Origin of the sequence: Pseudomonas sp. UBA3149, assembly GCF_002364655.1 — a bacterium.
Taxonomy (GTDB): Bacteria; Pseudomonadota; Gammaproteobacteria; order Pseudomonadales; family Pseudomonadaceae; genus Chryseomonas; species Chryseomonas luteola.
The window spans coordinates 1-55,996 of record NZ_DEYV01000030.1 but is presented as its reverse complement, the minus strand read 5'-3'; the positions used below and the strand labels follow the sequence as shown (position 1 = coordinate 55,996).

Genomic DNA, 55,996 nt, shown 5'->3' with positions numbered 1-55,996 from the left:
AGCTTTCTAAACCAATCCAGCTTGTAGTCAAATTTAGGGCCTGGTTGTGGGTTGCCATTGGGAAGATACAGGCAACCCACGACGACTCCATGAGCGACCGCTTCCAGATAACGGCTCTGGGGGTCGTTCTCATTACCTGGGAGGCCGCGTCGACTTTCCAGGGGCGTTTCGCCCTTTGCCAGGATAGCCACTCCATTCCAGGACTTCTGGCCCTGCCATAACGCACCGTAACCGGCATTCTGGATCTCATCGACAGGAAAACTGGCATCAGCCATTTTCAATTCCTGCAAACACACAATGTCAGGGGATTCATGGTGTAGCCATTCGAGCAGATGAGCACGTCGTGCCTGCAGGCCATTCACATTGAATGTGGCGATTTTCAGCGGTTCCACAAGAGCTCCTTGTAGCGGTAATGTCATCCACGATGCGTTGTAGGGATAGGCGTATGACCTCGGCAGCAGGCGTTCTTTCCGGTCGTCTGCACTTCTTCATGAAACCTTTGGATACATTGAGGCTCCACAAGGGGTGTAAATCCTCACCGGCAGACTTTGCGTGTTCTGACTCAGCACGTTGCGGCTGTCTCTGTTTCAAGGGAGATAGTGTTGACTGATTTGATGAATAATCCTGATCTTTGGCTTGCTGTTGGACAGATCATCCTGATCGATATCCTCCTGGGTGGCGACAATGCCGTGGTAATTGCATTGGCTTGTAGAAAACTGCCCGAGGCGCAGCGAAATAAAGCCATTCTGGGCGGTGCGCTCGGTGCCATCCTGCTCAGGATCGTATTGATCTTTTTCGCTCTTGAATTGCTGACGTTGCCTTATCTCAAGCTAGTTGGTGCGCTGCTGCTCGCCTGGATCGGTGTAAAACTAATGCTGCCCGAGGGTGAGGACGAACATGCTGATTTGAAGGCAAGCCCGAAACTGCTGGGCGCTATCTGGACCATTATCGTGGCAGATGCGCTTATGAGCCTGGATAACGTTGTGGCGGTGGCAGGGGCGTCCCATGGCCAGCTCGAACTAGTCATTTTTGGAATCGTGGTCAGCATCCCGATCATTATTTGGGGGAGCAAGCTGGTGTTGCGCCTGATGGAGCGTTTTCCAATCATCATCAAATTGGGCGCGGCGCTGTTGGGCTGGATTGCGGGTGGAATGGCGGTGGCCGATACCAGCCTGCCTGCCTTGCCTTCATGGGCGCATTACGCAGCGGGTGTAACAGGCGCGCTCATCGTTGTCGCGATAGGTACGTTGCTGGGGCGCTATCAGCAACATCGTGCGCTACGGTCAGGTGGTGCTTAAGGTGAGGTTAGCCTGGCGCCTGATAAAGCCCAGGCACCAGAAGTATTCACGAGAACGTGATAAGGCCGGGGATATCAGGGAGTGATAACCAGAGAAATGCAAGACCCGTGGTAAGAATCAAGAGAAAGTAAAAGACGCGCATGGCGAAAGCCTCTGAAGATACAGGCACGCAAGGGCGAAGAAGCAAGCAAACATTGCAGCCTGTTAAAGATGACAAGAAGAGAGCAAAGGCAGAATCCAATTATAGATAATGCGGCGCTGTTGTCATCTGCGGTTCGCTTGTTTTTAGAGGGGATGAACGAGGGACGGGGGTACTGGGGGTGTAGGGGTAAGCCTTGGGCTGTACCTGAAAAGATCCGGACCCGCCCTTATGGCGGAAGGCAGGCCCGGATAAGAGTGCCTATTCGCGTGCTGCTGTCGCTGCGTTATCGGCGATCAATGAAATCAAGGCGTTCTGCTGACGTCCTGACAAGCCCCTGAAGCGCTGCAGCAGTTCGCGTTCATGGGCGCTCAGCTCAGGGCTATCCAGCCGCATTCTGGCGCTACCGTCCATTTCACCATTCTGGATCAAGCTCTGCTCAAGGCGAGCGATAATTTCGGAGTTCATGCTCCGGTGATGGTAACGGGCTACATCCGCAATATGATCGCGCATTCCTTCAGGAAGACGGACGACAAATTTGTCTGCTGTACGGCTGGAATAAGATCTGATTGCCTGAGTCATGAGTTTAAGTCATCTAAATGATTGGGAAGCGTATATTCAAGGTCAAGCTGGCTTTCAGGTGTTGAAAGGCAGGGATCACCTGATGTGTTTTTAAAGCCAAACTAGGGCCTTTTTATCAACGTCCTTTTATTGATTGGTCTATCCATCTTTTTATTAAGCACGCATGGCAATCAGGTCCTTTTATTGAAGACCTAATGCATTTCTTGTCTGGTTGTCGATTTCTATCCAGAAAGCGACGACCGGTTTGTTATCAATAAGATGTGGTTTGGAAATACGGTGAATATTCAGGCCAGCACGTTTGAGCAGTCTTTCGTTGCCCACGCCGGAAAAAGCGATCAAGCGGCGCGCTCCCCGAGCACTTGCAGCATCAACTACTTTTGACATCAAGGCGATATTGTTTTGCCATGATTGCGCAGCGGTTAATACTTTATTTTTGGGGGTGCTCAAGGCAAAGCGAGACAGTTCCCAAATATCGGAAGAATGCGGTAAGGCCGCGCCTTCCATTAGTTCGGGGAAGACTTCACCCAGCAGATACGGTTTATGGGTGGGCAGTAAGCGGGCGCAGCCACAGACTTCGTTGTTGCTGTCATGTGCCACTACATAAAGGGTGTCTTCACGGTCGAACTCATCTTGTTCATTACCTTCCTGACACTCGAGAGGCCAACCCATCTTTTCAACAAAAATGTTGTATCGATATACCGAAAGGGCCTGTGCCATGGCCGGTTTTAAATCTTTAACCGTCCCTGTTACCATATTAAGCATATCGCATCTCCGTAAGTGTCTTTACTCCATTACAAGAGAGCGACGTTTTTTTGGACAGCTGCCCATCTGGACAGGTCTGCTTATAAGGTGACTGGAATTCCGGACTGCCAGTTTTGTCGAGAGAGCCAGGATATTAGTAGTTCTTCTGTAGCCCGTGGTCCCAGATCGTAACCGGTTGCACATCGCAGCATCAGATTGGTGCTGATTCCACCGGGAGCAAGGTAGGGGCTTCCAATTGAACTTTGTCTGAACCAGGTCCAGCCAATGCTGATAGAGGGTGAATGGGTCGTGCTGGCCCATTCGCAAAATCCGGCAGAAGCGGCGTCTATTCCAAGGCTGTGCAGCTCTTCGACGAGATCCATGTCCATCCAGGCCATGTATTGGTAAAAGGTGACGTCGCTGAACTCCTTGTAAGACATGCGGATGAAATGATCTGGTGCTAATAAAGACATGGCAGCGCCCTTGGGATGCGACGAAAGAATACCTAAATCGACCAAGATTCATCACCTTACAAGTTGTTTCGCAATAATTAAGTCATCACCAATAGATGATGGTACGGAGCCTGTTAGAAACAAACCACTGCCCATTTGGGCATCTTTTACAAAGGTTGAAGTAATGTGAAAGACTGGCGTGAGGATTATCTCTCTTTATGCTCCGCGGCTAAATCCGAACATCAATTGTTCAGTGAGCTTGGAAAGATCATTTCAGGTCTGGGGTTTCAATTCTGTTCTTATGGCCTTCAGGCGCCACTTCCTGTTTCTAGCCCAAAAATAGAACTTCTTACAACATTTCCTGATGCCTGGAAAAGTAAGTATGTAGCTAATAATTATTACTGCATCGACCCAACCGTACGGCACGGTATCCGGGAACAGTCCCCTCTGATCTGGTCAGCGGAGCAACCAGCGGTGGAGCATGATTTCTGGGAAGAGGCGATGCAGCATGACATTCGTCATGGCTGGTGCCTGTCGTCGCGAGGGCAGTTTGGGACGATGGGGCTATTGTCGTTGGTTCGTTCTTCGGAAAAACTTACCGTTACAGAACTCGACGAAAAAGAAGCCAAGCTTATATGGCTGACTACGCTTGTTCATTCTTCAATGGTGCGTTTTCTGGCTCCGAAAACCATGCCTGAATGTACGAGTGAACTAACTTGCCGTGAGCGGGAAGTTCTCAAATGGACAGCCGTAGGCAAGACGTATATCGAAGTTGGACTGATTCTTAATATCGACGAGCGTACCGTTAAGTTTCACTTGGTAAATGCCATGCGGAAACTTCATGCATCCAATAAGGCGGAGGCGGCGGTCAAAGCGTCTTTGTTGGGGATGTTATTCTAGTGACTACTGCCTCAAGGGCCTGTCTGAAACGCATCAGCCAGGTCCTTGATTCATTACGCAGCTCACTTACCGGGCCGGTCCATCAGACCAGGGAATCTGAAGATGGGCTCGATCCTTGTACTGGTCGATACGCAGAGCGTTGGGCTCATCGGTCTGCTCAACCCAGGCCTGAGCAGCTTCGCGGCTTCGCCCAAAATGCATATGGCGCTCGATCAGCCGGGTACGGCGCTCATCAGGGTCGACAGCAACGTACCAGCATTCGTCGAACAGTTCGGCCACGGGTTGCCAGGGGCCTTCATCAAGTAGCAAATAGTTTCCCTCACTGATGATCAGCGATACTTCGGATGAGACTGGAATCGATCCGGCAATGGCTTCCTCGATGTCACGATGAAACGAGGGCGCGTAGACCGTTTCGTCTGCCTGCTGGTGCCTGAGACGCTCCAGCAGGGCCCGGTATCCATACACATCGAACGTATCCGGTGCCCCTTTGCGCTCCGCGCGGCCAAGGCGAGCCAACTCCCGATTGGCCAGATGAAAGCCGTCCATGGGTACGACCAATGCTCGCGTGCCCAGCTCAGCCGCCAGCAGATCCGCCACGGTCGACTTGCCAGCACCCGGTGGGCCAGCGATTCCCAGCAGGCGACGACCACCTTGCTGCAAAAGGGCTTCGGCCCGCTCGATAATGGGTTTAGGTAGGGAGAGGCCCGCTACCGGGCGTTGGCTGCTGGTCATCGTGGCTCGCTTCTTGTTGCGGATGGATTGTCTATGCCGAACGGGCTGTATGCCTGGGCAGATGGTTTGTCACCGCGCCGTTACCAACTAACAGTTCGCAGCATAGGATGCAGTGACTACTATTCCGACACACCTGTTTTGTACGGTAGTCCTAAGTCTGCGTGGTCGTATCGCACGAAGACAAGGGAAAAGGTGCCGAACCTATTGATTCCTTGAACGGGAGAGAATTCATGGATGTTGTGCGCTGGGGAATGATTGGCTGTGGGGATGTGACGGAGCGGAAAAGCGGGCCAGCCTTTTATAAGGCGCCTGGCTCTGCGCTGGTAGCGGTGATGGGCCGCCGTGCCGAGGCTGTCACCGATTATGCGGCGCGTCATGGCATTGCGCGGATATACACCAATGCGCAAGCCTTGATCGATGATCCAGACGTGGACGCTGTTTATATCGCAACGCCTCCCGACAGCCATCATGCCTACAGCATGCAGGTGGCCACCGCAGGCAAACATTGTTGTGTCGAAAAGCCGATGGCGCTCAGCAGTACGCAGAGCGAGGAGATGCAGCAGGCATTCGACAAGGCGGGTCGCCATCTTTTCGTATCGTATTACCGTCGGTCACTGCCCCGGTTTCAGCGGATACGCGAATGGTTGACGCAGGGCCATATTGGCGAGGTCAGGCAGCTGACCTGGAGCCTGATAAAGCCGCCTTCGCAAAAAGATCTGGAGCAGCAGGCCAACTGGCGAACCGACCCAGCTGTCGCAGGGGGTGGATACTTTGCCGATCTGGCCAGTCATGGCCTTGACCTGTTTCAGTACCTGTTGGGCGATATCGTGGCCGTAAGCGGTTTCACTGCAAGACAGGCAGGGCTCTATGCGGCGGAAGATGCAGTAGTTGCAAGCTGGCGTTTCTCATCCGGCGCGCTCGGCATGGGGTGCTGGAATTTTGTGGCTGACCGCCATGAAGATCGAGTCGAAATCATTGGCAGTCGGGGGCGTATTCTCTTTTCAGTATTTGGTGATGAGCCGGTCCGGCTGGACGCTGAAGAAACTGTCAGCGAGTACATCCAGCACCCTGAGCATATCCAGTGGTACCACGTGTTGGGTATGAATGCGCATATTCGAGGTGAGCGTGACTACGCTGCGCTGGCGCGGGAAGCCGTCAAGACGGACAGGGTAATGGACCAGATTCTGGGGCGCGCCAAGGCATAGATAAGCTTGTTGAAATACCTGCGCCAGACAAATCGGTGCGGTTAGCAAGCGGATTCGTAAAACCTGCTCTATAGTTCCAGTGCCCTAGATCATTAGTGCGCTACGTTAACCAATAACAAGGAAAAGAGAGGGTTCGATGAAAAAGGCCGCTGCTTTAATCAGCTTAGCCACACTGGCGACAGGAGTCTCGGCGCAAGGTATTTCTTCGCACGGTGTAACGCTTGAGCAGAAAGACCTGCCTGTACTAACGGTGGGCGGCTTGCAGTTCAAGGACATGAACCGTAACGGTCGGCTGGATCGTTATGAGGATTGGCGACTGCCTGCCGAGGACCGTGCCCGCAATCTGGTTACCTGGATGACGCTTGAGGAGAAGGCAGGAGCCATGATGCATGGTACCTTTCCGACCGTAGCGGATGCCGGTGGGCTGGGTGGCGGTGCCGTCTATGATCAGGAGGCGATTGCCAAGACGATCGAAACCAAGAAGGTAAACACCTATATCACGCGCCTGGATACAGACCCCGAGAATTTCGCCAAACAGAACAATGCGCTGCAAGTCTTGGCTGAACAATCGCGGCTGGCGATTCCCCTGAGCATCAGCACCGACCCCCGCAACTCTTTCCTCTACACACCAGGTGCCAGCAACCAGTCCGGTTCGTTCTCCAAATGGCCGGAAGCCTTGGGGTTGGGCGCCATTGGGGACGCTAAGGTCGTCAAGACCTTTGCCGAGGTCGTACGCGATGAGTATCGCGCGGTAGGCATCAACGTGGCGCTATCTCCGCAGGCGGATCTCTATACCGAGCCGCGTTGGCCCCGTGGCAGTGGTACTTTCGGACAAGATGCCCAGTTGGCCAAGCGTCTGGTTCGCGCCTATGTTCAAGGCATGCAGAATGGCAATTTCCTAAACCCTGGCAGTGTGGTGACGGTGGTCAAGCACTGGGTAGGCTATGGAGAAGCGAAGGATGGCTGGGACAGCCACAATGCCTATGGCAAATACGCGGACTTCTACGGCAAGGACATTCGCCAGCACATTGTTCCGTTCATAGGGGCATTCGAGGCGAATGTAGGCTCCGTCATGCCGACCTATTCGATTCTGCAGAACGCCTCTCACCAAGGACGGCCGATCGAAGAGCAGGTGGGGGCGGGATTCAACCGCTTCCTGCTACAGGATCTCCTGCGGGACCGCTATGGCTTCAAGGGCGTCGTGGTGAGCGACTGGCTGATTACCAAAGACTGTAACGAGGCTTGCCAGAACGGCAGCAAGCCGGGTGAGCCGTTCTCGCTGGGAATGCCCTGGGGGGTCGAGTCGCTGACAGAGCTTGAGCGTACCGCCAAGGCCATCAACGCCGGGGTCGACCAGCTTGGCGGAGTGGATGACAGCAGTCTTGTAGTAAGTGCGGTCAAGCAGGGGCTTGTGTCCGAGCGTCGTGTAGACGAGGCGGTCATCCGCATCATGAAGCAGAAGTTCGAGCAGGGACTCTTCGAGAATCCGTATGTGGATGAAACCAAGGCCGCTGAGGTTGTAGGCAGTGCAGAGCATCAGCAACTGGCAGATGACGCGCAAAAGAACTCGCTGGTACTGCTCAAGAACCGCAAGTTGCTGCCTATTGGCCAGGGCCGAAACGTTTATCTTTATAACGTCGATGCCACTGCGGCGCAAAAGGCCGACCTGAATGTCGTGGATTCGCTGGACAAGGCGGACGTTGCCATCATGCGTTCCACAGCGCCCTACGAGCTGTTACATCCGAATTATCTGTTCGGAAGCATGCAGCATGAGGGTTCGTTGGACTACCCGGAGGACAATCCAGACCTTCTCCAGATCAAGGCTGCCAGCGCAAAGGGTGTGCCGACCATTGTAAGTGTGTATCTGGATCGTCCGGCCGTGTTGACCAAGCTTCAGGGGCAGGTAGGTGCCCTGATCGGCAACTTTGGTGTATCCGACGAGATCCTTCTGGACGCGGTAGTCAATCCGACCCGCTTCAAAGGCAAGCTCCCGTTTGATCTGCCGCTTTCCATGGAACAGGTAATCAACCGTCACTCAACCAGCCAGGAAGACAACCGCAAACCTCTGTATCCGATGGGGTATGGATTAATGTTCTAACTGCTCTCTGGAAAGGCTTGCCGTGTGGTTGCCGGTGTGGCAAACCCTGCCAGCAGCCTCGACCACGCCACAGGTTTTGTGTGGCGTGGTCTATTGCAAGCGCTCCAGCGGTATCTGTGTCGTGACAGAGCTATCAAGGCTGGTGGAAGTCGCCGGTCTTCTTGAAGACTTCAAACGCCTGGATCAGCCCACTCAGCGTTCCGGGTTCCATTGGTGAGTGGCCTGCATCAGGCACCATGTTCAGCACGGAGCCAGGCCAGGATTTGTGCAGCCGATAGGCAGCATGAGGCGTTGCGATCATATCGTGCCCACCTTGCACAATGGCGCACGGCAGGTGGGTGATACGGTCAATGTTGCGAAGCAACTGGTCGTCTTCCAGAAACATGCTGTGCTTGAAGTAATACGGATCCAGGATACCCATGCCCATCATGGTCGTATCGTCAGCGGCTTGCTCTTCAACGCCTTCAGGATCATGGCGCAGCAGCGCACATCTCCCGGAATATTTTACCCAGTAACGGGCGGCCTCCTGCCGAACGTCTTTGTCTTCGGAGGTCACCCGCTTGCAATAGGCTTCCAACAAGTCGCCTTGTTCCTCCTCCGGCAGCCACTTGACGAAGTCTTCATGGGCCTTTGGGAAAAACAGGCGCATACCGTAAACGAACCAGTTGATCTCATCGGTTGTGCCCAGAAAGATGCCACGCAGGACAAAGCCCAGACAACGCTCAGGATGGGCTTCGCCATAAGCAAGCGCCAGGGTGGTTCCCCATGAGCCGCCACAGACAAGCCATTTGTCAATGCCGAGCATCTCCCTCAGGGTCTCGATGTCATCGATCAGATGCTGGGTCGTATTGTTTTTAACCTCGGCCAGAGGAGTGGAGCGTAACGCGCCACGCTGATCGAAGAGGATGATGCGGTAATAGTCCGGGTCCCAGAATTGGCGCTTGGAGGGCGGCGCCCCTTCGCCAGGTCCGCCGTGCAGATAGACGACGGGTAATCCCTCAGGATTACCGGACTCCTCCCAATAGAGTTGATGGGTGTCGTCAACCTGAAGCATCCCGCTTCGGTTGGGATTCTCGATGGGAGGGAAGATTGAATAACAAACTTCACACTGAGCATCCATAGATAACTCCGCAAGACAGATTTACTGCTCTATTCGACTGTGCGGCTTCCTGCTGAATGTGAGGCAATACCTGCCATATCAGGTTAGGGCGAATGAGGTAGGAGCTGAGAAGGGGGTGGTAATCCAGATCAGGTTATTGATTCGGATACGTTTTATAGGAGCTGTTTCGCTGGTGTGGAGTTTCTATTGAAAGGTATCGAGCCGATGGAAGGCCGGGTGCGCGATGGCCACCCGGCGTGAGAGCATCAAGCCGAGGCTATGGCGTCCGGACGCATGGCCTGATCAATGGCCTTGGCCAGCTCTTCCAGGCGGAAGGGCTTAGCTAGCTTGTGCAGATCAACCGAAAGCGTTGCTGGCAACTCGGCATACCCTGATGCGAGCACTATGGGAAGGTCCGCCCAATGAGCCCGTATGGCCTCTGCCAATTGAGTGCCGCTCATGTAAGGCATGGCTTGGTCGGTAATGACCAAGTCCACAAGAGGGTATGCCTTCCTCAATATATCGAGCGCCTGGGCACCACTAGAGGCCTTGTAAACGGTATTTCCGAGATCCTCCAGCATGGCGGCGGTACTGGTCAGAACAAGTGGGTCGTCGTCTACCACCAGGATATGAAAGGTATTTCCGGGTTTGTCTGTTGAAGGCGCGGGTAGGGGGTCGTCAGTGGTCTGCATGCCTGCATCAGATACGTGTGCGGCGGGTAACCAGATTTCGGCTGTAGTACCTTCGCCCAGCCGGCTTTTGAGGATGAGCCTGCCACCGGATTGTTCGGTAAGGCCGTGCACCATGGACAGTCCAAGCCCCGTTCCCTTACCGATGCCCTTGGTGGTAAAGAAAGGCTCCATGGCACGGGACAATGTGTCTTCATCCATTCCCTGGCCGGTGTCCTGTACCGATAGGCAGACGTAGGCCCCCAGTTTCAAGTGGCTGGGATGGCCTTGGGAGATCAGTTCATCACGGGCCGAGATGATGATGGAGCCGCCCTCCGGCATGGCGTCTCGTGCATTCATGGCCAGGTTGAGCAGGGCCAGCTCCAATTGATTGGTGTCGGCGTGGGCAGGTCTGAGAATCAGCGGAAAGCGGGTTTCGATCTTGATCGACGGGCCCAGGGAACGCTGAAGCAGTTCGGCCATACCGCGGACCAGAGTAGGCAGTTCAATGGTCTCCGGATTCAGTTCCTGACGGCGTGCGAAGGCCAGCATGCGCTGGGTCAGAGAAACGCCTCGCTGTGCGCCCTGAATGGCATTGTCGAGCAGCGGTGTGACCTTGGGATCATCCGGCAGACGCTTGCGAACCAGCTCAAGGCAGCCAATGAACACCATGAGCAGGTTGTTGAAGTCGTGGGCAATCCCACCGGTCAGCTGGCCCAGGGCTTCCATCTTCTGTGACTGGAACAGGGCCTCCCGGGCTTGCTCCAGAGCCAGTTGGGTTTCCCGTTTCTCGGTGATGTCACGGGTGGCCTTGGCGTAGCCGAGGAGGGTGCCGTTGTCGTCCCTTATTGCATCGATGACAACATTGGCCCAAAAGCGTGTACCGTCCTTGCGGATTCGCCAGCCTTCCTTTTCAAAACGACCCTCACGTTGAGCCGTTTCCAGCCCCTGTTGCGGCAGGCCTGCTTCCCGATCTTCAGGGGTGTAGAAGCGTGAGAAATGCTGACCGATGATTTCCTGTGGGGTGTAGCCCTTGATCTTCTCGGCACCGGCATTCCAGCTGGTCACCTGACCGGTCGGGTCCAGCATATAGAGGGCATAATCGGAGACGCCTTGAACCAGCAGGCGGAACTGCTCTTCACTTTTTCTCAAGGCGTCTTCCGCCGCCTTTCGCTCGGTAAGGTCGCGCGTCACCTTGGCAAAGCCCAACAGCGTGCCTTGTGCGTTACGGATAGGGTCGATTACGACATGCGCCCAGAAGCGTGTGCCATCCTTGCGTACACGCCAGCCTTCCTGCTCGAACCGGCCTTCACAGCGGGCCTGCTCAAGTGCCCGACCGGGCAGGCCGGTCAGCAAGTCCTCAGCGGTATAGAAACACGAAAAGTGATGACCGAGGATTTCTGCTGTCTCGTACCCTTTGAAGCGGCGAGCGCCGGGATTCCAGCTTGCTACGAAACCGTCCGGATCCAGCATGAAAATCGCGTAGTCAGAAACGGCTTCCACGAGCAGACGATACTGCCCCTCATCGATGAGAGCGGCAGGCAGCCGTTCGGCATGTTGCATCAAGGCATCCTCCAGGTGGGGCTTTATCGTTCTTATAGGTTCAACAGGCTCAGGCCATTAATGCAGGCAGTAACGTACTGAAAGGCTATCAATAATGGCACGTTCACTATAGGAAAAATTGCGGGGAAACGAAGCGAATTGCAGGGGTGATCCGATGAGCTGCCAGTCGGCAGTAGAGAGGGACTGCTGGTCTCGATAAGACCAGCAGTCATGCGATGGATCAGTTACCCATCAGGCTGGGCAGGAAGAGAGAGATTGCGGGGATATAGGTTACGGCCATCAGGGCTGCAAACAGGGCTACATAGAACGGCAGCAGCGCCTTTACGGTTTGCTCGATAGTCACCTTGCCTACAGCTGCGCCCACGAACAGCACGCCGCCTACCGGTGGGGTGATCAGACCGATACCCAGGTTGACCAGCATGATCATGCCGAAATGCACGGGATCTACGCCAATGGAGATCATGACCGGTAACAGGATAGGCGTCAGGATCAGGATCAGCGGAGCCATATCCATTACCGTACCCAGGATCAGCAGCATGATGTTTACGCACATCAGGATTACATAACGGTTTTCCGAAATGGTCATGAGGGCGCCGGTGATCTGTGCCGGAATCTGCATGAGCGTCATGATGTAGCCAAAGCTTGAGGCAAAGGCAATCAGGATCATCACCACAGAGACCGTACGTACGGTTCGATGCATGAGCTTGGGCAGTTCATTCCACTTGTAATCGCGGTAGATGAACATTGTCACGAAGAATGCCCACAGCACGGCAACCGCAGCAGATTCCGTTGCTGTAAAGATGCCGGAGATAATGCCACCGAGAATGATCACCATGGTCATCATGCCCCAGAGCGCCTCGACGCAGATCTTCAGCGCCTGCTTCATGGGAATGACTTCACCCTTGGGGTAATTGCGCTTCTTGGCGAAGAACAGGCACATCAGCATCATAATGGAGCTGAGCAGAAGCCCCGGTCCAATGCCGGCGATGAACAGCGAGCCGATGGAAACAGTGCCACCCGCAGCCAGCGAGTACAGGACGGAGTTGTGGCTGGGTGGAGTCAGCAGCGCCTGAACCGAGCCGCTGACCGTAACGGCAGTGGCATAGTCACGCGGATAGCCCTTCTTTTCCATTTCCGGAATCAGCACCGAACCTACCGAGGCGGTATCCGCCAGGGAGGAGCCGGAAATTGCGCCAAAGAAGGTCGAGGCCAGGATGTTGACCAGCGACAGCCCACCGCGGATGAAGCCTACCAGTACGTTGGCACACTCCACCAGCCGCCGCGACATACCCCCTTCGGCCATGATGGCCCCCGCCAGCACGAAGAAGGGAATGGCCAGCAGGGAAAACTTGTTGATACCCCCAGCCACCTGAATCATCAGCGCATCGAACGGAATATCGATCCACCAGGCGCCGACGAGCGCCGCTAGGCCCAGTGCGTAGGCAACCGGCATGCCCAGCAGAATCAGCAGTATGAAACTGCCTAGTAATACGAACGCATCCATATCAGGCAACTCCTTCGGCCGCTTCTTCTACCGCATCGTATTGCACGACGCGCCGTTGGCTTTGATCGCCAAAAATGATTCTTTCGAGCACGAACCAGAGGGTCAGCGCGCCACCGATTGGGATAGGCGAATAGGCAATCCCTACCCGGAGCCAGGCCAGGTCACTGGTGAACTGGTACCAGGTCGCCATGCACAGCTTGATACCCCAGATCGTCATGAAGAGGCTGATGGCGGTCATCAGCAGATTGACCAGAACGGCATCGTATTTCTTGAGCAGTGGCGGAAGACGATCGGTAAACATTGCTACAGCCATGTGCGCACCGGCACGGTAGCTGGGCGCTGCGCCAATGAACGTGAAAATGGACATGAGCAGAATGGCGATAGGCTCCGGCCAGGATGAACCGGTTCCCATTACGTAACGGGTAAAAATACCCCACGGAATGATGAGCGAGATGACAAGAATTGACAGGCCCGCTATCCAGACACAGAGGGTATAGATGACATCGTTGACACGCAGAAGAGCATGTTTCATGAAAAGCTCCGAGCGGCCGCATGCTCGCTGCGAGAGGACCTCGGAGCGAGCAGGGCATGTCAGGTTGTTGTTGTAATGGCCGTCAGGCCTTATTGCACCGCTTCAACACGCTTGACCAGCTCGGCGAATTTGGGTCCGTACTGCTGGCTATATTTTTCACGTACCGGCGCGGTGGCGTCATAGAAAGGCTTGCGGTCAACTTCGATAAACTCAACGTTGGCAGCTTTCAACTTGGCGACACTTTCCGCGTTGTACTTGTCCCACAGCTCACGCTCTTCCATCTGCGCTTCACGTGCAGTTTTCTTGACCAGCGCCTGTTGATCCGGCGTCAGCTTGTTCCAGGTGGCCTTGGACATGACCAGCATTTCCGGCAGGATCAGGTGACCTGTCTGGGTGTAATACTTGGCTACCTGGAAATGGTTCTGCGTAACCATGGTAGGCGGGTTGTTTTCCGCGCCATCGATCACGCCGGTCTGCAAGGCGCTATAGATCTCACCGGTTGCCATCGCAATACCGCTGCCGCCCATGGCGTTCAGGGTGTCAATGAAGATCGGGTTGCCGATTACACGGATCTTCATGCCGCCAAGGTCTTCTATCTTGCGCACCGGCTTTTTGGTGTACAGATGGCGAGTACCGCCATCCATCCAACCCAGGGCCACGAGATTGAAGTTGGAGTTGGTTACGGTATCCAGCAACTCCTGGCCTACCTCACCATCAATCACTTTGCGCATATGCGCTTCGTCGCGGAAGACGAAGGGCAGGTTGAACACGTTGACTTCCGGCACTACCGGGCCTACCGAGCCGATGGAAATGCGAGCCATCTGAATCGCGCCCAGTTGAACCTGCTCGACTACTTCCTTTTCGCTACCCAGGACGCCGCCGGGGAACATGCGAATGCTGAGTTCGCCGTCGGTTTCCTTCTTGAGTTTCTTGCCCATGTTGTCGACGGCAACGACCGTCGGGTAGCCCGCCGGGTGAACGTCCGAAGACTTCAGGGTGATATCAGCCAGTGCGATCGCGGGAGTCAGAAGCGCACAGCATGCAGCGGCCAACAGGTTACGTTTGAAATTCATGAGATAACTCCTTAGTACATCTTGTCTTTGTTATGAGGAGTACAGCGGTAGTAGAAGGCGTTGTTCTATCCTCTGAACGTCGGCTCTTCCAGGCCTTTCACGCCAGGCCTCAAGGCAAACACACCGCCCGCCAGAGGTTGATCAGATAGATCACCGCCAGGTCGGATGGAGGTGACGAACAGCGTATCCAGGCCCGGTCCGCCAAAGGCGCACATGGCCGGTTTTTTTACCGGTACGGTCAGCGAACGATCCAGCTTCCCATCCGGGGTAAAGCGATGGATCTGGCCAGCATCATTACCGCAGATCCAATAGCAACCGTCCTCATCCACCGCGGCGCCGTCAGGGCGACCTGGATGATTGTTCATGTCAACGAACAGGCGGCGATTGTGGGGCGTGCCGGTATCCGTGTCGTAGTCGAATGCCCAGATCAGCTGTGCATTGGGATGGGAGTCGGACAGATACATGGTCCGGCCGTCCGGGCTGAAGCCCAGGCCGTTGGGTACGATAAGGTCTTCCAGAATTGGGGTCAGGCCATCGGCTGCAGTCGAGTGTTGCTCAGGGAAGCGGTATAGCTTTCCCGCCGGTGTTGCAGCTGCCATATCCATGACCATGGTTCCCGCCCAGAAGCGACCCTGGCGGTCACAGCGCCCATCATTAAAGCGCATGTTTCCGGTCGGGTGCGTCACGTTGGCCAGGGCTGTGGCTTGCAAGGTGTCTCCGTTGGTGATCTCTACCTTGAACAGACCACTCTCAAGGCCTGCCAACCATGCAGTGTCACTGCCGTCATAGCGTGCCACGCAGGCGATCATTTCTGGAGCCAGCCAGGCGCGGGTGCTGCCATCGGCAGCACTCCAGCGGTTGAGGGTACGAGCAGGGATATCGACCCAGTAGAGCGCCTGTTCCCGTGGGTTCCAGACCGGGCTTTCTCCCGTACCGTTGCGGGCATCCAGAATCAGTTCAGCTTGCATCATTCTTATCTCTCTTGTTCAGTCCGATCGTCCTGATCCATCGCAAGCAACGGCGTACTTATTCAAACGGACCCGAGGCAACGAAAGCGCCGCCCTGATACACCATGGACGGATCATCCGCAGCCGGAGCCGGCTCTGCTTCGACTTTCTCGCGGAACTGCTCGGAGGAGTCCTGTGGCTCCCAGCCCAAGTGAGCGGCCAGGCGGTTATCCCACCATACGTCACGGTTCTTGGAGGCCCCAAACACGACGGTGTGGCCAACATTGGGCGTGAACAGGGAGCGGGCGATCAGATTGGTCAGATCGTTGTAGCTCAGCCAGGTAGCTAGCATGCGGCGGTTCTGCGGCTCGGGGAAGGAGGAGCCGATACGGATGCTAACGGTTTCGATGCCATAGCGATCAAAATAGAAGCTGGCGACGTCTTCACCATAGGATTTGGACAGCCCGTAGTAGCTGTCTGGGCGGCGCGGCGAGCTAGCATCGATACGTTCGGTCTGCTTGTAAAAGCCGATGACGTGGTTCGAGCTGGCGAAGATGACGCGCTTGACGCCATGGCGGCGTGCCGCTTCGTAAATGTGGAAGACGCCTTTGATGTTGGCTTCCAGGATTTCCTCGAAAGGACGCTCAACCGAAACCCCGCCAAAATGCAGAATCGCATCTACACCTTTGACGAGTTCATCGACGGCGGCTTTGTCAGAAAGGTCGCATGGAACGACTTCTTCATGGGGGCCTTCGGCGGGTGCCATGTTGGCGATATCGGAAAGCCGAATCACTTCAGCGTAAGGGCGGAGGGCTTCGCGGAGTACCTTCCCGAGACCGCCTGCGGCGCCGGTGAGAAGGATACGGTTCAAACGCTGATTCTCTACAGAACTGGTCGCCATGTCAGTTTCCTGGTTATTAGTATTATTTTGAGTCGTAAGACATCATACGACTAGATGGCGAAATTTTTAACAGTGCTTACCTGCGATGTCAACGACGCCTTTTTCTTGGAGGCGGTAAGTTGTCGTATCTTACGAGTTTCGCCAAGACTCCTGTAAGGAAACCCTTCACTGGAAACATTCTCTTACAAGCTTTTAAGGGTGTCGATTAAGCTCAAAGCCAGGGTACAAGCGCCCTATAGTGGCGTAATGACCTGATTGATAAGAGCGGAGCAGAGAAATGCTGGGTTTGACCGATAGGTCATTGCTGTTGGTTAGACAAAGGTCTAATCCCGCCGGGGTAGTCTGTCGTGCTAGGTGCGCGCAAGGTTCTAAGTGCGGGCGGTAGGACGTCAGGTGTTACTACGCGCTCGCTCTTAAGCGGGCCATATCCTTCATGGGCGGCGCGCCAAACAACCGGCTGTATTCGCGGCTGAATTGAGAGGGGCTTTCATAACCCACCCGGTGCGCTGCCGACGAGCAATCGATGCCCTCATGGAGCATCAGGCGCTTGGCTTCCTGAAGGCGTAGCTGCTTCTGATATTGCAGTGGGCTCATCGCAGTCACCGCCTTGAAGCGATGATGCAGCGTTGAAGGGCTCAGATTGACGCGCCGGGCCAGCTCATCGATCTTCAACGGCTCGATGTAGTTCTGATTCAACCAGTTGATGGCGCGATTCACGCGGTGGGTTTGACTGTTCGTTATTGCCATTTCGTACAGTCGATATCCCTGGGGGCTACGCAGTAACCGATAATAGATCTCTCGTAGCACCAGAGGGGCCAGCATCGCCGCGTCACGCGGGGTGTGCAAGAGACGAACCAGTCGAGTCACGGCATCGAGCATGGCATTATCCACGCGCTCGACGTACAGGCCCCGGTGAGCTGGTACGACGGGGACACCTGTTGGGCCGGCGTCGGCTATCAGGCGGGTAATTTCTGCCGGGTCCAGGTTGATCCGAATACAGAGATAGGGGCGCTCGGGGGTAGCCTCGATAATCTGGCCAGTTACAGGAAGCGAGACGGAGCCCACCAGGTAATACAGCGGGTCATAGGTAAAGCATTCATCGCCAAGCGTAACCTGCTTGCGACCTTGTGCGATGACACAAAAGCTGGGGTTGCTGATCCCATGCACAGGGTCTGAGGGCTGGCTTGCACGCATCAGGCAAAGACCGTCGATCCGGGTGGTATGAGCGCCATCCGTCAACGTAAGCTGATCGATCAGCGCTGCCAGTTCCTGCTGCTGAAGCGTGTCTCGACTATGCGTGGATTCATGCGTTACACAGTCCATGCTGATCCCCTGAAGCTAGCGGTTCCCATTGTATCGGCGTGCACAGGCGTACCGATCAAGTCAGGCGTCACGATAACCAAAAGTGGCAATGCAGGGTTATATCAATTCTGCTGACTTCTTGCCTGATCCTGTCATGGTACGCCCGCGGTCCGCAGGATTGTGAAAGCCAGCGTAGTCCAACCTTGCCTGCAGAGCGCGAATAATCGTGTTGGACAGGCGCTCCCTGGCCCACTGCATTCTTCTCCGTGCAGGATCAGGCAAGAAGCGAGCAGGATCCGTCTAACGTCTGAATGCCTTTCGGCTCTAGCCTTGTCACTAACGCGGCAACACCGGCCGCCCTCACTGACAGGCAAGGAGATTCGTATGAAAGGTCTAGAAGGCAAGGTCATCGCAATTACCGGCGCAAGCAGTGGCATTGGCGAAGCAACCGCACGGTATCTGGCGGCACAGGGCGGCTTCGTCATTCTAGGGGCGCGTCGTACAGAGCGGCTTGAGACCCTGGTAGCTGAAATCAGGGAGCAGGGCGGCAAGGCTGACTACCGCCGGCTCGACGTTACCGCATTGGAAAATATGGAGTCGTTTGTGCAGTTTGCTCAGCAGCAGGGCGGACGTCTGGATGTGCTGGTCAACAATGCGGGTGTGATGCCGCTTTCCAAGCTTGAAGCGCTCAAGGTTGACGAATGGAATCGCATGATCGATGTGAACATTCGGGGCGTGCTCCACGGGATTGCGGCGGGCTTGCCGGTCATGCAACAGCAGCGTAGCGGACAGTTCATCAATCTGTCTTCGATTGGCGGGCATGCTGTCAGTCCTACTGCCGCGGTTTACTGTGCAACCAAGTTTGCCGTCAGGGCCATTTCCGAAGGGTTGCGTCAGGAGGTAGGAGCCGATATCCGCGTCACTGTGATCTCGCCCGGGGTAACGGAGTCTGAGCTGGCTGACACCATCACCGATCCAACCGCTCAGGCAGCCATGGACGCGTTTCGCCGAGGGGCTATTTCACCGGAGTCCATCGCGCGCGCCATTGCGTTTGCAATTGAACAGCCTGCTGAAGTGGACGTAAGCGAGATTATCGTCAGGCCGACCGCGAGCCCTTATTAAGGGCTTCCGGTTTCAACCCGTGGCACTTCATCTCGGAGGAGGACTCATGTCCGCATCGCCTTGTACATCGTTGCTCTTGATCCATGCCCGCACCGGGCGCTCCGCAGCCCTCAGGGCATGTCTCAGGGGATTGCCTTATCCAGGGCAGACGTGTCTCACCTTTACCGTCATGCCATCGCCGGAAGAGGAAAACTGCTGGTTGGTGTATGGCCAATGGCAGTCGCAGTCGGATATGGACAGCTACTTCAACACGCTTCCAGCCGAGCTGTGGATGCGCCTGGTAAATGGCTCCCTTGCGGCCCGTATGGAGTTCATGACGTTCGAAGGTAACGAGTTGCCCAACGCCTATCGTTGGGCAACTCCACGGTTCAGCTCGCCTGGTTGCGCCTCCTATGCCTGTTGTGGCTAGGCGCAGGCGCCATGTCTCCCTGTAAGTTGTGAGCTGCGTTTTACGTCATTGGGAGTAGGTGTTCTCATCGGCGGTAGCCGGGTGGTAGTCCGTAGGAGCGCAGAGGCTCAGGTTTTGCACCGGCACCAGGCGAGCCGGGCCCATTGGAACTCGTGTTGCCGCCACAGCCAGCAGATTGAACGTACCTTGAGCCGCAACGGCCCAGCGTCCGGTTACGGGCTCGCCGCGAAGCAAGGTAGCGGCGGCCAGAAGGAGCTTCAATCCGCTGCAGGTATCGATATTGAGATGAACCGTCATGGGCAGCTTGCGCACCAGACCATACTCGTAGTTGGTCAGAAGGCTGTAGGTTGCGGTTGAAAGACCTGCAACAGCAAACAGTTGGCGGGTGCGCGGTCCCCACTCGTTGACACCTGCCAACGCCAGACAGAGGCCTGCTGAGGCATAGTCCAGGAGGCCGTGCATGCGAGGTGATAATAACTTGGCTGGCGCCAGCCGATCACGACCCTGATCCATTCCGGAGACGACAATTTCATTACTCATGTCGGTTGCCCGGGTATCGAAACGACCGGTGATGAACCGATGGACCAGCTGCGACATGAGCGGCGCGGCGGTGTAGTGCGCGTTGTGCGCCGCGCCTTCTACAACCACCAGTTTTCCGTTGGGAAGTAGACTGGTGAATTCCTCTGCCCACTGCTGGGTAAGGGTCTTGTCGTATTGGCCACGGATTACAAGGGCAGGAACATGCACGTGGGACAGACGGTTTTCTATGGGGTCGTCCACCGTTCTGCGAAGCTGCTGAACCATGCGCGGTAGGCCATTGGAAAGATACTCCATGTGCATCAGCGGGTTGATCGAAGGTGCCTCGAACGGCATGTTCAAGACGAGGCGGGCATACTGCCGCGCCGGTGTCCGATAGGCCGGGTCTGGCGTAGGTGCGATCAGGATCAGGCGCTCGACTCTATCCGGAAAGCGTGCCGCAATTTCAACGGCGATTTGTACGCCTACGGAGTTGCCGCACAGTACCGCCTTGTGGATTCCGTTGGCATCCATCCAGGCCAGCAGATGATTCGACTGCTCTCTGACATCCGGGCCTGCCGGCCACTTGGACATCCGCGGCGCAGGCGAACGCCCGAAACCGGGCAAATCGGGTGCCATGACGTCATGACCCATCGATGCGAGACGTCTTCCCAGCGGGACCATATAGCGGCTTGAAAGCGCCAGGCCATGAATCAGGATGATTGGAACCTGATGTGGATCGTCTTCATGGGCTAGCCAGGTGCGGGCGTGCATGCGAATGCCGAGCGAAGGAATAGTCGTCCAGGTTTTGTAAGGGGCGTAAGCGAGTTTGAACATAAGGGACAGCTCCCATGTATATCGAGCCTTGCCCAGGTCGCAGCGTGCCTGAAGGCATCATGAGCCAATCATGCGGCATGCGCGGGCTCCTGGGCGTGAGCATTGTAAATGTCGTCTGAACATGCAGAAAAAAGAAGGCCCGCAGAGCGGGCCAAAACGAGCTTTGAACAGCTCGCTGCCGCGAAAGGGCCCGTTCCATCAAGGGCCCAGAGGGGAAGTTATTGCCGGGAAGTAATCAGTGATGATGAGCAGGTTCCGCAGTGAATAGCGGCTGAAATAAAGGGGGCTGCACATCTCAAGACTCCTCATGTCACGGCGTATCACCATCGGTCTGAGCATAAGCTCGTACCGATTCGAATGTGAAAAGGGCAAGGTCAGCAAATATATGCCTTGCTTAATGACCGATAGTTTGGAAAAGAAAAAGTGCCTTGGAAGCGACGAACGTAAGTACTTTTTATCCCTTGCAAAACGATGACGGAGCCGATCGAACGATACGTTGAAGCTGACTAGAGAGGTAGACGGAACCCTGTCTTGTAATACCAGCCTAATAATAAGTAAGCGAGCCGCATTTCCAGCCTGTTGCAGCTTAATGCGGTTTAATAGGCGCATCGACAAGGGCTTTATCTGATTGTGAATCTGTTTAATCGGTCAGATTGGGATGAGACGGCTATAATGAATGTTGGTATTACTTATTGAGGAAAGAGGTGCTCATGATCACTGACGTGCGCGAAGCGTGGCAGGAAATGGTAGAAGCTCAGCGAGCCTTCAACGCAACGTGGCCTTCGGCGGTGGTTCATGCACAAGTCTGGTTGCTTCCCATCAACAAGGAGCCTAAAGGCCAGACTAAAATCACACCGATGGAGCTAGTGGGTGAGCCTGCCATCGAGGCTGCGAAAAAGGCCATCCTGCAATTCGAGCAGGAGGAGGGGCAGCACCCTAGTACCGTCATGCGGCTCCCAGGGTGGATCGGCGTTTCGCAGTCAGTGCTGGAGTACGCCCGCGAGGCCAATGCCGCGCGTGATCGTTTTCTTGAGGTTCTGGCTCAGGAAACGGCCTCCATGAACCTGAAATCGCTATCCAAGGGAAAGCATCTTCGGAGCATTCTCAAGCTGCCGATCGTCATCAAGCAGATCGAGCGCCATATCCAGGTGTTTGAAGGGGTGCCACGGCGTATCCTGTTCACCTGGGCGGGCAAAACGGCGGCCCCCGAAAGCATCCCTGTCAAGGATGTGATCGAAAAGATCGAAACGCAGCTGGCTGATGCCGTGGCCAAGGCTGATATGGACAAGGAACGCAATCTGAGGCTTGAGCTCAAGGCGTTGGGGTTTCTGGATGCGAAGGCCGAACTGCATCGCTACCGTCCTATTGCGCCCCATCCGCGCGTGATGCTGTATTTCTCCAAAAGCCCTCGTTATGACGCCATGCCTCACGCCAATCTGCCGATTTTTGTTTCACTGGATGAGAAGCAGCCGTGGCCGCGGGTCGATGCGCTCGAAGAATTTGATGCAGAAAACGCTCAGGCTGAGCGCTCGGACAAGGTGCCCCGCCAGGAAATCATTCCGCGCCTGGGGCTGTACCTTAAAACCGCGCCCGACCGTAAGCGCAGCCCCAGGACGGCCCGTGGGGACTCGACCGCCGTGGCGCGAGCGTTAGTCTCGTCTACTTATCAAAAGCGTTGAGTGATAAACGGACACTCACAATATGTACGCAGAAGGGGGATTAAATAAGGGTCAACAGACTAACGCATTGGTTGAATGGAATATGTTCCGTTTCGATGACTGAAAGACTCTATTTTCAATTCATATGCGGGGCATTGCCAAATCTTATTCATATGCTGTTTGCTAAGCGAGTAATGCTTTATACAAAGCAATACTCGCTCAGCTCATATATAAGCATCTGCTTGTTAGCGGTTATTTACAAATATTTACTCAATTAACTGTTTGAATATGCTGCTTAGTGAATCTGTTCGCATAATTAGTGCGTTGCAATCTTGACCGATAAAGTGGAAAAGAATTCTTAATTGCTTGGAAATCATGGCGTTAAGACATTAAACCTCATTATATGAAGGGTCGGTTTGCAGCTATTTATAATTCTTAATATTCGTGTAATTAAATGTTCATGCCTTGCGGGGCAACATTCACTCGTCTGGCAGCGATTGGGGTTCGAAAGAATCAGGACGTTGCTGGAAATATGCTCTTCTCTGCAGCCGTGTAGTAGCAGTTGGCGCATGTCTAATTTCTTTCAATAAGGAGATATTGATATGAGTAATGTTACTCCGACCAGCACCAGTTCTTCCGACGCTGCTATCGACAAAATGACTGCCGCTTTCGATGCCGCCATCGAAAAATCCGCGAAGATCACTGAGATCACCACCGAGAAGAAAACTGAGCTTGACGCGACCAAACAGCGTCCTCAGAACTAAGGTGTGGACGGGCGGCGCCTTATGGCGCCGTCTGTTTGTTCAGACAGCTTTCCAGATTGGACCTGCATGCAGGCTGGCCTTGCCATGCGTGCCGGGTCAGGCAAAACAATGATGTCCGCAATGTCTTCTCTTCCCGGCTCAAAACCTGCAGTGCCTACTCTTGAGGTCATTGCGGGACTGCATACCGGCGTATCGGTATCGCTGGATGAACCTGCCTATTGCCTGGGCGCCTCAGACGAGGTGGATCTGGTGCTCAGGGATGCAGGCGTTGCGCCTCGCCATGCCGTGTTGCGTCTGGAGAAAAATACAGTTGCCGTTGAGGCAATTGGAAGCGATGTATTCACGGCTGAAAAACGAATTCCTTTGGGCAAGGGGCTGCGCCTGCCATTACCGGTCGAGTTATCCGTTGGAGAGGCTCGAATCCGCTTATCTGCTCCGCTGACAAAGTTGGTTGCGCCTCCCAAGCGATGGCCTATTACCCACGCCGGTATGATGGCACTTTTTGGCGCGGCGGTATTGCTAGGCCTGTATACATTGATCGGCACCAGCGAAGCCGAAGATCGCTTATTGCCTATTGCCAACGCGCCAGTTAGCCCGGTACTCGACAGCGGCGCTGGTCAGGAGCTCGTAGTGCGGGACGATCAGGTTGCCCGGCAATTGCTGTCCCGACTTGAGGCCGCTGGACTTTCCGCGCTGCATGTGAAATCACAAGGCCGCCATTTCATGCTTTCCGGTGAAATTGACACTGCTCAGCAGCCAGCCTGGGTCGATATCCAGAAGTGGTTCGACGGTGAGTATGGCAGCAGCCATGTACTGGTCAGCTCGGTCACGCTAAGCAAGGCGCCGGTTTCTCCTCGTGTCAGGTTTCAGGCGGTATGGCTGGGACAGGATCCTTATGTGGTTAGTGAGTCCGGTACACGTCTTTACCCCGGCGCATCGCTGGACGACGGCTGGGTGCTCAAGGGGATAGAGCCGCAGCGGATTGTCCTGAGTCGCAACGGCCACGAGTTTGCCCTGACCCTATGACGCTGCCATTGCTTACACAACCCCTGGGTGGGAGGCCTTTTCGATGAGAATCGATACCAGCCGACCGCTGGACCTGCAGCGGCCTGAAGAGGCGTCCAGCGAATCCCTGCGTCGGACCGGCTCGGTTGCCAGGGCCAGGCAGAGTGAGGTGTTCGAGTCGCTGCTGCGGCTGCGCAGCCGGACTCCGTTCAAATCCCTGCGTAACGAGCTGGCGGAGCTGATCGGCCCTCCCGTTAACGACCCTGGCATCTTCAGCCCTGGCCATTCGCTTCAGGTGCTGGAACACATCATTGATACGGTGTTGCCTCGGCTGGACGCCGAGCCGGAGATCAAAGCACTTGCTGCCAGCCTGCTTGAGCAGGAAATCCAGCAACGTCGGGAGCTTGGGATGCGGTTGAGCGAGATCGACGATTTATGAACGTACAGGATCGCGAGGCAGTACAGCTGCTGCACTCGCTTGGCGCTCTGTATCTACGCAGCGGACAACAGCGACGAGCGCTGATCTATCTGCTTCTGGCTATTCAGATCGACCCGGCAGATACCGCTTTGCTGCGTACGCTCACCAATGGCTTTATTGCCACTGGTGATGGGGAGCGGGCACTGGCTGCTATCGGAAGGCTGGAGCAGCTTGAAGGGTCAGGCATGCCGCTCAAGTTTCTGCGTAGCCGCGCATTATGGGCGTTGGGTGCCAAAGACGAGGCACGACGCTGTTTTCGTGATTATCTGGATAGTCGGAGGGCCGTAACGTGCTCGCCAGATTGAACCGCCTGGCTGTAATGGCCTCACAGCGTACCGATATCGTCATTGCACTGTTCATGATGCTGGCCATCGTGATGATGATCATCCCGCTCCCCACAGTAATGGTCGATGTGCTTATCGGCACCAATATCGCGTTCAGTCTGTTGGTTCTGGTCGTTGCGTTCTACGTGTCGCATTCAGTGGATTTTTCGGCACTCCCGCCGGTAATTCTGCTCAGTACGCTGTTTCGCCTGTCGCTTTCCATCACCACGACCCGGTTGATCCTGCTCAACGGAGAAGCGGGGGATATTGTCGAGGCATTTGGCAATTTCGTGATTGCCGGTGAGGTGGTCATTGGCCTGGTGGTTTTTCTGATCATTACCGTGGCGCAGTTCATCGTTATCACCAAGGGCGCCGAGCGGGTGGCCGAGGTGGCGGCTCGCTTTACTCTGGATGCGATGCCAGGCAAGCAGATGAGTATCGACAACGATCTGCGTAATGGTGATATCGATCAGGCCGAAGCCCGTCGGCGTCGCTCACGCCTGGAGCGGGAAAGCCAGCTCTATGGTGCCATGGACGGTGCCATGAAATTCGTGAAAGGAGATGCGATCGCCGGATTGGTCATCCTGTGCGTGAACCTGCTGGGTGGCTTGCTGATCGGTATGATCAAGCGGGGCACGCCCTTTGGCGAGGCGGTGCATACCTATTCGCTATTAACCGTAGGCGATGGGTTGATCGCCCAGATTCCTGCCCTGTTGATTGCGGTTGCCGCAGGTACGGTAGTCACGCGCGTAACAACCGATGCAGAGACAGATCTCGGCACGGAAATTATTAGTCAATTAAGCGCCAACCAGCGGGCTCTGGCACTGACGTCTGCCATTCTGCTGGGCGTTGCGTTTATTCCGGGCTTCCCGGCGCCTGTATTCATCGCCATTTCGCTGGTCCTGGGCGGAACGGCCTTCTACATGCATCGGCGTAAACAGACCGCGGAACAAGTTCCGGCTGCTCAGGAGGAGCCGGAAACACGTGAGGTTACGGCCGAGCCAGTACAAGATGTAGAGGACACAGGTCATTTCCGCATTACGCTATGGATCAGTGAAGCCCATGTGTCACAGGTCTCGCTCAATACGCTCAGGCAGCGATTGGACAGTACTCGTTACGAGATCAGTGAGGACTTGGGCGTCGAGCTTCCCCGTATTGGCTTGCGCATTGACCGCAACGCCGTGGCGGAGCGGTTCAGGATTGATCTGGAGGGCGTGCCCGTCATGGAGGGAGCTATCCGCCCTGATGCGGTATTGCTGCAGGACGATGAAGTTCATCTCGAACTGCTGGCAATCGAGCATACAGCCTCGGCCCCGTTGTTACGCCGTAAGCCTGCCCTGTGGGTGGATGCACAACAGGCTGCCACGCTGGTAGAGGCTGGGGTAGGGCATCTGGATCTGGCGCAGACGTTTGACGCCTGCATGGATCAGACCTTACGCCGCTATGCGGCTGAATTCCTGGGTATCCAGGAGGCCCGTCAGATCCTGACCGAGATGGAAGAGCAGTATCCCGAGCTCGTTAAGGAGGCCCTCCGTGTGCTGCCCTTGCAGCGAATCGCGGATGTGCTGAGGCGGCTGGTCAGTGAGCATATTTCCATCCGCAACCGCCGCGCCATTCTTGAGGCGATTGTGGAGTGGGCACCGCGTGATCTGGATACGCCCATTCTGACCGAACACGTCCGTGCTGCGCTAGCCCGGCAGATTTGCTATGCGTACGCCGACAGTCACCGCGTCATTTCAGCCTATGTCTTTTCCCGAGACCTGGAGGAGGCACTACGGGCGCCACTGCGCCGCAGTGATAAAGGCCGCCCTACGGTACTGCCACCCGAATTGACCCGCACCATTACGATCCAGCTTCAGCACGCGTATGACGCTGCCAGTCATGATCTGAATCCGGTGGTCATGGTGACGGCGGACATCCGTCGCCCGCTCCGGCAGTTGCTGACCCGGCATGATCTGGATGTTCCCGTGCTGTGCTACCAGGACCTGACCCGGGAATTCACCGTGCAGTCGCTGACGACGCTCACGCTACCGGAGGCCAATGCGGCCTTGCCACACACCGTAACGGAATCGTTGACGGCTCCACAACCGTTGTAAGGGAACAGAAAGGATGGTGAGGGTGTTTGAGGATTACCGGCAGGCAGGGTGTGTGCCGAGACCGACGTTAAGGCAATGGCTGATTATCGGTTTCGGTTGTCTTTTACTGTTCGGCGGCTGGCTGGCTCCCGGGTGGGCCGTTGCGCAACCTGTTGAGGGGGCGAGTCCTGAAGGGCGTGTGCTTTACCTCGCCACGGGGGAGGGCCAGATTGTGAAATTCAAGGCGCCGGTAGAGTCGGTATTTGTCGCTGATCCTGCCATTGCCGATCTGCGCGTTGTCTCGCCGGGAGTGGTGTATGTCTATGGCAAGTCCAGCGGCGAAACTAATCTGATTGCCCTGAATGCAAACGAGGACATTCAAGGCACCTGGCAGCTCAAGGTCCAGCCCAATGTCGGGCCGATCAAGGAGGTCGTACAGGCATTGCAGCCAGGCAGCAGCGTTTCGGTGGCGCAATCCGGCAAGCGGCTGATAGCCAAGGGAGCCACCCAGGACGTTGCGTCGGCGCTGGATATAAATGCATTACTCGATAGCCAGACACCAGCCGGTGGCCCGCCACCCCTGAACACCACGACTTACCCTGAATCGCCCCAGGTCAATATCCGGGTACGTTTCGCCGAGGTATCACGCGAGCAGTTGCTGCGGTATGGGGTGAACTGGAATGCGCTCATTACCCGTGGTTCGTTTTCGTTCGGGCTGGTGACAGGCGGTCCGCTGGCGCAGTCGGCAGTAGCCGGGGCCACGAATTTGATCTCGGCAGGTTACAGCTCCGGCAGCGCCAATATCGATGTGCTACTCGATGCGCTGCAAAGTAACGGCATTCTCGAAATTCTGGCAGAGCCAAACATCACGGCGGTAACGGGGCAAACGGCTAGTTTCCTGGCAGGGGGCGAAGTGCCGGTACCTGTTCCTGTAAGTCGTGACTTGGTAGGTATTGAATACAAGCCATTTGGTGTATCGCTGCTCTTTACGCCTACGCTGCTTCCCAGTGGGCGTATCGCCATGCAGGTTCGCCCCGAGGTCAGCAGTCTTTCAACGACCAGTGCCGTGCAGATAGCGGGCACCAGTGTGCCAACGTTCCAGGTCCGGCGGGCCGATACGCGTGTTGAGGTAGGCAGTGGTCAGACATTTGCCATCGCCGGTCTTTTCCAGCGCAACAGCGCGCAGGACATGGACAAGCTTCCCATGCTGGGTGACGTTCCGATCCTGGGCGCATTGTTCCAGTCCAAACGCTTTCAGCGCAACGAAACCGAACTGGTCATTCTGATCACGCCGTACCTTGTCGAGCCTGAGTCAGACCACACGCTGGCTACGCCACTTGATCCGAGCGCGTCCAATCCTGCACAGCACTTGGCGCGAACGTCTACCGCGCCCACCAAGCCTTACTCGGAGTTCGGGTTTTATGTGGATTGATTCGAGACGCTCCCTTGCTGTGCTCGGCGCGGCTGTCATGCTGCTGGCGGGGTGCTCACTGGAGCCGGTGTCCTATGCATCGGATTATGTCCGTCTGGCTGATCGCAACGGTCAGGCGGTATGGGTGCCCCGTGTGTGCTTGAGTCCCGAAACAGCGGCAGCGCCCGATCGTTTACCCATGGGCTGCGCCAATGCGCTTAATCTGGCCAGAATGATCGAGCGACCTACTGACCTACAGCGTGGTCGTCCGATGGGACCCGCCATGGCCGCTCCGGTAGCACGTGCGGCAGAAGCTTATATCACCGGCCACACCGCCGATGACATCAGGCGGCAACGGCTCGAGCAGGAAGCGGCAAACCGTAACGCTGCCGGAATGTGATGATGTTCGTCAGATCAGGTCTGGCGAACATTTTTAATTGGGATGAGTGGCGATAAGCCCTACCGCCTGGGCGCGTTGCATCGGGTCGCGCAGGGACTTGATTTGCCGGGCCTGTTTGAGCAGCCGGGCTTTTTGAGCCGGTGTCGTTTGGGGAATGACCAGGCCCGTAGCCTCCTGCTCGTGACCGGCCAGTACCAGTGCCAGAAGCAGGTTGCGGTAATGGCCTGGCATGGCCAGAGGGGAACGGGTGACTTCACGCAGCCGTGTGATGGCACGATCCGGTGAGCCTCCCAACGCCATGGCGACGGCCTGATTGCTTTGGATGTCCAGATTGTCGGGCGCCAATTCAAGCGCCTGGGAAAAGGCTGTTTCCGCTGCGGCTGACTGGCCCAACAGACTGTAGGCCGTGCCCAGCTTGCTATAGGTACTGGCCGTTTTCTTGAGCGGGGCAACTTCCTTCAGTGCATTGGCCGCACTGCTGGCATTGCCGAGCCGTAGCTGGGCACTACCAAATCCCAACAGCGCGTCGGGGTTATGGGGTTCCTTTATCAAAGCCTCGCGAAAGGCCTGGGCGGCACCGTTGGCATCTCCGCTGCCAAGCCGGGCATTACCCAGGCGAATGAACGCGGGAGCGTCCTGCTGCTGTTGAGCCGCGCGTGCATACAGGGCCGACGCGGTGGCAGGGTCGCCCCGGCGTTCGATGTCGGATGCCAGTTTGTCCAGCTGAAGATCAGGGTGAGGATTGGAAGGTGCAGAGCTGCAACCGGCCAGCCAGGAGCACACAACAGCCAGGACGAGCCGGGTAGGGCGGGAGGTAGGCAAAATCACACTCCATGTTTTGACTGCAAAGAGCCACATCCTGCGCATTTGGCCGGACAAACATGACAGCGCGATGACAGCGCCCGGCTGTGTTTGAGGCTTGTCCTGTACCGCCCTGGTTCTGTGATACAGACAACACTCATTGGGTGACTTGCAACGGGCTTGTCACAAAGCCTCACCATACTCGGGGCATCGAGAAAGTGTCCGAACGTTCCGGATAAAGGATGAGCCGGAGTCGTCGTTTGGTTTGCTTCGTACAGGGATGGATCACTGTCTGCCATCGGTTCGAGTCGTATGTGGCATCGAGCCGGGTATGGAAGAGATGAAGAAGAACGAGCAAGCCATGCCGTTGCCTGTTTTTACCGCTCGCTGTTTACGTTCACTGTGTTGCCTGCTTGCGCTTGCAGGGGTGGCGCTTGATGGCTGGGCACAGACAGAGAAACCTGCCTGGCTGGACCAGCCCTATCACTACGTTGTGATTGATCAGGATGTACGCGGCGTACTGATGGAGTTCGGTCGTAATCTGTCATTGCCTGTGGTCTTGTCCGATCAGGTCAAGGGTCGGGTACAGGGCCGTGTGCGGGCGGAGCACGCGGGTGAGTTTCTCTCGCGTATCAGCGCCACCCAGGGGCTGGTCTGGTACTACGACGGCAGCGCCCTGCATGTGAACGCCAACCGCGAGCTGATCAGTCAGGTCATCGATACCCGCCGGTTCGATCAGAAGGCTTTGAGAGGCGTGCTCGACCAGCTGGGCCTGGTAGGCGAGAACGTATCGATACAGCTCAACCCCGGCCGCTCGGTTCTGAGCGTATCCGGGCCGCCTGCCTACATTGGCTATGTGCAGCGCAGTCTCGAAGGCCTGGAAAGGCCCGTTATTTCGAGGGGAAAAAGCCAGGGCATTCGTATCTTTAGGGGTGGCGCGGAAACCGAAGTCTTTAGCGGACAGGGTTGAACATCTGGCCTTTTGGCCCTCACAGACAAGGAGAAGGACATGGCAACAGCACCCATAGATAACAGCAGTACCGGCAGCGTCACTAACAGTGAGCAGACATTCGACGCTGCGCTCGAGTCGTCCGATACCGGCATGACCGATGAAGAGTTCACCCAGCAGTTAGTGGACGGTGCGGTGACCGTCGCCGGGCAGATGATCATCATGCCCCGTGCGAACGAAATCCTGAATGAGGCGATGTCGGACGAGTAAGTCTGGCGGCCCTGTGCATTATCGACGTGTGTCTGGAGATATTCATGACTGTCAGTATTCCTCCTGTAGCCCCGCAGCCCATGCCGGAACCTGCCGCGCAGGCTGCCCAGAATCTCTTCGAGCACATGGCGATGCATGCGCAGGGCCTTCCTCAGGGAGCAAGCCCGGCTCAACTGAGCCAGGGATTGATGGAGCGGCTGGATGGCTTTCTGGATCGTTCCCATCGCTTCGCTGAACGGGCCAACGGCGGGGTCGATCAGACGCAGACCTTCAGCCCGGTGATCCGTAGCTCCCAGGCCGAAGGCGCGGCGCTTCCGGACAGCCAGATGGACAAGGTTGTCACCGCACTGAGCCGCATGTTCGATCATTCGATCGAAACCCAGATGGTTGTCCGAGGCGCGACCCAGGTTTCCGGGGCGGCCAACACCCTGCTGCGTGGTCAATAAGATGACCGGTTGGAACGGATGGTTTGCAAAAACGGTAGTACTGCTCACGCTGGTGGCGTTGCTGCAGGGATGTAAAACGGACCTGTATACCAACCTCTCAGAACGCGATGCGAACAGCATGGTGGCGGAGTTGTTGCGGCGCGGCATTTCTGCTGAACGCGTCATTCAGAAGGACGGCCGTCTTACCGTCAAGGTAGACGAGGCACGCTTTGCCGAGGCCATGCATATCCTCGACGAAGCCGGCTTGCCAGGGCAATCCTTTGCCAACCTGGGCGATGTATTCAAGAGCAATGGGCTGGTGTCTTCGCCTGTTCAGGAGCGTGCTCAGATGATCTATGCCCTGAGCGAAGAACTCTCGCATACCGTATCGCAGGTCGATGGAGTGCTGTCGGCCCGGGTGCATGTGGTATTGCCCGATAATGACCTGCTTAAACGCAATGTCACGCCATCTTCCGCATCGGTTTTTATCCGTTATGAACCGGGGCTCGATATCAATCCGCTGATTCCACAGATCAAGACCCTGGTCGCCAATGGCATTTCGGGCCTGACTTATCAGAACGTTTCAGTCGTACCGGTCGAGGCGGTCAAGCGGGTCGAAGGCTCCCAAGAGGGCGAACCCCTGGCTTCGTTCATGGGGGTCTGGATGCTTCAATCGAACGTCGGCAAGGCCGCTTGGATCATGGGCGGGCTGCTTTTCCTCGTGCTGGCGCTGGCCACTTCACTGGTTTACGTGGTGTGGCAGTCCCGGCGTGCTCAACCCTACGAATTGGTGCCATTGAAATGAGCTTGACACAGTCTGCAGAACTGCCGTTGTTTCGTGGTGAAAACGGGTGGAACCTCTTCAGGACCAACCCTTTGCGCTTCGTACACGGCAAGCACGTTGCTGAGTGCTTCAGTGAGTGGGGCGAGTATTCCATCGTAGCCGCCATCCAGGCCGAACAACGGTTTCAGTCTCGACTTGAGCGTTTGTTCCAGGATCACTTCGCGCTGCCACCGTTAAATGAGGTAGAGCCGCCCGTTGAAGAGGACTTGGCCATTGCGTTACTGGCGCCGGAACACTTTGCTGCCCTGGTGGTGCCGTGTGGTGTGGTCCTTCATGGACGCTCTTTCACCCAGGAGATCAGAGCGTCGGCCTTGCGTACGCTGAAAGCGCGCTTTGGTGAGGACTTATTCGCCCTGGCCGTAACCAATGCCGATCTGGCCAGCACCTCCACCGTTCTGACCGATCTCGATGAACTGGAGCGGGCCGTTCAGCTGGATGGAGAGGCCTGTATCGCCGCCTGGCTGGCTGCTCAACCTACCTCGCTCGCCGCCTGGCTGCGACTGAAGGTGACGGATGAGCCTGTTTACAGCCGCGCACTTTCGACGGACCTGCTGCAACGCGGGCCCGCCATCGTCAGGCGTATAGCGCCGCATGTTCAGGCCTATGCAACAGTGAGGAAGGCTTCTTGAGCGAACTGCCCCGTCAACCTACCCAAACCATTCTTCGGCAAGCTGAGGCCGCCCAATGGATGGATGGCTACACGTTTCTCGAGCAGGCCCGACAGGAAGCGGATGCCCTGCTGGCCAGTACACAGGCGCAAGTCGATGCCGCCCGCACTCAAGGCTACGCTGAAGGCCAGCGCGCCGGCATCGAGGCGGCAAACAAGATCCTGGTGAATACCACCCACCAGATGGACCGGTATTTGGCCAGTCTGCCGGAGGCTTTGACCGACCTCGCTCTGGATGTGGTCCGCCGCGTTCTGGGCCAGTTTGAGCCCGGCGAGCTGGTGGCCCGTCTCGCTCGCGAAGCCCTGATGACCTTTCGTGGTCAGCACACGATAACCGTGAGGGTAGCGCCAGAGCATGTGGCCCACGTGGAAGCAATGCTGCTGGAAGGGGCTGGACCATCAGCCTCATTTCGCGTCGAGCCCGATGCCCAGCTCACAGCGACTCAATGCGTTATCGCCAGTCCTGTCGCTGTGGTGGATGCCAGCCTGGACATGCAGCTGGACGCGCTTCGTACCGCCTTGGTCAGCCCTGGCGAGTCTGAGGCGGTGTAATGCAGGAGTCGGTGTTGGAAGTATTAGATCTCCAGACGATCATCCCCAGCTTGAAAGCGCGCCTGGATCGGGCAGAGTCGCGTCCGGTACGCGGACGTGTGAAGTGTATTCGCGGGATCATGGTGCACGCCATGTTGACCCAGGCGCGGGTTGGCGAGCTTTGCTACCTGCGCGACCCGCTCACGGGACGCACGATTCCCGCTGAAGTCATCGGCTTCGAGCATGACGAGGCGCTGCTGACACCGGTGGGTGAGTTGGAGGGTATGTCGACCCGGACAGAAGTCATCTCCACCGGTCAGGCGATGACAATCACCGTAGGTGATCATTTGCTCGGCGCGGTTATTAGTCCGACCGGCGAGCGGCTGGATCGTGTCGAAGGAACAGTTGATGGGCATGATACGCGCCGCTATCCGCTTCAGGCCGAGCCGCCAGCGCCGTTCGAGCGAAGCCTGATCAAGGAGCCCTTACAATTAGGTATTCGCGCCATTGATGGACTCATGACGGTTGCCCGGGGTCAGCGCGTCGGGATTTTTGGTGAACCCGGTATCGGCAAGTCTTCTTTGTTGGCCAGTATTGTCAAAGGCACCGAGGCGGACATCATTGTTCTGGGGTTGATTGGCGAGCGTGGCCGCGAAGTGCGCGAACTGCTGGATGTTCAATTGGGCAGGCGGGCACGGGCGCGTACCGTAGCGGTGGTGGCTACCTCGGATCGGCCTGCCATTGAGCGCGTCAAGGCCGCCTACGTGGCGACCAGCGTTGCCGAGTATTACCGTGACCAGGGCAAGAATGTATTGCTGCTCATGGACAGCATTACCCGGTATGCCCGTGCGCAGCGGGAGATCGGCCTGGCGGCAGGGGAGCCGCCTACTCGACGAGGCTACCCGCCATCCTTCTTTGCCGCATTGCCACGGCTGCTCGAACGGGCCGGCCCCGGGCAGCACGGAACGATCACCGCGTTGTATACCGTCCTGACTGAAGGGGACGGCACCCTTGATCCCGTCGCCGAAGAAACCAAGTCCATTCTGGATGGACACATCGTGCTGAGTGCAGAGTTGGCTCAACGCAATCATTTTCCAGCCATCGATGTGTTGCGTAGTCGTAGCCGTTTGATGGACACGGTTGCGTCCGAGGCGCACCGCCGATGGGCGGGCCAGGTACGTGAACTGATGGCGCGCTATGCCGACATCGAGTTGCTGCTCAAGGTGGGTGAATACACGACTGGCAGCGACGCCATGACAGATCAGGCCATTGCGCAACAGGGCGCGATCGAAGCCTTTTTACGGCAGCCTACCGAGGAACGCGCGGCGTTCGCCGAAACCGTGCGGCGCTTGGCGAGCCTTGCATCATGACCCATTCCAGAAGCCGTCTGAATGTGTTGATTGCGTTGCGCACACGGCGTGAAGAACGTGCCATGGCAGCACTGGCAGCTGCTACACAGCGCTCCAGCGAGGCGCAGGAGGCTGCTGCAAATGCCCGGAAACAGCATCACGCCCATTGCGTCGACCAGCATCAGCAGGAGGCGCAGCTGATGGCTACTCTGGCTCATGGAGCCTTTGGGCATCGTGAAGTACAGCAGGTGGACGAGGCGCTCAAGGCATTGACCGGACGTCGGATGGATCTGGAGGACGAACTCCGCCGACTGGACGAGCAGCATGCCATGGCGCTGCTCAGGCGTAGCGAAGCCCTGCAGACGCGTAACCAGTGCTGGAAAGCGAGGCAGGCCGTCAGCCTTTTACTGGCCAATGAGCATAAAAACGTGCGTCTTGCAGAAGAGATGCAGGCTGATATCGAGACGGAAGATCGCCCGCAAGCCAGGAAGGCCCCGTGATGTGGATGACCGATACATCAGCTGGTGATGAGTTTTGCACGAGTGAAGAGGTTGCCCCTCTGGTGTTTCCCCTTGTCACACTCGAAGACGTCAGGCTTGCCAATCGTGTGTATCGCTCGCGTGAAGACTGGCAGGGAAAGATTACAGGTCATCCCGTCAGCGTTCGGCTTGCATGGAACTCCCAGCCCATCCAGTCCGCCTTATCGTTTCCGCTCATGTTCGATGAGCAGCCAGCCTGTCTGCAGCTGCCATCATCGCTGGCTCAGGCACTTGGCGGAGCGCTACTGGAGGGCATCGGCGCTCCGGCGCGCTTCCGGGCCTTGCTGATCGAGCAGGCGCTCCTGACCTCTATTCAGCCCATTGAGCAATCCGCCGGATTCTCCATTCGGTTCGCAGCCGGTCCCGTGGACATTCCTCATCCCATACGGCTCTTGTTTCAGGTAACGCTGCGGGACAAGACCTATCCCGTGATGCTGGATCTTTCAGCCATAACCCTTGGTCCGCTCTTGCCATGCCTCGATCAAACATTTCCTGCCAGTGATTTGCCTCTTTCTCAGCTGCGGCTCCCCGTAACGCTCTGCATCGGCAGCCAGCAGGTGCGCCTGAGTGAACTGCAAGGTTTGCAGCCTGGTGATGTGGTGATGCTGCGCTCGAACCAGGGCGCCTGGATATCGGTTGAAAACCGGCTCAGGGCGCCTCTGGCAGTAGTGGCCTCGGGATACCAGCTGCAAACCGGATTGGTTTTAACGTCTGTCAGTAAGGAATGGGACATGAGTGATACGTCCATGCATAAAACAACCGCCGAGGACGATCCATTAGGGGAGGTGCCTGTTACATTGGTATGTGAGGCGGGGCGGCTGGAGTTGCCGCTAGGTGAGGTCAAGGCGCTGTCGGAGGGAAGCATCCTTGCGTTTCCGGACTCGACTGACGAGGCCGTTGAGATCACTGTGAACGGCCGCCGACTCGGCCGCGGTACCCTGGTCAGGATTGGCGAAGGGCTAGGCGTACGGATCACGAGCCTATCAACACATGGATGAATTTCAGCCCAACCTGATTGAGATCATCATTGTTGTTGCGACGATCGGGCTGGTTCCGCTTGCAGTCGTCACGATGACGGGATTTCTCAAGATCTCTGTCGTCTTGTTTCTGATCCGCAATGCCTTGGGCATTCAGCAAACGCCGCCGAACCTCGTCTTGTACGGTATTGCTTTGATTCTGACCGTGTATGTGACCACTCCGCTGGTAGGTGAGATGTACCGGCAGCTGGAGCATCAACCGATCAGTTTGGAGAGCGTGGACGGTGTCAAAGCAGCCGCTGGAGCGCTTCGCCAGCCATTGCAGAACCATCTTTCGAGGTTCGCCAATGATAATGAGCGCGCATTCTTCATGCAGGCGACAGAGAGCATCTGGTCGGAGGAAGCGCGGGCAGACTTACGGGACGATGATCTGGTTGTACTCATTCCCGCCTTTGTCAGTTCGGAGCTGACCCGCGCATTTGAGATCGGCTTTCTTTTATATATCCCGTTTCTGGTGATTGACCTGATCGTCTCCAATGCCCTCATGGCCATGGGCATGATGATGGTGTCGCCTACGTTGATTTCCATTCCCCTGAAAATTTTCCTGTTCGTGGCGGTTGAAGGATGGTCACGCCTGATGCACGGATTGATCATGAGTTACGGAGGCTGAGGTGGGACAAGATCTGTTTCTTTCCTTGATGAAGGAGTCACTGCTTACCGTGTTGCTCCTGTCGGCGCCAGCCCTGATCGTCGCCATCGTGATCGGCTTTGGGGTAGGGCTCATGCAGGCTCTTACACAGATTCAGGATCAAACGCTGCCGCAGGCCGTTAAGCTGGTGGCTGTGCTGCTTGTGCTTATCCTGGTCGGCCCGCTTCTAGCCGGGCAAGTGGGGCAGTTGGCCGAACGGATGCTCGATAATTTCGCAGCCTGGACACGGTAAGGCACTGACGTGAATTTTGCCGTTGCCCAGGCGCTTCTGGACTATGTCTACCCCTTCCTCGCGGCCTTTGGCCTGGCAGTGGCGCGGGCGTTGGGCATGGTCATCATCAGTCCGGCATTCAATCGTCTGGGACTGACCGGCATGATCCGTTCGGCGGTAGCCGTCGTGCTGGCCATTCCGGTGGCGCCAGTCATCTATGCCGGGCTTTCGCTGGCAGACGCACCGACTGGTTTTGCCATTGCAGGGCTGCTGATCAAGGAAATGGCGATTGGCTTGGTGATTGGTCTTGCCTTCGGTATTCCGTTCTGGGCTGCAGAGGTTGCAGGTGAGCTGGTCGATCTTCAGCGTGGGTCTACCATGGCCCAATTGGTAGACCCACTGGGCGCCGGTGAGACGAGCATTTCCTCCACGCTTCTGACGGTTACCCTGATCACACTGTTTTTCATGTCTGGGGGCTTTACGCTCATGGTGGATGGGTATTACCGCAGCTATGGCCTCTGGCCGACCCTGACCTTTAGCCCGATCGTGGTAGAAAACACGGCGCTGGAGATCGTGCGGATACTGGACCGTGTGATGCAGATCGGGGTGTTGCTGATCGCACCCATTGTCGTGGCGCTGCTAGTGGCTGACATGATGCTGGCCTATCTCTCCCGTATGGCGCCCCAGCTGCATGTATTCGATCTGTCTCTCCCGGTAAAGAATCTGCTGTTTTCGTTCTTGATGGTGCTTTACGCATCCTTCCTTGTGCCGCTCATGTTATCGGAGCTGGGTAGCCTGTATGAGGTGTTCGACTGGTTGGAACAGGCCGTCTCTGAGGGTTAGGGCAATGAACAGGTGCTTTCAGGCAGTGGTGTCATGAGTCAGCAGACTGAAGAAAAGTCCCTCCCGGCCTCAGCCAAGAAACTGCGTGATGCACGCAAGAAAGGACAACTGCCCAAAAGCCAGGATCTGGTAACCGGTATGGTTATCCTGGCCTGCACCCTGTGCGTGGTCGTGATAGCGGCCGATATCGAGGCGCGTGTGGAGGCGCTGTTGCTTGAGGCAGGTCGAATCTACGTCGAGCCATTCACCCAGGTCTGGCCAAGGCTGCAAATGCTGGGGCTTGATGTCCTGATGGCCGCCACGTTACCGCTGTTTGCTGTCACGGTAGTCACAGTGATTCTGACTAATATTGTGGTCATGCGCGGTATGGTCTTTTCGGCCGAGCCGGTGAAGCCAACGTATGAGCGGATCGATCCGGTTGCTGGCTTCAAGCGTATTTTTTCCATGCGCAGCGTTATCGAATTTCTGAAGGCGCTTATCAAGCTCTGCGCAATGGCGGTGGCGTTCATCATCGTTTACCGGCTGGGGCTGCAACGGCTAATGGAGTCTTCCTACTGCGGTACCTCCTGCCTGTATGCCACGTTCCTGGGGCTTCTAAAACCGTTGGTCATCACGGCTATCATCGCTTTTTTGATCGTAGGCGGTTTCGATGTGCTGATGCAGCGCTGGCTCTTTGCTCGGGAAATGCGCATGACCAAGAGCGAACAGAAGCGCGAACTCAAGGACACTGACGGCAACCCGATGGTCAAGCGTGAGCGCCAGCGGTTACGCCGCGACATGCAGAGCCTTTCAGCCAAGCGTGGCCTGCAGCATGCCTCGCTCATTATTGGTGCGCCTGGGCAGTGGGTCGTAGGGTTGAGATATGTCAGGGGCGAGACACCGGTGCCGGTCATCGTCTGCCGTGCAGAACCCGAGCAATCCCACCAGATGATTCAGGACGCGCAGCGGCAGCGGCTCCCTTATGCGGTCAACGGAGGACTGGCTGAGCGCATTGCCCAGCGGACAGCCGGAGAAGGGGTGCCGGAAGCGACCTTTCAGGCCGTGGCGGACATTCTGGTAGGTGCTCGCCTGATTTAGCTGATAGACACGGGCGCAGGCTAAGGAGTATGTCGATAAAGGCCAAACGTATGAAGAGTGCAAACAATAAGGGCCGGTAACTGTTCCGGCCCCTATGCGTAGTACTGACAGGCTTGATCAGCCCGCTGTTACTTCTTCGAGTCCTGCCCTTTGACGATCTTGATGATCGCGCCTTCGGTGTCTTTCAGGAGCACATAATCGTTACCGATCTTGACCCAGTGCTGGTTCTCTTCGGGAGCGCTCAGGCCGTGGGCTTTCCAATCCTTGATTCGGTAGGTATCACGCTGATATTTATCAGGCGCTTCGCTGCCTACCTTATATTCGTTGTTGCTGTTCGGGTCCTTGACGGTGGCATCTTCTGACTGATTAGGTGCCTTTTTCATTACTTCGGACTGGTACTTGCTGTTGGAAGGCTGGTGATCGCCAGCGGCTTGCTGGGCGAAGAGGGCACCGCTTGCAAGGGATGCGCTGATGGCTACAACGGCCGATAGTGCTTTGATATTCATCTCGTCCTCCAATGATCGAGTCTACACATGAGACCTGCATTGGCTCCTGGATATCCCCAAGGCGTTTTATTTTCCGCTGCGGCCCCGCGTCACGGTGCAGGGCTGATAAACATGAGCAAAGCACTAATTGTAAAAAACGAGGCGGTTGTGGCTACCATGAGCGCAGCCGCGCAACGGCCTTCCAGTCCATAGCGTTGTCCTATGATCGGATAAATACTCATCATCGGCGCGCTGGCGAACAAAACGGCTGCGAGCTTGAGCGTTGGATCAATGGAGGGCAGCATCAGGGTCATCACAAAGACGGCCAGCGGATGCAGAATGAGTTTGCTACCCGCAATCCGGCCGACGTCGACCAGCATGCCTTTTGCCTTCAGGCCATACAGCGTGGCGCCAATTACAAAGAGCGCAGTGGGCGCCGAGGCGTGGGCCAGCATGTCGATCACCGTATAGATCGCGATAGGCAGTTTGATCTGTAGCGCCGACAGCAGGAGCCCGACAAGAATCGCAATGATCATCGGGTTCTTGCCCAGTCGCTTGACGATGTCCAAGAGCACTTTCAACACACCGCCTTCGCTAGAGCGACTGGCTTCAGCCAGCGCCAGCGCCAATGGAATCATCAGCATGTTTTCCACCAGCATGTTGAGGGCCAACGCTACCGCAGCCGGTTGTCCCAGTACCAATACGGCAATCGGATAGCCAATGAAGCCACTGTTGGACACCGACATGCCCATGCCTGTAATGGCGCTTACATCCAGGGTCTGTTTGAGCTTGTAGCGGGTAAAGCAAAAGCCGCCGGTGAATACCAGAAGCGATCCTACCGCGTAGGCGATCAGATAGGATTTATTGAACACTTGATCGATCGGGCTTTCGGATAACGCCCGGATGATCAGGGCCGGCATTGCGAATGTGATGACGAAGCTACCCAAACCACGGATCTGCTCCCGCACCAGAATGCCGCTCTTGGAAGCAAAAAAGCCAAGACCAATCAGGATGAAGATAGGGGTCGTGATGGACAGTATCTGTAGCACGGTAACCGCTGCGTCCTTGTTGTTTTGACTCATCATGGCAGCTTGGCAGGATCAGGGCCAGGCTCGATGCCAGCGTTCTTACGGCTATGATCCGTACCGCCTTTCTTAATTCATTCAAATAATGATTAATTGCATCGAACCTGCTGCATCGAACACTGTCATAGCGCCATCATTGCATGGAGCGACTTAATGGCAACCCCAAGGAAACACCCGAATCACAGGCTGAAGGCCGCGCAAACCCTCATGTTAAGCCTGGCTTTTTTGGGTGCCTCTTTCTCCTCGATCACAGTGCATGCGGCTGAAGTTTCGTTTCGTGAAGCAGGTCCCGAGCAAACCTGGCATGTGCAGACAGACAACGTGTTGGTGCGTAAATGGCCTGTTGTGTATGACACGGCAGCGGCTCGGCGGGGGAATGTGCAGACTCGTCTGGCAGCTGGCACATCCGTACGGATAGTGGATACGCGTGAATACAAGCGCTGGAAAAAGATCCAGATCTCTACGGGTGATCAGCAGCCGGTAGAGGGATGGATTGAAAGCAAGGATGTGCATTCCGCCATACGAGTAGAGTAATAAATTGCCTGACAGGTAATTGCTGCCTGCGCTGAACCATTGGCTTTCCTCGAACGATCCCGCTCGTCTTGCGTCTTACTTCATAGAGGCTTGTCCAGACCACTGGATAAGACGAGTGAGTGACCGAGACAAGAAGGAATGCCCATGGCTACCGGAACATCAGCCACGCTTCTGGCGCGCCGATCCCTGACAGCTGCGTTGCTTATTGGGATCGGCTTCATGGCCGCCATCGATGAAATCATTTTTCACCAGGTCTTGGCCTGGCATCATTTTGTGGATCGTGGCACGGGTGCTTTCGCCTTGCTTTCCGATGGCATCCTGCATTCGGCCGAACTCATTCTGATTATTGTCGGGTTTTTCATGGTGGCCGAACTGCGGGAGCGTAAAGCCTTTGCCAAACCTCAGGCCTGGGCCGGCTTCTTCATGGGGATGGGGGCATTTCAACTGTTCGATGGCCTGATCGATCACAAAGTCCTGCGCCTGCATCAGGTCCGATACGTCGACAATCTAATGCTGTATGACCTGCTCTGGAACCTCGCAGGTATCGTATTGCTGCTGATTGGCCTTTTATTCCTGAGAAGAGCCCGACGCACCTACGTCAGCCCATAACCCCTAGGAGCCTTGCTGATAATGCATGCCTATTTCCTGGGGCCGGGCCACGTAGCGGTATTCCCGATCCTGCTGGCTATCATCGTCTGGTTGTTCTACTGCTTCGGTGTAATCTGCTTGCAGCGACAAGGGCGGACATGGTCCGGCTGGCGTACGCTCAGCTTTGCGGTTGGCATCGTCCTGATCATGGTCGCCTTCATGCCACCGGTATCGAGCTTTGCTCATCAGGACCTTCGCGGACATATGCTCCAGCACCTTCTGCTGGGCATGTTTGCGCCGCTGGGCCTGGTATTTGGCGCACCGGGTACGCTGGTTCTGCGTACTATACCCATTGATACGGCACGGGTACTGGTTCGCCTGTTGGCGACGCGCTTCATGCGTGTGCTGACTCATCCGATTACGGCGGCGCTTCTGGATATAGGCGGTATGTATGTTCTGTATCTGACCTTATTTTTTGCGCTAAGCCAGACCAGCCCATGGGTTCATACCTGGCTGCATCTGCACTTTATCCTGTCGGGGTATCTGTTCACCTGGGCCATTGCCGGACCTGATTCCGCGCCTCATCGGCCTACGCTGCGCCTGCGACTGGTCGTGCTGTTCATCGCTATGGCCGCCCACGCAGGGCTGGCCAAGATCATGTATGGGTTTGGTTATCCCCATGGGCTTGGTTATGCGCGTACCGAGATCGAATCTGCCGCTCAATGGATGTACTACGGTGGTGATTTGGCAGAGGTGCTACTGGCCGTTGCGTTCTGCAGGATGTGGTTTCGTCATCGCAAACGCCTCCAGGCCCAAGCGTACAGTCATCAGCCGCTGGTTTATGGGCTGACCAGGACAGGATAAGGAGAACCTGCACATCCTTTCAGTTATCGAAGCGTTAAAGACATGCTAGATTCGCGTTCCCACGGCTAGAGGTCCCGTTGTGAAAGAAGATAAAAGCCCCCATACCCATCTCAATACCGATGAGCCCGAGCCGCCGCCCAGTAAGGCCGGCTGCCTCTGGATGACCGTCGGTGCCATTGCCTTTGCCTTCGCACTGTTTGGCGGCATGATCTATCTCTTTACCCGCGGGCCTTCGCCTCAGGTTGAAGCCAACGAACGGAGTACGATCGAAGCCTGTCATCAGCGTGCTGATGCTGCCGCCGCTGGCTCAGGGGATCGTCTCTCGATCCAGCAGTCCTGCCAGGAAATGGAAAAGCAGTTCATCAAGAAATATGGCCACGCGCCTAACCAGTAAGGCCCTACACGGCGCCCTTCAGCGTTAGGCTCCAATTATTCAGAGGGTGTTGTCTGCCTTGCCAGTACACGCCCTTTGTCGTCTCCCTGGTTCTGACCGGAACCTCCGGTCTCATATTGTGGCCCACACCTTGAACAGGTTTGGAGGTCACATGAACAAGTCATCTTTCAATTTCGACAAGAAACGCTTGATCTTGAGTAGCGTGGCGGCGGCCTGTGCACTGGCCATGCCCCGTGGAGGGCTGCGCAGTATGGTGTCGGCTGCAGCGGCGTTGGGGCTGGGTAGCGCGTTGCTCAAGCCGAGTGCCAATGAGGCGTCAATCGATGCGAATGAGCAGGCAGCGCCCGAGCTTATTCGTACAGCCCTCGTCAATGGCATCACTATGCGGTGGGAGGAGCACGGTGATTCCGACCCAGGTGCAGTACCCGTCATCATGGTACATGGTATTCCTACTCATCCACGTCTGTGGCGTTATGTGATTCCGCAGGTCTGCAAGCCGGGTGTGCGTTGTCTTGCCTGGGAGCTGGTGGGCTTTGGCTGGTCGATGGAAGAGGGCCTTGAGCGCGACATTTCGCTCCCCAAACAAGCGGACTACCTGTACGACTGGCTGCAGCACATGAACATCACCCAAGCCGTCTTCGTCGGACATGATCTCGGCGGGGGCGTACTTCAGGAGCTCCTGGTCAGGCATCCTGAGCTCAGTAGCGGATTGGTGCTAGTCGATAGCGTCGCGTATGACAATTGGCCCGTTCCTACGGTGCGCCTGGCCAAACTCAAGGCGTCGGTCATCGAACAGCTTCCACCCAGTCTGTTCAAGCCACTCTTTTTAAGCGGTGTGTACAACCTGGGACACGATAATGAGGCTCGCCGCCAGGAGTCGATCAGCCTGCATTGGCAGCCGTACTCGCGAACCATCGGCCCCAAGGCCTTTGCGCATCAGATCAGTTGTCTGGACTCGAAAGACACCCAGGCACTGGCGGGGAAACTGTCTATCATCCGTGGGCCCAAGCGGATCGTCTGGGGAGATTCGGACTCCATTACGTTCGCTTCGGGCCAGCAGTTGGCAGCTGAGCTGAACGCCTCTCTGGTATCCATTCCCGGCGGGCGACATTTCAATCCTGAAGACCACCCGAGCATTGTCAGTCAGGCAATCAGCGAGGTGCTTCAGTTGGCCGACAAAAATGCTGGAGTCGATCCATTGGTTGCAGAAGGTACAGAACTCGCCTGACTCATCCAGCCGGCGGATGATCGACCTGAGGGCTACGCAGCGCGTCGGCTAGTGCGTTACGGCAATCTGTTAACGCGCGGCGCAGGCCCTCGTCATTTGCCTCCATTCGCCAGGCAGGGCCAACCAGGGAAATGGCATACCGGCCCTGAGGCGTTTCGATGCCGATAGCCATGGCATGGACACCCAGCATGTGCTCTTCGCGATCATAGGAAAAGCCATCCTCCCGAATCTGCTGCAACTCATCGAGCAAGGCGGGCAGGGTGGAAAGGGTCTTGTGGGTAAGCACTTTTAGCTCGGGTCCAAGCAGCTGGGTTACTACGCTGTCCGTCATGCCCGACAGCAGCATTTTTCCACCCGAAGTAGCATGGATGGCCAGAAAGTTACCGGGGGTGGGTGCTACTCGTAGTTCCTGACTGGATATAACCGAGTGCAGCACCATCAATTCAGCGCGATTGGCATGTACCAGTACAGCCGTCTCGCCGGTGTGCTTGGACAACTCTTCCAGAAAGGGGCGCACCCGCTGGGTGATATCGCCATGGCTCCGGGACGCCAACCGGATCAGGGCTGGTCCTAACCGCACGCCGCCAGCGCCATGAACCTCGAGCAGCTGCTCCAATGCCAGTGCATCCACCAGCCGCTGCACGGTGGAGCGGGGCAGGTCGATGCGTTTGGCGATAGCGCCAAGGCTTAGCCCTGCGGGTTCATTTTCAAGGCAGCGAAGGATGGCTGCGGCCCGTGAAATGACCTGAATGGCACCACGTTCCGGCTCAGAGGTCGTCATGGATATTGTCCTGTGTATCACTGTTCGGTACACTGTACCGCATATTGCTTCTGCACCATAGGCTCAGTTTCGAGCCCTTTTCGTTTCTGGAAATTCTATGTCTCCTACTGCGCCACCGGCGCCAGCTCCAGCACCCTTTGGCTGGCGTTTGGCTATTGGACTTATCGGCGTCCTGATTGCAGCGTTGACTTCAGGTCTCAACGACCGCGTAACGGAAATCGCCCTTGCAGATATACGGGGCGTATTTGGAATCGGTCATGACGAAGGCACCTGGATCAGCGCATTGTACGGAGCCGCCGAGGTGTCGGCGATGCTCATTTCACCGTGGCTGGCGGTCACGTTCTCGCTGCGCCGATTTGCTATCGGGGTAACACTGGCGTTTGCCTTCCTGGGATTGCTGTGTCCGTTTGCACCGGATCTGCCGTCGCTGCTGTTTCTACGCGTCCTCCAGGGATTGGCCGGAGGGGCATTGCCGCCGCTCCTGATGACGGCGGCGCTACGCTTCCTGCCCTGGCATATCAAGTTGTATGGTCTTTCAGCCTATGCCCTGACCGCGACGTTCGGCCCAAACCTTGCTGTACCGCTGGCTGCCGTCTGGACGGATTATCTGGACTGGCATCTGGTGTTCTGGCAGGTGGTGCCTTCCTGCCTGATCGCCGCCGCCTGTATCGCTTATGGCTTGCCGCAGGACCCGCTGCGCCTTGAGCGCTTCAAACAAGCCGACTGGCTGGGTGCACTGCTTGGGTGTGGCAGTGTGGCTATGTTTGTGATTGCCCTGATGCAGGGGGAGCGGCTGGACTGGCTGGCTTCGCCACTGATCCGCACGTTGTTCATCGGCGCTGCCATCCTGTTTCCTCTGTTTCTGATCAACGAGTGGTTTCACCCGCTTCCGCTGGTAAAGCTGCAATTGCTCAGTCGACGCAATTTCTCGTTCGGCATCGTTACGCTGGCCAGTTTTCTGATCTTGGGCATGTCGGGTGTGGCGATTCCGTCCGCTTATCTTGCCCACGTGCATGACTACCGCCCTCTGCAAACCATGCCGATTGCTCTGATGATCGCCTTGCCACAGCTTCTTATGGCGCCGTTGGTAGCCACTGTCATCAATCGCAACTGGGTGGACTCCCGTTGGGTCATTGCCTGTGGCCTTGGCCTGATGACGCTGGCCTGCCTGGGTGGCTCACAGCTGACAAGCGACTGGATTCGGGACGATTTCTATACCTTGCAAATCCTGCAGACCCTGGCGCAGCCGATGATTGTGGTTCCGCTGCTCATGTGCGCCACGGGTGTGGTACAGCCTATTGAAGGTCCTTTTGCCTCCGCCACCGTCAATACCGTACGGGGTCTTTTCTCTGTAATCGGTGCGGCGCTGCTGGAGCATTTCATCACGGTGCGTGAGCACTTTCATTCTAATGTCCTGCTTGACCGGCTCGGGTCGGCGCAGGCCCAGCTATCACCTCTGCTGACCAACGATTCGATGTCGGCCTTGAGCCACCGCGTTCGCGAGCAGGCCTTCGTTCTGTCGTTCAGCGACGCCTATCTGGCGCTGATCGGCGTCGCGGCATTCATGCTGCTGGTCCTGCTGACCCTGCCCAAGCGGGCTTATCCACCTCAACCTCCGGTAATGCCATGAGTCATAAAACCGCGTTTTCTCTTGTCGGCGTCGCCGTTGTGCTTGGCGCCCTGTATGCCTGTGTCCATGTCGCCCAGAATGATGGGACGCAAAGCACAGACGATGCTTTTATCACCGCTGATTCAGTACTGGTCGCGCCCAAGGTCGCAGGCATGGTGTCCGAGGTGCTTGTCTCGGATAATCAGCCGGTCAAGGCCGGCCAGTTGCTGGCCCGTATCGATGACCGTGATTTCGTGGCGGCGCAGGCTTCGGCTCAGGCGGCGGTGAAGGCTGCTGCGGCCGAGGTGGCCAACCTGACCGCTGAAATCGATCGTCAGGCTGCCATCATCGATCAGGCGGCGGCGACGGTACGTGCCACCGATGCGTCGCTTTCATTTGCCCAGGCCAATGCCAAGCGCTATCGCAACCTGTCCAAGGCAGGGGCCGGTACCGTCGAGGAGCAGCAGAAGGCTGAGGCCGAACTCCTGCAATGGCAGGCCGCCAGGGATCGTGACAGTGCGGCCCGCGTCGCTGCCCAGAAGCACTTGGCTGTACTCAAGGCGCAGCGTGATGTCGCGATGGCCACTCAGGCAAAGGCCGAAGCCGCACGCGAACAAGCCGATCTGAATGTGTCATACACTCATATCGTAGCGCCTCGCGATGGCGTGATTGCCCAACGCTCGGTTCGGGTAGGTGCCTACGTGGCTCCGGGCAAACCGTTGCTTGCCGTGGTACCGGTCAGTGAAGCCTATGTGGTTGCGAATTTCCGTGAGACACAGCTGGGAAGGATGCAGGCCAATCAGCCAGTCGATGTGCGGGTTGATGTTTTCCCGGATCAGGTCCTGCATGGCCATATCGACAGTCTCGCACCCGCTACAGGCCTTACGTTTTCAGCGATTGCACCCGATAACGCCACCGGCAACTTTACCAAGGTCGCCCAGCGGGTTCCGGTCAAGATCGTATTCGAGCCTGATCAGCCAGCCGTTGCCAATCTACGTGTAGGGTTGTCGGTGGTGGCGACTGTTGATACTCAGGGAGAGGTCCACTGATGCGCCGCTCTCTATTGGCTATCACGTTGGCCGTGCTTTCCGGATGCAGCGTGGGACCTGATTTTCATAAACCTGAGGCGGTCCTGCCCAAGGCCTGGCAAGGCCCGTCACAGGCCGTTGGCAGCGTGACGGTTAGCCATCCCATTGAAAAGGCGTGGTGGACACAGTTCAACGATCCACTCCTGAGCTCACTCGTTGAGCGGGCCGCCTCCACCAACCTGGACCTGGCCCTTGCCAGCAGCCGCTTCGAGCAGAGTCGTTCGCTGCTGCAGGTTGCCGGTGCGGATGTACTGCCAGACGTCTCGGCCACAGGAGGCTACCAGCGTGCACGCAACAGCGAGCAAGGCCTTATGGATGCCTCGGGCAATAATGGAAAGTCCGACTTCAACCTTTGGCAGTACGGCCTTAAGGCGAGCTGGGAGGTAGACCTTTGGGGCCATGTCAGGCGTACCCTGGAGGCTGCCAACGCAGGCGTTGCCTTGAGCGAGGCTGAACGGAATGGCGTCGCCTTGAGCATTGCGACAGAAACCGCAGCGGACTACCTGCGCCTGCGGGGTATTCAGGCAACGTTGGCGGTTACCCGGCAGAACCTGGATATTGCCAGGCAAAGTCAGGCACTTACCAAAACCCGTTTTGAGAATGGTGTAACAACCAACCTGGACACTGCCAACTCGGCTGCCCAGGTGGCCACGATCGAAGCCCGTATTCCGTTGCTGGAGGCAGAGGAGGCCCGTCTCATCAATGCCTTGAGTTATCTGCTTGGCCAGGAACCCCATGCGCTCGGCCAGGAGTTGGGGCAGCCGCGAGACTTGCCAGAGCCGCCGTCGGCCGTACCGGTGGGGTTGCCGTCGGAGCTTGCCCGTCGTCGTCCGGATATCCAGAAGGCCGAAGCAGCTCTGCATCAGGCTACAGCAGCCGTAGGCGTGGCCCAAGCGGATTTCTATCCACGCATCAGCCTGGGCGGCAATTTTGGCTTCCAGGCACTGGAAGGCTCTAATCTCGGGTTATGGAGCGCCCGCCAGTTCTCGATCGGTCCCAGCCTTTACCTGCCTGTTTTCCAAGGTGGACGCCTAACCGGCACGCTGGAGCTGCGCGAACGTCAGCAACAGGAAGCGGCTTTGAATTACCGACGCACCGTATTGGCTGCCTGGCATGAAGTAGACGATGCACTAACGTCCTACAGTGCTGAGCAACGTCACCATGCGGCGCTTGCACAAGCGGTCAGTCAGAACCGTATCGCGCTGGAAACAGCCCAGGCGCGCTACAAGGAAGGCGCCATTGATTTCATCAACGTGCTGAATGTCCAGCGTGAGCTGATCCAGACTCAAAGCGCCTTGGTGGACAGTGCCACCCGCGTCTCGACGGATCTGGTGCAGGTGTACAAGGTATTGGCCGGTGGATGGCCGAAGTCTTCGGGCCATCAAGGTTAGACCGTAACCCTGCAACAGGAATGTTTAAATCCTTCATAGGAATAATCTAATCAAGCGCAGCGGGAGTAGGCCGATAGCAAAGGCATCAATTTAATCAGGCCTTTACTATGTTCAACCGTCTTTCAATCCAGCTGAAGATCACTGCGCTGGCAGGCTTATGCCTGCTGGCTATTGTGACACTGCTGGTCGGTGCGTCTCTTTACCAGGCCAAGCGTAGCGGTGAGGTGGTCAAGCAGACCAGCTCCAGCATGCTTGAGCAGTCCGCGGAGCTTCGCTTGCAGACCTCAGGCGAAGCCCAGGCGCTGCGTATCCAGCGAGACTTCATGAGTGCCTATCACTACGGACTGGGCCTGGCAGGCCAGGTCAAGCTGCTGAGTGAGCAGCAGGCAAGAGGGGCTATCAGTGCCCGTGAATTGCGTCAGGAGCTGGCTGAGGTAGTGGGCAACGCACTCAAGGCACGCCCTGACCTGTTGGGGCTGTACATTGCCTTCGAACCCAACGCACTAGACGGACAGGACAGACAGTTCATCAATGCGGAAGAGGAAAGCAGCAACGCAAGTGGCCGTTTTGCCTTGTACTGGTCTCAAGGGGAGCCGGGAACATTCGATTTCGAATCAATGACTGAGGAAGAGCTTACCAAGACGACTCCCGGGCCGAGTGGTGCAGCCTATAACGCTTGGTACACTTGTCCTCGTGATACGCGTAAGGCCTGTCTGCTGGACCCTTATTTCGATGAGGTGAATGAGCAGCAGGTCCTGATGACCAGCATCGCCCTGCCTATTGAGCAAAACGGCAAGGTGACCGGTGTTATCGGCATTGATATCAGCCTGAACACACTTCAGCAGATTGCCGAAAAAGCCAGCGACAAGCTGTACAAGGGGGAGGGCGAGGTCAGCATCATTAGTCCAGCTGGTCTCCTGGCGGGTCATAGCCTGGATGCCAAGCGGTTGGGAGAGTCCCTGGACAAGATCTATGCCAGCCAGGCAGGTGAGCTGAAGCAGGCCTTGGCGACAGGCGAGTCTGCCATGTTGTCCCATGATGATCTGGTACGTGTCATCGAGCCGATCAGGCCCATCCCGGAAGCCAAGCCGTGGGGCATCCTGCTTGAGGCGCCCAAGAAGCTGGTTCTGTCCCGTGCCATTCAACTATCTGATGAGCTGGACGAGCGGCGCGTTTCCGACAGTGTGTTCTCGGTTGTGGTGGGCCTGATTGCGGTGCTGAGCGGTCTGGTATTGATGTGGTTCGCTGCCCGCAGCGTAACCCGGCCGATTCTGGCCGTTGCCGCTATGCTCAAGGACATCGCCAGTGGTGAAGGTGACCTGACCCGCCGCCTGGGATATGCCAAGCAGGACGAACTGGGACAGTTGGCGGGCTGGTTCAACCGGTTCCTCGACAAGCTCCAACCCATTATTGCGGACGTAAAGCGCTCGGTTCAGGATGCGCGCACAACGGCGGACCAGTCTGCGGCCATTGCGACTCGTACAAGTGAGGGCATGCAGCACCAGTTCCATGAGGTGGAGCAGGTTGCAACGGCATCTCACGAGATGAGCGCCACGGCCCACGATGTCGCGCGCAATGCTGCGCAGGCCGCAGAGGCTGCGCGTGGCGCTGACCATGCAACCCATGAAGGTCTGGACATCATTACCGAGACCACGCGCAGCATCGAAAAGCTGGCAGCTGATATGAGCGCGTCCATGAGTCAGGTCGAGGGTCTGGCGGAAAGCAGCGAGCAGATTGGCAACGTTTTGGAGGTCATCCGGGGTGTTGCCGAGCAGACCAATCTGTTGGCGCTGAACGCTGCCATCGAAGCGGCACGGGCTGGTGATGCGGGCCGAGGCTTTGCGGTCGTGGCCGATGAGGTGCGTGGCCTTGCCAAGCGGACCCAGGAGTCGGTCGAGGAGATTCGTCAGGTGATCGAAGGGTTGCAAAAGGGCACGCGGAACGTAGTGGACTCCATGCACGATGGTCACCGGCAGGCTCAGGGTAACGTCGAGCATGTAGGTAAAGCCGTGTCGGCCCTGCGTCAGATCGGTGATGCCGTCTCCGTCATTACGGAAATGAACCTCCAGATTGCCAGTGCCGCTGAAGAGCAGAGCGCCGTGGCGGAAGAGATCAATCGTAACGTCAGTGGTATCCGTGAGGTCACGGAGTCGCTTTCAGGGCAGGCGGAAGAATCCGCGCGGGTCAGCCAGTCGCTGAACGCGCTGGCCAACCATCAACAGACCCTAATGGATCAGTTCAAGGTGTAACCGCGAAGGCCGCCCTCCGGGGCGGCTTTTCATTTTTGACCGTCTTTTACGGTACCGTACTATCCCGCCTGCATCTCGTATACAAACTCCCGCTCCCCGGTTACGGAAAAGCCGAGCCGTTCGTAAAGCCGCTTGGCTGGGTTGTTCTAAAGTACGGTCAAGACCACCGGTATGGATGCACACCGCGCTTCATGCAACAGGTTTGTCACCAGGGTGGTGGCAATACCGTTGCCCTGTTGCTCCGGGATGATTTGGAGCTGAAGCAGTTTCCACGCACGGTCCGATTTCACTACCTTGATGAGCCCTATGGGTGTGTTCTCAAGCACTACCAGTTGGCCACTTTCAAGGTGCGCCCGTATCCGCGCCTTGTGCTCCTCTTCGGAGCGCTGCATACCGGCTGCGACTTCGTAAGGTACGAGCGCGCGTCCCCTTAAATCGAGAAGAAAGGGCACATCCGCTTCTGAAGTCGGTTTGAGTATCATCGTATCCATACGGCTCTCCCACGGTAGGTCTTGCAGGGTTGGATGTTTTGTTCAACCTTTCATACGGATTTACGCTACTGGAATAGCGGCTCTGGGCCGACTGTATGACACTGCAAGGCAGACAGTTGCCATAACAAAGAACAGTAATGAGGCGCTTAGCACGCCTGTATAGCCATAGGCAGGATAGACCCAGCCCGCCACCGCCGATCCAAATCCAATGCCGCAAAACATGAAGGAAGCCGTCAGCGCCAGGGCGATACCGCGTCGTTCCGGCATACGCTCGACTACCCGCCGTTGCTGTGACGGCCATACCACATCCGTAGCGAACGCCCACAAAACCAGCACAGGCAGCAGCCAGCCCAGGCGAGCGGGACCGTATCCCAAGAGTAGAAGCGTTACGGCCAGGAGGCTGATTCCGGACAGAAGCATATGCTCTGCACTGTAACGTCCGGCAGCCCGTGTCACGAACAGGTTGCCTGCTACGCCCGCTATGCCCAGCACGGCCAGGGCAACAGACACGTCTTCTGGCCCACCGTGATACACATCGCGGATGATGGGGGACAGAAACGCATAGGTAGAAAACACGCCTGAAGTGATGAAAAACACCACCAGAAAGGTACTGAGCGAACCAAGGCGTGTGAGCAGGGATACAACCGTTGAAACCGCGATGCGCTCACCTTGCACATGGTCGGGAACGAATCGGGCAATCAGAAGGGCAGTCATGAGGCCCGCGACGCTCAGCATCAGATAAAGCGAGCGTACGCCCCAATGCTGAGCGATCCAGGCGGCCAAGGGAATGCCTGCCATCCCGGCCACGCTCAATCCCAACAATACAATGGCAATGGCGCGGCCTTGCTGGGCCCGGTCAACCAGGGCTGAGCCCAGTGCACCTAATACCGGACCGATAAAGCCTGCGCCCAATCCCATAAGAACGCGAGCCAGCACCAGTACGCCGTAATTTGGCGCCAGTGCGAAAAGAAGCGAAGCGCTGCTGAACAGGCCCAGGCCAAGCAGAACCTGCCGCCGTCTGGGTAGATGTCCCAAAACGACCTGCAGCAGGGGCGCAGCCAGGGCAAAGGTGATGCCGAAGAGGGAGATCAGGTACGCGCTTTGGGTATCGGTCAGCAACCATTCCTGGGAAATCTGCTGCAGACAGCCAACCACGGACAAAGCACCTACCGCCTGGACGAAATACGCAAAACTCAAGGATCGCAATGCAAGCAAGGTGGGTGGCGCGATAAGACCTTTCATGAGCGTCTCCAGTGAATCACCCAGGCCACCCGTGGCGAGTAGCCTGGGGCGTATTCAGCCGACAGGAATAGGGTTGGCAATCAGGGATTGGTTGAACTGCTCTACCAACGCATGCTCATTGGGACCAGGATTGGCGCGGAAGGCCGCAACACGATCGACAATGACTTCCGTTTCAGCGCTTTGCAGCTTCTCCAGAATCTCCGTAATGAATTCATCCAGCGGCATGGCGCGTGGATCACCACTCTTGTGAGTGAGATCGGTATCGACCCATGGCGGTGCGATTTCCAGCACCTTTACTGACGTATCCCGAAGCATGAAGCGCTGCGACAGGCTATAAGAGTGAATCGCCGCCTTGGTGGCGGAGTACAGTGCGGTAACTGCCAGCGGTACATAGGCCAGAATCGAACTGTTGTTGATGATGTACGCTTCGGGCTGCCGCTTTAGATGTTCTACAAATGCAGCACTGACCCTGACCGGACCCAGGAGGTTGGTCATGAGCAGCTGCACCGCCTGTTCATCGTCCAGTGCGCCGGAGGCCGCATTATCGAACGGCATGACGCCGGCATTGTTGATGATGATGTTAAGGGTAGGGTGGCGTTCGATGACTGTTTGAGCGACGGCTTTGATCTGCTCGGGGTCGTTGATATCCAGCGCGATGGTGTCGATACCGGGATTAGCCCTGGCGACTTCATCGAGCAGTGCTTGGCGTCTGCCCGCAACGATAACCTTGTTCCCACGTTGATGAAAGGCTTCGGCCAGTGCACGACCAATGCCAGACGTACCGCCAGTGATGAAGATAGTGTTTCCGCTTGTGTTCATGGTGAAGTCTCCTGGTTGAATGTAGAAGTGATCAGTACGAGGCGTAGCGGGAGGCAGGCGTATTGCTGGAGAGCTGCGTGGCCAAGGCCTGGCGGGCCGCTTCAAGGGCTTCCCAGCGTTCGAGGGCGTGCAACGAGGGGATAGTGATCAGCTCGCCCTGGTCAAAGCCGGCCAGCGCTGCTTTCACCAGGTCTTCCGGTGACATGACGATGCGTTTGTCGAGGTTTTCCAGCGGCAGACCGCCGATATCCCAGAATTCAGTGGCCGTAGCGCCGGGCAGGACGGCCTGTACGCGGATGCCTTTGTCGGCCAGCTCATGGCTCAGAGACTGAGAGAACGCCGTCACGTACGCCTTGCTGCCGCCGTAGACGCCATTGAGGATCTCTGGTGCAAGGCTGACGATGGAGGAGATATTGATAATGGCGCCCTTGCCGCGGTGGACGAATCCCGGAACGGCAGCGTAGGTAAGGCGAGTGAGTGCCGTCACGTTCAGGTCAATCATTCGCACCATCTGCTCGATATCGCTCCCAAGTAGTGGGGTGTGAGTACCGATTCCGGCGTTGTTGACCAGAAGGGTGATGCTGGCGTCTTCCTTGAGCTTTGCCTCAACGGCTGCTAAAGATGATTTATCGTTGAGATCGGCAGGCAGGACCTCCACGGCTCGTCCGGTCAGCGTGGCGATGCGCTCGGCTTGGGTGTTGAGTCGCTCACGATTGCGGGCAACCAGAATCAGGTCATAACCGCGACGGGCCAATTGCTTGGCGTATACCGCGCCGATACCGGAAGAGGCGCCAGTGATGAGTGCAGTGCCTTGATGAAGAGTGTTCATGATGCTGCTCCGTTTGGGTGGGTGTGGAGGCATCATGCAGTGAATTGACCGCGACCTAAATGACGTTTATGGTGCGTTTTCAGGACATCGTCAGGGAGACGATCATGCACCGAGTAGGCTACATGCTGTCAAACGGGTTCCAGATCCTTTCACTGGCGACGCAAACGGTTTTCGAATATGCCAACGTGGTGGCAGGCGAGCCGTTCTACGAAGTCGAGAATTTCTCGCTGGAGGGCGGCGAGGTCCGCTCCTCGCTTGGCCTGACGGTGGGTTCCCGGGCACTCGGGCCCAATAGCCAGGCGGATACCTGGATCGTGGCGGGGGTAAACAACCCACTGGCTGCACCATCACCTGACGCTGTGCTTGGTTTTATTCAGGACGCCAGTACCCAGGCGCGCCGGATGACCGCTATTTGTACCGGTGGCTTTGTGCTGGCGGAAGCCGGGTTGCTGGCAGGGCGGCGTGCAACCACCCATTGGGCGTATGCGCGGGAGTTGCAGCGGCGTTACCCTGATATCCGTGTCGAGGAAGATCGTATTTATATCACGGACGGTCCGATGTGGACGTCAGCCGGGATGACGGCAGGGCTTGATCTGACGCTTGCAATCGTGGAAAAGGATCTGGGTAATGAGGTTGCCCGGTCGGTAGCACACAAGCTGGTCATGCACCAACGACGTGCCGGTGGTCAGAGTCAGCATTCCGAAATGCTAAACCTTGCACCTAAGTCTGATCGTATCCAGAACGCCCTGAACTATGCCCGACAACACCTGAGCCGCCCTTTGAGCGTGGAAGAGCTGGCTGAATCCGTTCACCTCAGCCCGCGTCAGTTCAGCCGTGTCTTTACTGCGGAAACGGGCCAATCACCTGCCAAGGCTATCGAGAGTCTTCGCCTGGAAGCGGCTCGACTCATGATCGAGCAAAGCCGTCACTCGTTGGATGTTATTGCCAAGGAAACCGGCTTTCGTGATCGCCGCCATATGCGAGAGGCCTTTATACGTGGCTTCGGCATGCCACCACAGGCAATACGGCGAGGTAATGCGATGACTGAAGAGATGCTCTGAAGGGAAGGGCGCATACAGCCGTGCGGCAAGATGCTTGGCAATATTCAATCGGTTGGAAGCATAAAAAGGACTGGGAATAAGCCAACTCTACCGATTTGAATAAAACGGTTAGGCTCTTCATGCCGCCAAGCCATGACGCCTATTGGCCCTGTAATTGTAAGAAATTGTTCTGTTGTTTCAGCCACTTGCTCTAGGTTGCGCCTTTCCAGTCAGGCATAGACTCTCATCTAGGTTGCACTTTACTTTCTATAGTCATACGATGTCGTACAACAAGTAACGATTATTCCTTAGCCACGTACGCCATCAAGCAAGGTGCAACAAAAATGACTCCA

General features: G+C 56.7%; 59 protein-coding genes and 1 pseudogene (1 of these 60 cut by a window edge). 38 read left to right on the top strand and 22 right to left on the bottom strand.

Going from position 1 to position 55,996, the window contains the following annotated elements; all coding sequences use genetic code 11:
• Window positions 1-392, bottom strand: the 5' portion of a protein-coding gene (gene xth / locus B3729_RS18280; RefSeq protein WP_286788626.1) for an exodeoxyribonuclease III. It extends 394 nt beyond the left edge of the window; the window shows 392 of its 786 coding nt (coding positions 1-392); its start codon is at window positions 390-392; its stop codon lies off the left edge, out of view.
• Between the two features lie 210 nt (window positions 393-602).
• Here xth and B3729_RS18275 point away from each other — a divergent pair, with 210 nt between their 5' ends.
• Window positions 603-1,298: a TerC family protein gene (locus tag B3729_RS18275; protein ID WP_286788625.1), complete on the top strand. Its 696-nt coding sequence runs from the start codon at window positions 603-605 to the stop codon at window positions 1,296-1,298.
• Window positions 1,299-1,698: 400 nt separating this feature from the next.
• Here B3729_RS18275 and B3729_RS18270 read toward each other — a convergent pair whose 3' ends face one another.
• The 3 genes from B3729_RS18270 to B3729_RS18260 all read right to left on the bottom strand — a co-directional run bounded on the left by B3729_RS18270 (window position 1,699) and on the right by B3729_RS18260 (window position 3,278).
• Window positions 1,699-2,019, bottom strand: a complete 321-nt coding sequence (locus B3729_RS18270) for an Arc family DNA-binding protein (protein ID WP_286788624.1) — start codon at window positions 2,017-2,019, stop codon at window positions 1,699-1,701.
• A 180-nt stretch (window positions 2,020-2,199) separates the two neighbouring features.
• Window positions 2,200-2,781 carry an acyl-homoserine-lactone synthase gene (locus B3729_RS18265; RefSeq protein WP_122042672.1) on the bottom strand — a complete coding sequence of 194 codons (582 nt, stop codon included), beginning with the start codon at window positions 2,779-2,781 and terminating at the stop codon, window positions 2,200-2,202.
• Between the two features lie 80 nt (window positions 2,782-2,861).
• Entirely contained in the window at window positions 2,862-3,278 is a 417-nt protein-coding gene (locus B3729_RS18260) for a DUF4902 domain-containing protein (RefSeq protein WP_083397884.1), read from the bottom strand.
• Between the two features lie 120 nt (window positions 3,279-3,398).
• Here B3729_RS18260 and B3729_RS18255 point away from each other — a divergent pair, with 120 nt between their 5' ends.
• On the top strand, window positions 3,399-4,112 hold the full coding sequence (locus tag B3729_RS18255) for a LuxR family transcriptional regulator (RefSeq protein ID WP_074825515.1): 714 nt from the start codon (window positions 3,399-3,401) through the stop codon (window positions 4,110-4,112).
• Between the two features lie 66 nt (window positions 4,113-4,178).
• On the opposite strand, the gene B3729_RS18250 is transcribed toward B3729_RS18255, so the two are convergent.
• Entirely contained in the window at window positions 4,179-4,844 is a 666-nt protein-coding gene (locus B3729_RS18250) for a nucleoside/nucleotide kinase family protein (protein ID WP_122042671.1), read from the bottom strand.
• A 230-nt stretch (window positions 4,845-5,074) separates the two neighbouring features.
• On the opposite strand from B3729_RS18250, the gene B3729_RS18245 reads away from it, so the two are divergent.
• Together B3729_RS18245 and B3729_RS18240 are read left to right on the top strand one after the other, a co-directional pair.
• Complete coding sequence (locus B3729_RS18245; protein ID WP_286788623.1) at window positions 5,075-6,049, top strand: Gfo/Idh/MocA family protein; 975 nt, start codon at window positions 5,075-5,077, stop codon at window positions 6,047-6,049.
• 136 nt (window positions 6,050-6,185) lie between these two features.
• Window positions 6,186-8,147, top strand: a complete 1,962-nt coding sequence (locus B3729_RS18240) for a glycoside hydrolase family 3 protein (protein ID WP_286788622.1) — start codon at window positions 6,186-6,188, stop codon at window positions 8,145-8,147.
• A gap of 133 nt (window positions 8,148-8,280) precedes the next feature.
• Here the strand turns inward: B3729_RS18240 and pip are convergent, their stop codons facing one another.
• The 8 genes from pip to B3729_RS18200 form a co-directional block, all read right to left on the bottom strand.
• Complete coding sequence (pip, locus tag B3729_RS18235; protein WP_286788621.1) at window positions 8,281-9,267, bottom strand: prolyl aminopeptidase; 987 nt, start codon at window positions 9,265-9,267, stop codon at window positions 8,281-8,283.
• Between the two features lie 245 nt (window positions 9,268-9,512).
• On the bottom strand, window positions 9,513-11,477 hold the full coding sequence (locus B3729_RS18230) for a hybrid sensor histidine kinase/response regulator (protein WP_286788620.1): 1,965 nt from the start codon (window positions 11,475-11,477) through the stop codon (window positions 9,513-9,515).
• Between the two features lie 220 nt (window positions 11,478-11,697).
• The gene (locus tag B3729_RS18225) at window positions 11,698-12,981 is read right to left on the bottom strand and encodes a TRAP transporter large permease (protein WP_150347494.1); all 1,284 of its coding nucleotides are present in this window, start codon (window positions 12,979-12,981) and stop codon (window positions 11,698-11,700) included.
• Window position 12,982: 1 nt separating this feature from the next.
• On the bottom strand, window positions 12,983-13,513 hold the full coding sequence (locus tag B3729_RS18220; RefSeq protein ID WP_010798152.1) for a TRAP transporter small permease: 531 nt from the start codon (window positions 13,511-13,513) through the stop codon (window positions 12,983-12,985).
• 89 nt (window positions 13,514-13,602) lie between these two features.
• Window positions 13,603-14,586 carry a TRAP transporter substrate-binding protein gene (locus B3729_RS18215; protein ID WP_010798153.1) on the bottom strand — a complete coding sequence of 328 codons (984 nt, stop codon included), beginning with the start codon at window positions 14,584-14,586 and terminating at the stop codon, window positions 13,603-13,605.
• A gap of 65 nt (window positions 14,587-14,651) precedes the next feature.
• A complete protein-coding gene (locus B3729_RS18210) occupies window positions 14,652-15,554 on the bottom strand; it encodes an SMP-30/gluconolactonase/LRE family protein (RefSeq protein WP_286788751.1) in 903 nt (300 codons plus the stop codon).
• A gap of 58 nt (window positions 15,555-15,612) precedes the next feature.
• Complete coding sequence (locus tag B3729_RS18205) at window positions 15,613-16,434, bottom strand: NAD-dependent epimerase/dehydratase family protein (RefSeq protein ID WP_010798155.1); 822 nt, start codon at window positions 16,432-16,434, stop codon at window positions 15,613-15,615.
• 399 nt (window positions 16,435-16,833) lie between these two features.
• Complete coding sequence (locus B3729_RS18200; RefSeq protein WP_122042665.1) at window positions 16,834-17,757, bottom strand: AraC family transcriptional regulator; 924 nt, start codon at window positions 17,755-17,757, stop codon at window positions 16,834-16,836.
• Window positions 17,758-18,120: 363 nt separating this feature from the next.
• Here B3729_RS18200 and B3729_RS18195 point away from each other — a divergent pair, with 363 nt between their 5' ends.
• Complete coding sequence (locus B3729_RS18195; protein WP_286788619.1) at window positions 18,121-18,858, top strand: SDR family oxidoreductase; 738 nt, start codon at window positions 18,121-18,123, stop codon at window positions 18,856-18,858.
• A gap of 46 nt (window positions 18,859-18,904) precedes the next feature.
• On the top strand, window positions 18,905-19,267 hold the full coding sequence (locus tag B3729_RS18190) for a putative quinol monooxygenase (RefSeq protein ID WP_286788618.1): 363 nt from the start codon (window positions 18,905-18,907) through the stop codon (window positions 19,265-19,267).
• 45 nt (window positions 19,268-19,312) lie between these two features.
• Here B3729_RS18190 and B3729_RS18185 read toward each other — a convergent pair whose 3' ends face one another.
• Entirely contained in the window at window positions 19,313-20,620 is a 1,308-nt protein-coding gene (locus tag B3729_RS18185; RefSeq protein WP_122042662.1) for an alpha/beta fold hydrolase, read from the bottom strand.
• Between the two features lie 710 nt (window positions 20,621-21,330).
• Here B3729_RS18185 and B3729_RS18180 point away from each other — a divergent pair.
• From B3729_RS18180 to B3729_RS18145, 8 genes are all read left to right on the top strand, one after another.
• The gene (locus B3729_RS18180; RefSeq protein WP_122042661.1) at window positions 21,331-22,299 is read left to right on the top strand and encodes a DNA replication terminus site-binding protein; all 969 of its coding nucleotides are present in this window, start codon (window positions 21,331-21,333) and stop codon (window positions 22,297-22,299) included.
• 581 nt (window positions 22,300-22,880) lie between these two features.
• A complete protein-coding gene (locus B3729_RS18175; RefSeq protein ID WP_010798161.1) occupies window positions 22,881-23,042 on the top strand; it encodes a hypothetical protein in 162 nt (53 codons plus the stop codon).
• A gap of 120 nt (window positions 23,043-23,162) precedes the next feature.
• Entirely contained in the window at window positions 23,163-24,068 is a 906-nt protein-coding gene (locus B3729_RS18170) for a SctD/MshK family protein (protein WP_286788617.1), read from the top strand.
• Between the two features lie 43 nt (window positions 24,069-24,111).
• Window positions 24,112-24,486, top strand: a complete 375-nt coding sequence (locus B3729_RS18165) for a hypothetical protein (protein ID WP_010798163.1) — start codon at window positions 24,112-24,114, stop codon at window positions 24,484-24,486.
• Window positions 24,483-24,830 carry a tetratricopeptide repeat protein gene (locus B3729_RS18160; protein ID WP_073449691.1) on the top strand — a complete coding sequence of 116 codons (348 nt, stop codon included), beginning with the start codon at window positions 24,483-24,485 and terminating at the stop codon, window positions 24,828-24,830. The genes B3729_RS18165 and B3729_RS18160 overlap by 4 nt, the downstream gene beginning before the upstream one ends.
• 14 nt (window positions 24,831-24,844) lie before the next feature.
• Window positions 24,845-26,944: a type III secretion system export apparatus subunit SctV gene (sctV, locus tag B3729_RS18155; RefSeq protein WP_286788750.1), complete on the top strand. Its 2,100-nt coding sequence runs from the start codon at window positions 24,845-24,847 to the stop codon at window positions 26,942-26,944.
• Window positions 26,945-26,996: 52 nt separating this feature from the next.
• The gene (locus tag B3729_RS18150) at window positions 26,997-28,355 is read left to right on the top strand and encodes a type II and III secretion system protein family protein (protein ID WP_409438622.1); all 1,359 of its coding nucleotides are present in this window, start codon (window positions 26,997-26,999) and stop codon (window positions 28,353-28,355) included.
• Window positions 28,345-28,734, top strand: a complete 390-nt coding sequence (locus B3729_RS18145; protein ID WP_122042657.1) for a CpaD family pilus assembly lipoprotein — start codon at window positions 28,345-28,347, stop codon at window positions 28,732-28,734. The genes B3729_RS18150 and B3729_RS18145 overlap by 11 nt, the downstream gene beginning before the upstream one ends.
• A 33-nt stretch (window positions 28,735-28,767) precedes the next feature.
• Here the strand turns inward: B3729_RS18145 and B3729_RS18140 are convergent, their stop codons facing one another.
• The gene (locus B3729_RS18140) at window positions 28,768-29,556 is read right to left on the bottom strand and encodes a tetratricopeptide repeat protein (RefSeq protein ID WP_286788616.1); all 789 of its coding nucleotides are present in this window, start codon (window positions 29,554-29,556) and stop codon (window positions 28,768-28,770) included.
• A 244-nt stretch (window positions 29,557-29,800) separates the two neighbouring features.
• Between B3729_RS18140 and B3729_RS18135 the strand changes: the two genes are divergently transcribed.
• Genes B3729_RS18135 through B3729_RS18075 form a run of 13 tightly spaced genes read left to right on the top strand, consistent with a single transcriptional unit; the run spans window position 29,801 to window position 38,926 of the window.
• A complete protein-coding gene (locus B3729_RS18135; RefSeq protein WP_125889059.1) occupies window positions 29,801-30,505 on the top strand; it encodes a type III secretion protein in 705 nt (234 codons plus the stop codon).
• 39 nt (window positions 30,506-30,544) lie between these two features.
• On the top strand, window positions 30,545-30,754 hold the full coding sequence (locus tag B3729_RS18130) for a hypothetical protein (protein ID WP_010798170.1): 210 nt from the start codon (window positions 30,545-30,547) through the stop codon (window positions 30,752-30,754).
• Window positions 30,755-30,798: 44 nt separating this feature from the next.
• A complete protein-coding gene (locus B3729_RS18125; RefSeq protein ID WP_010798171.1) occupies window positions 30,799-31,200 on the top strand; it encodes a hypothetical protein in 402 nt (133 codons plus the stop codon).
• Window position 31,201: 1 nt separating this feature from the next.
• Complete coding sequence (gene sctJ / locus B3729_RS18120; RefSeq protein WP_286788615.1) at window positions 31,202-31,984, top strand: type III secretion system inner membrane ring lipoprotein SctJ; 783 nt, start codon at window positions 31,202-31,204, stop codon at window positions 31,982-31,984.
• Window positions 31,981-32,652: a SctK family type III secretion system sorting platform protein gene (locus tag B3729_RS18115; protein ID WP_286788614.1), complete on the top strand. Its 672-nt coding sequence runs from the start codon at window positions 31,981-31,983 to the stop codon at window positions 32,650-32,652. The genes sctJ and B3729_RS18115 overlap by 4 nt, the downstream gene beginning before the upstream one ends.
• Window positions 32,649-33,242, top strand: a complete 594-nt coding sequence (sctL, locus tag B3729_RS18110; protein WP_286788613.1) for a type III secretion system stator protein SctL — start codon at window positions 32,649-32,651, stop codon at window positions 33,240-33,242. Before B3729_RS18115 ends, sctL begins: the two co-directional genes overlap by 4 nt.
• Window positions 33,243-33,256: 14 nt before the next feature.
• Entirely contained in the window at window positions 33,257-34,591 is a 1,335-nt protein-coding gene (locus B3729_RS18105; RefSeq protein WP_409438619.1) for a FliI/YscN family ATPase, read from the top strand.
• Entirely contained in the window at window positions 34,588-35,070 is a 483-nt protein-coding gene (locus B3729_RS18100) for a hypothetical protein (RefSeq protein ID WP_239380767.1), read from the top strand. The genes B3729_RS18105 and B3729_RS18100 overlap by 4 nt, the downstream gene beginning before the upstream one ends.
• Window positions 35,070-36,107, top strand: a complete 1,038-nt coding sequence (gene sctQ / locus B3729_RS18095) for a type III secretion system cytoplasmic ring protein SctQ (RefSeq protein WP_122042648.1) — start codon at window positions 35,070-35,072, stop codon at window positions 36,105-36,107. Before B3729_RS18100 ends, sctQ begins: the two co-directional genes overlap by 1 nt.
• Complete coding sequence (gene sctR / locus B3729_RS18090; RefSeq protein WP_010798178.1) at window positions 36,100-36,756, top strand: type III secretion system export apparatus subunit SctR; 657 nt, start codon at window positions 36,100-36,102, stop codon at window positions 36,754-36,756. The genes sctQ and sctR overlap by 8 nt, the downstream gene beginning before the upstream one ends.
• A 1-nt stretch (window position 36,757) precedes the next feature.
• Entirely contained in the window at window positions 36,758-37,027 is a 270-nt protein-coding gene (locus tag B3729_RS18085; protein ID WP_010798179.1) for an EscS/YscS/HrcS family type III secretion system export apparatus protein, read from the top strand.
• A gap of 9 nt (window positions 37,028-37,036) precedes the next feature.
• A complete protein-coding gene (gene sctT, locus B3729_RS18080) occupies window positions 37,037-37,849 on the top strand; it encodes a type III secretion system export apparatus subunit SctT (protein ID WP_122042647.1) in 813 nt (270 codons plus the stop codon).
• Window positions 37,850-37,882: 33 nt separating this feature from the next.
• Window positions 37,883-38,926 carry an EscU/YscU/HrcU family type III secretion system export apparatus switch protein gene (locus tag B3729_RS18075; protein WP_286788612.1) on the top strand — a complete coding sequence of 348 codons (1,044 nt, stop codon included), beginning with the start codon at window positions 37,883-37,885 and terminating at the stop codon, window positions 38,924-38,926.
• A gap of 128 nt (window positions 38,927-39,054) precedes the next feature.
• On the opposite strand, the gene B3729_RS18070 is transcribed toward B3729_RS18075, so the two are convergent.
• Both B3729_RS18070 and B3729_RS18065 read right to left on the bottom strand, forming a co-directional pair.
• On the bottom strand, window positions 39,055-39,432 hold the full coding sequence (locus tag B3729_RS18070) for an RcnB family protein (RefSeq protein ID WP_010798182.1): 378 nt from the start codon (window positions 39,430-39,432) through the stop codon (window positions 39,055-39,057).
• 89 nt (window positions 39,433-39,521) lie between these two features.
• On the bottom strand, window positions 39,522-40,460 hold the full coding sequence (locus B3729_RS18065; protein WP_074825609.1) for an AEC family transporter: 939 nt from the start codon (window positions 40,458-40,460) through the stop codon (window positions 39,522-39,524).
• A 189-nt stretch (window positions 40,461-40,649) separates the two neighbouring features.
• On the opposite strand from B3729_RS18065, the gene B3729_RS18060 reads away from it, so the two are divergent.
• From B3729_RS18060 to B3729_RS18040, 5 genes are all read left to right on the top strand, one after another.
• Window positions 40,650-41,030, top strand: a complete 381-nt coding sequence (locus B3729_RS18060) for a hypothetical protein (protein WP_010798184.1) — start codon at window positions 40,650-40,652, stop codon at window positions 41,028-41,030.
• A gap of 144 nt (window positions 41,031-41,174) precedes the next feature.
• A complete protein-coding gene (locus B3729_RS18055) occupies window positions 41,175-41,639 on the top strand; it encodes a DUF2243 domain-containing protein (RefSeq protein WP_286788611.1) in 465 nt (154 codons plus the stop codon).
• A gap of 21 nt (window positions 41,640-41,660) precedes the next feature.
• On the top strand, window positions 41,661-42,482 hold the full coding sequence (locus B3729_RS18050) for a cytochrome c oxidase assembly protein (protein WP_286788610.1): 822 nt from the start codon (window positions 41,661-41,663) through the stop codon (window positions 42,480-42,482).
• Window positions 42,483-42,561: 79 nt separating this feature from the next.
• Window positions 42,562-42,876 carry a hypothetical protein gene (locus B3729_RS18045; RefSeq protein ID WP_083603066.1) on the top strand — a complete coding sequence of 105 codons (315 nt, stop codon included), beginning with the start codon at window positions 42,562-42,564 and terminating at the stop codon, window positions 42,874-42,876.
• 151 nt (window positions 42,877-43,027) lie between these two features.
• A complete protein-coding gene (locus B3729_RS18040; protein ID WP_286788609.1) occupies window positions 43,028-44,104 on the top strand; it encodes an alpha/beta fold hydrolase in 1,077 nt (358 codons plus the stop codon).
• A 1-nt stretch (window position 44,105) separates the two neighbouring features.
• Here the strand turns inward: B3729_RS18040 and B3729_RS18035 are convergent, their stop codons facing one another.
• Window positions 44,106-44,885: an IclR family transcriptional regulator gene (locus B3729_RS18035; protein WP_122042642.1), complete on the bottom strand. Its 780-nt coding sequence runs from the start codon at window positions 44,883-44,885 to the stop codon at window positions 44,106-44,108.
• A 97-nt stretch (window positions 44,886-44,982) separates the two neighbouring features.
• On the opposite strand from B3729_RS18035, the gene B3729_RS18030 reads away from it, so the two are divergent.
• The 5 genes and pseudogenes from B3729_RS18030 to B3729_RS24840 all read left to right on the top strand — a co-directional run bounded on the left by B3729_RS18030 (window position 44,983) and on the right by B3729_RS24840 (window position 51,222).
• Window positions 44,983-46,515: an MFS transporter gene (locus B3729_RS18030; protein WP_286788608.1), complete on the top strand. Its 1,533-nt coding sequence runs from the start codon at window positions 44,983-44,985 to the stop codon at window positions 46,513-46,515.
• On the top strand, window positions 46,512-47,543 hold the full coding sequence (locus tag B3729_RS18025) for an HlyD family secretion protein (RefSeq protein ID WP_286788607.1): 1,032 nt from the start codon (window positions 46,512-46,514) through the stop codon (window positions 47,541-47,543). Before B3729_RS18030 ends, B3729_RS18025 begins: the two co-directional genes overlap by 4 nt.
• Entirely contained in the window at window positions 47,543-48,973 is a 1,431-nt protein-coding gene (locus B3729_RS18020; RefSeq protein ID WP_286788606.1) for an efflux transporter outer membrane subunit, read from the top strand. Before B3729_RS18025 ends, B3729_RS18020 begins: the two co-directional genes overlap by 1 nt.
• A gap of 107 nt (window positions 48,974-49,080) precedes the next feature.
• Window positions 49,081-50,364 (top strand): annotated as a pseudogene (locus B3729_RS24845) (HAMP domain-containing protein); the annotation flags it as partial.
• Window positions 50,365-50,466: 102 nt separating this feature from the next.
• Entirely contained in the window at window positions 50,467-51,222 is a 756-nt protein-coding gene (locus B3729_RS24840; RefSeq protein WP_409438623.1) for a methyl-accepting chemotaxis protein, read from the top strand.
• A 146-nt stretch (window positions 51,223-51,368) separates the two neighbouring features.
• Here the strand turns inward: B3729_RS24840 and B3729_RS18010 are convergent, their stop codons facing one another.
• From B3729_RS18010 to B3729_RS17995, 4 genes are read right to left on the bottom strand one after another with little or no spacing between them, the layout of a single operon-like run.
• Window positions 51,369-51,713, bottom strand: coding sequence for a GNAT family N-acetyltransferase (locus B3729_RS18010; protein WP_286788604.1), 345 nt, complete (start codon window positions 51,711-51,713; stop codon window positions 51,369-51,371).
• Between the two features lie 60 nt (window positions 51,714-51,773).
• A complete protein-coding gene (locus B3729_RS18005; protein WP_286788603.1) occupies window positions 51,774-52,955 on the bottom strand; it encodes an MFS transporter in 1,182 nt (393 codons plus the stop codon).
• Window positions 52,956-53,009: 54 nt separating this feature from the next.
• Window positions 53,010-53,774: an SDR family oxidoreductase gene (locus B3729_RS18000; RefSeq protein WP_286788602.1), complete on the bottom strand. Its 765-nt coding sequence runs from the start codon at window positions 53,772-53,774 to the stop codon at window positions 53,010-53,012.
• Between the two features lie 31 nt (window positions 53,775-53,805).
• Window positions 53,806-54,603 (bottom strand): SDR family NAD(P)-dependent oxidoreductase, encoded by a 798-nt coding sequence (locus B3729_RS17995; RefSeq protein ID WP_286788601.1) that lies wholly within the window; start codon window positions 54,601-54,603, stop codon window positions 53,806-53,808.
• A gap of 104 nt (window positions 54,604-54,707) precedes the next feature.
• Here B3729_RS17995 and B3729_RS17990 point away from each other — a divergent pair, with 104 nt between their 5' ends.
• Window positions 54,708-55,664: a GlxA family transcriptional regulator gene (locus tag B3729_RS17990; protein ID WP_286788600.1), complete on the top strand. Its 957-nt coding sequence runs from the start codon at window positions 54,708-54,710 to the stop codon at window positions 55,662-55,664.
• Window positions 55,665-55,996: the final 332 nt, after the last annotated feature.

Coding starts and splice junctions, on each gene's coding strand:
- B3729_RS17990 (WP_286788600.1), top strand. CDS start 54,708: ATGCACCGAGTAGGCTACATGCTGTCAAACGGGTTCCAGATCCTTTCA.
- B3729_RS18185 (WP_122042662.1), bottom strand. CDS start 20,620: ATGTTCAAACTCGCTTACGCCCCTTACAAAACCTGGACGACTATTCCT.
- B3729_RS18070 (WP_010798182.1), bottom strand. CDS start 39,432: ATGAATATCAAAGCACTATCGGCCGTTGTAGCCATCAGCGCATCCCTT.
- B3729_RS18225 (WP_150347494.1), bottom strand. CDS start 12,981: ATGGATGCGTTCGTATTACTAGGCAGTTTCATACTGCTGATTCTGCTG.
- B3729_RS18165 (WP_010798163.1), top strand. CDS start 24,112: ATGAGAATCGATACCAGCCGACCGCTGGACCTGCAGCGGCCTGAAGAG.
- B3729_RS17995 (WP_286788601.1), bottom strand. CDS start 54,603: ATGAACACTCTTCATCAAGGCACTGCACTCATCACTGGCGCCTCTTCC.
- B3729_RS18160 (WP_073449691.1), top strand. CDS start 24,483: ATGAACGTACAGGATCGCGAGGCAGTACAGCTGCTGCACTCGCTTGGC.
- sctR (WP_010798178.1), top strand. CDS start 36,100: ATGGATGAATTTCAGCCCAACCTGATTGAGATCATCATTGTTGTTGCG.
- B3729_RS18100 (WP_239380767.1), top strand. CDS start 34,588: ATGACCCATTCCAGAAGCCGTCTGAATGTGTTGATTGCGTTGCGCACA.
- B3729_RS18265 (WP_122042672.1), bottom strand. CDS start 2,781: ATGCTTAATATGGTAACAGGGACGGTTAAAGATTTAAAACCGGCCATG.
- B3729_RS18130 (WP_010798170.1), top strand. CDS start 30,545: ATGGCAACAGCACCCATAGATAACAGCAGTACCGGCAGCGTCACTAAC.
- B3729_RS18040 (WP_286788609.1), top strand. CDS start 43,028: ATGAACAAGTCATCTTTCAATTTCGACAAGAAACGCTTGATCTTGAGT.
- B3729_RS18180 (WP_122042661.1), top strand. CDS start 21,331: ATGATCACTGACGTGCGCGAAGCGTGGCAGGAAATGGTAGAAGCTCAG.
- B3729_RS24840 (WP_409438623.1), top strand. CDS start 50,467: ATGCAGCACCAGTTCCATGAGGTGGAGCAGGTTGCAACGGCATCTCAC.
- B3729_RS18075 (WP_286788612.1), top strand. CDS start 37,883: ATGAGTCAGCAGACTGAAGAAAAGTCCCTCCCGGCCTCAGCCAAGAAA.
- B3729_RS18205 (WP_010798155.1), bottom strand. CDS start 16,434: ATGGCGACCAGTTCTGTAGAGAATCAGCGTTTGAACCGTATCCTTCTC.
- sctQ (WP_122042648.1), top strand. CDS start 35,070: ATGTGGATGACCGATACATCAGCTGGTGATGAGTTTTGCACGAGTGAA.
- B3729_RS18220 (WP_010798152.1), bottom strand. CDS start 13,513: ATGAAACATGCTCTTCTGCGTGTCAACGATGTCATCTATACCCTCTGT.
- pip (WP_286788621.1), bottom strand. CDS start 9,267: ATGGATGCTCAGTGTGAAGTTTGTTATTCAATCTTCCCTCCCATCGAG.
- B3729_RS18170 (WP_286788617.1), top strand. CDS start 23,163: ATGTCTTCTCTTCCCGGCTCAAAACCTGCAGTGCCTACTCTTGAGGTC.
- B3729_RS18025 (WP_286788607.1), top strand. CDS start 46,512: ATGAGTCATAAAACCGCGTTTTCTCTTGTCGGCGTCGCCGTTGTGCTT.
- B3729_RS18115 (WP_286788614.1), top strand. CDS start 31,981: ATGAGCTTGACACAGTCTGCAGAACTGCCGTTGTTTCGTGGTGAAAAC.
- sctV (WP_286788750.1), top strand. CDS start 24,845: ATGGCCTCACAGCGTACCGATATCGTCATTGCACTGTTCATGATGCTG.
- B3729_RS18010 (WP_286788604.1), bottom strand. CDS start 51,713: ATGGATACGATGATACTCAAACCGACTTCAGAAGCGGATGTGCCCTTT.
- B3729_RS18215 (WP_010798153.1), bottom strand. CDS start 14,586: ATGAATTTCAAACGTAACCTGTTGGCCGCTGCATGCTGTGCGCTTCTG.
- B3729_RS18240 (WP_286788622.1), top strand. CDS start 6,186: ATGAAAAAGGCCGCTGCTTTAATCAGCTTAGCCACACTGGCGACAGGA.
- B3729_RS18250 (WP_122042671.1), bottom strand. CDS start 4,844: ATGACCAGCAGCCAACGCCCGGTAGCGGGCCTCTCCCTACCTAAACCC.
- B3729_RS18230 (WP_286788620.1), bottom strand. CDS start 11,477: ATGCAACATGCCGAACGGCTGCCTGCCGCTCTCATCGATGAGGGGCAG.
- B3729_RS18195 (WP_286788619.1), top strand. CDS start 18,121: ATGAAAGGTCTAGAAGGCAAGGTCATCGCAATTACCGGCGCAAGCAGT.
- B3729_RS18175 (WP_010798161.1), top strand. CDS start 22,881: ATGAGTAATGTTACTCCGACCAGCACCAGTTCTTCCGACGCTGCTATC.
- B3729_RS18060 (WP_010798184.1), top strand. CDS start 40,650: ATGGCAACCCCAAGGAAACACCCGAATCACAGGCTGAAGGCCGCGCAA.
- sctJ (WP_286788615.1), top strand. CDS start 31,202: ATGACCGGTTGGAACGGATGGTTTGCAAAAACGGTAGTACTGCTCACG.
- B3729_RS18200 (WP_122042665.1), bottom strand. CDS start 17,757: ATGGACTGTGTAACGCATGAATCCACGCATAGTCGAGACACGCTTCAG.
- B3729_RS18000 (WP_286788602.1), bottom strand. CDS start 53,774: ATGAACACAAGCGGAAACACTATCTTCATCACTGGCGGTACGTCTGGC.
- B3729_RS18005 (WP_286788603.1), bottom strand. CDS start 52,955: ATGAAAGGTCTTATCGCGCCACCCACCTTGCTTGCATTGCGATCCTTG.
- B3729_RS18245 (WP_286788623.1), top strand. CDS start 5,075: ATGGATGTTGTGCGCTGGGGAATGATTGGCTGTGGGGATGTGACGGAG.
- B3729_RS18050 (WP_286788610.1), top strand. CDS start 41,661: ATGCATGCCTATTTCCTGGGGCCGGGCCACGTAGCGGTATTCCCGATC.
- B3729_RS18030 (WP_286788608.1), top strand. CDS start 44,983: ATGTCTCCTACTGCGCCACCGGCGCCAGCTCCAGCACCCTTTGGCTGG.
- B3729_RS18055 (WP_286788611.1), top strand. CDS start 41,175: ATGGCTACCGGAACATCAGCCACGCTTCTGGCGCGCCGATCCCTGACA.
- B3729_RS18035 (WP_122042642.1), bottom strand. CDS start 44,885: ATGACGACCTCTGAGCCGGAACGTGGTGCCATTCAGGTCATTTCACGG.
- B3729_RS18270 (WP_286788624.1), bottom strand. CDS start 2,019: ATGACTCAGGCAATCAGATCTTATTCCAGCCGTACAGCAGACAAATTT.
- B3729_RS18125 (WP_010798171.1), top strand. CDS start 30,799: ATGACTGTCAGTATTCCTCCTGTAGCCCCGCAGCCCATGCCGGAACCT.
- B3729_RS18020 (WP_286788606.1), top strand. CDS start 47,543: ATGCGCCGCTCTCTATTGGCTATCACGTTGGCCGTGCTTTCCGGATGC.
- B3729_RS18145 (WP_122042657.1), top strand. CDS start 28,345: ATGTGGATTGATTCGAGACGCTCCCTTGCTGTGCTCGGCGCGGCTGTC.
- B3729_RS18210 (WP_286788751.1), bottom strand. CDS start 15,554: ATGCAAGCTGAACTGATTCTGGATGCCCGCAACGGTACGGGAGAAAGC.
- B3729_RS18190 (WP_286788618.1), top strand. CDS start 18,905: ATGTCCGCATCGCCTTGTACATCGTTGCTCTTGATCCATGCCCGCACC.